Consider the following 57,671-nt stretch of genomic DNA (forward strand, 5'->3'; position numbering starts at 1 on the left):
CGGACGCCGGTGTTAGCGCTAACACCATCGGTCTGTCGATGGACTGTGTGCATCGCGGTGCACCCCTGCCGGGTGGGCCGTTCGGGTCCTGGTCATCTTGAAGGAGGAACATGTCTACCTTGGGTAGATCGTCATTGCTTGCGCCACCCCCGGGTCGGAGTCGACGGCGGCTGCTGCGCATGGCCGCGGCCGGCGTGGCGGCGCTGATGGGCGGTGTCGCCGCCGTGGCGGTGGTGTCGACCCCGGCCGCTGCGGCGACGGTCGACACGAACGCGTGGTACGTGCTGCTCAACCGCAACAGTGGCAAGGCCCTGGACGTCTACAACCTGGCCACCAGCGACGGCGCGCGGATCACCCAGTGGACGCGCAACAACGGCAACCAGCAGCAGTGGCAGTTCGTCGACTCGGGTGGTGGCTACTACCGGCTGAAGTCGCGGCTGTCCGGCAAGGTGCTCGACATCTACAACTGGTCGACCGCCAACGGTGGCAGCATCGTGCAGTGGACCGACCACAACGGGACGAACCAGCAGTTCCGGTTGGCCGACTCCGACGGTGGCCACGTGCGGCTGATCAGCCGACACAGCAACAAGGCCGTGGAGGTGCAGGGCGCCTCGACCGCCGACGGCGGCAACATCGTGCAGTACGACGACTGGAACGGCGCCAACCAGCAGTGGCAGCTCGTCCGCGTCGACGGGGGCAACAACCCCGACCCGACCCCCACCACCCCGCCGCCGACCGGCACCTGCAACCTGCCGTCGTCGTACCGGTGGTCCTCGACGGGTGCCTTGGCGCAGCCTCGGGCGGGTTGGGTGTCGTTGAAGGACTTCACCCACGCCCCGTACAACGGTCAGCACCTGGTCTACGCCACCACCCATGACACGGGTACGACGTGGGGTTCGATGAACTTCGGTCTGTTCTCGAACTGGAACCAGATGGGTTCGGCCAGCCAGAACCAGATGCCGTTCGCGGCGGTCGCTCCCTCGTTGTTCTACTTCGCCCCGCGCAACATCTGGGTCCTGGCCTACCAGTGGGGTGGGCCGGCGTTCTCGTACCGGACCTCGACGAACCCGACGAATGTGAACAGTTGGTCGTCGGCGCAGACGTTGTTCACCGGGTCGATCTCGAACTCGGGTACCGGGCCGATCGATCAGGCGTTGATCGGTGACGACCAGAACATGTATCTGTTCTTCGCCGGGGACAACGGTCGGATCTACCGGGCGAGCATGCCGATCGGGAACTTCCCGGGCAGCTTCGGGTCGAACTACACCACGATCATGACCGACACCACGAACAACCTGTTCGAGGGTGTGCAGGTGTACAAGCTTCAGGGCCAGAACCGGTACCTGATGATCGTCGAGGCCATCGGTTCGCAGGGCCGCTACTTCCGGTCCTTCACCGCCACCAGCCTCGGCGGCACCTGGACCCCCCAGGCCACCAGCGAGAGCAACCCCTTCGCCGGTAAGGCCAACAGCAACGCCACCTGGACCAACGACATCAGCCACGGCGAGCTCATCCGCAGCAACGCCGACCAGACCATGACCATCGACCCCTGCAACCTGCAACTGCTCTACCAGGGCCGAGCCCCCAACTCCGGCGGCGACTACGGCCTGCTGCCCTACCGTCCGGGCGTACTGACCCTGCAACGCTGACCGGATGACAGCGGATGGCCTCGCCGGTGGAACGGCGAGGCCACCCCTGGCGCCCCCCAGGCCCGGTCAGCACCGCTGCGACCCCAGCGGACCGCCCGCCGCACCCATTCCACTGGATAGACCTCTGTCGTTTGACGTATGACGTATTGATAGTTAACTTTCGATGGCTGGATTGCCCGGCCGGCGCCACCACCGGATGCCGGCCCGGCCGGGCACCCTCGGGCGCACGCCCCGAGTGAAACCCCGATCGAAGGAGTCGGCCATGAAGGTCATCGGTGAGGCCCGTCCCGCCTCTCCACCGCGCCGGAGATGGCGGTCAGGACTGGCGGCGTTGTCCGCCGCCGTCCTGGCCGCCGGCACCCTCGTCGCGGTGCACGCCACCCCGGCCGCCGCGGCCACGGTGGACACCAACGCCTGGTACGTCCTGGTGAACCGCAACAGCGGCAAAGCCCTGGACCTGTACGCCTCGTCGACCGCCGACGGCGCCCGGATCAGCCAGTGGACCCGCAACAACGGCGCCAACCAGCAGTGGCAGTTCGTGGACTCCGGGGGCGGGTTCTACCGGCTCAAGTCCCGGCACTCCGGCAAGGTCCTGGACGTCTACAACTGGTCGACCGCCGACGGGGCCGCGATCGTGCAGTGGACCGATCACAACGGGACCAACCAGCAGTTCCGGCTGGCCGACTCCGACGGCGGTCACGTCCGGCTGGTCAGCCGGCACAGCAACAAGGCCGTGGAGGTGCAGGGGGCCTCGACCGCCGACGGCGGCAACATCGTGCAGTACGCCGACTGGAACGGCACCAACCAGCAGTGGCAGCTCGTCCGGGTCGACGGCGGGGGAACCACCCCACCACCGCCCACCGGCGGCACGGGCTGCGGCAAGGCGCCCACCCTGTCCAGCGGCACCCACACGATCTCCAGCGGCGGCAAGAGTCGGTCGTTCATCCTGCGGGTACCGGCCAACTACAACCAGAACAACCCCTACCGGTTGATCTTCGGGTTCCACTGGCGTGGTGGCACCATGCAGGACGTCTCCTCGGGTGGGACCAGCGGCGCCGCCTGGTCGTACTACGGTCAGCAGGAGCAGTCGAACAACACCGCGATCCTGGTGGCACCGCAGGGGCTCGGCAACGGGTGGGGCAACGCCGGCGGCGAGGACGTCGTCTTCGTCGACGACATGATCCGGCGGATCGAGAGCAGCCTCTGCGTCAACCCGAGGCAGCGCTTCGCCCTCGGCTTCAGTTGGGGCGGCGGCATGAGCTACGCCCTGGCCTGTGCCCGGGCCGACGTCTTCCGGGCGGTCGCGGTGATCGCCGGTGGGCAGATCAGCGGCTGTGCCGGTGGTAACCAGCCGATCGCCTACTTCGGGTTGCACGGCATCTCCGACAACGTGCTGAGCATCGGCCAGGGACGGTCGCTACGCGACACCTTCGTCCGCAACAACGGTTGCAACGCCCAGAACCCGCCGGAGCCGGGAGCGGGCAGCCGTACCCACATCACCACCGCCTACTCGGGTTGCCGGGCGGGCTACCCGGTGCAGTGGGCCGCCTTCGACAACGGGCACATGCCCGGCCCGGTGGACGGCACGTACGCCGAAAGCGGGGTCACCACCTGGACCAAGGGTGAGATCTGGCGGTTCTTCGCCCAGTTCTCCTGACCCGCGCCGGTCAGCCGTCGCCACCCGTACGACACCGGGTGGCGGCGGCCCGGCGGGTGGTCATCGCTGAAGGCGGGTCGCCTTGCCGGAGCCCTTGCGGCGGACCAGCCACGCCTCGGTGATGTGGGTGAACATCGCCTCGGCGGCCCCCTCGGGATCGCGGGCGGCGATCCGTTCGTAGATGCGGCGGTGCCCCCGATTGGAGGCCACACACAGTGAACGCTGGGTCCGACCCAGGTAGCGCGCGGTGTTGACCACCTGGCTCTCCAACGACCGTACGACCCCACGGGCGATGCGGTTGCCGGAGGCCTGCATCACCACGTCGTGGAAGGCCCGGTCGTGGTCGTGATAGGCGACCTGGTCGTCGACCAGCTCATCCATCCGGTCCACCAGGGCGCGGAGCCGGTCGAGGGTCTCCGGGTCGGCCAGTCGGGCGGCGACATGAGCCATGTCCGATTCCAGCAGCCGCCGGGTGACCACGAGGTCGTCCAGGATGGCCAGGCTGTCGTCCTCGGCGATGGTGGCCGCCAGCACGAGTTCGTCCAGCATGTCCCACATCGACTGGGGGGTGACCATGGTGCCGGCACCCTGACGGACCTGCACCAGGCCCTTCTCCTGGAGGATCTTGACCGCCTCCCGGACGACCGTCCGGCTCACCGAGAAGGTCTCGCAGAGCACCGGTTCGGGCGGCAGGGCCGTGCCGGAGGGGTGTACCCCACGGACGATGCGTTGCACCAACTCGGCAGTGACCGCCCTGGCGAGGTTCGTGGGTCGCCGGACCCAGGCCGGGCTGGCCAGGCCGTCAAGGGTCGTCTCCTGCGGTGGCGTCATGTCCCCTCCGATTTGCTCTGCCGTGGCACGACGTCCGAGGAGATCAGTGTACGTCTCGCCAGTTGACCGTCAGACGTCATACGAGTTACGTTCCATCGATCGATTGTCGGCATGGCGGCCGGTCCGCCGGCCCTCCCCGTGCAGAGGTGAACAACGATGAAACAGCGCGCGTTATGGTCGGCCGCCCTCGTTGTCGGACTGGTGACGATGGCGGGCTGCGGAAGCGCCGGCGGGCCGGGCAACTCCTCCGGCGGCTCGGCGGACAGGCTGGTGGTGTGGGACTGGAAGTCCGGCGAGGCATCCGCCGCCCAGTACCTCGACAAGGCCAAGGCCGACTTCGCCCGCAAGCACCCCGGGGTGAGCGTGGAGTTCGTCGCGCAGCCCTTCGACCAGTACTACACCCTGCTCGGTGCGGCGATCCAGGCCGGCAGGGGCCCGGACGTCATGCTGTTCAACGGCGGCGGTCAGATCCGGGACCGGGTCGACGCCCTGGTGCCACTGGACGAGCAGGTGGCCGAGGACAAGCAGCGACTGGCCGGCTGGGAGGCCTTCACCGCCGACGGCAGGACCTACGCCGCCCCGGTCACCCTCCAGGGCCACCCCATCTACTACAACAAGGCCCTCTACACCAAGGCCGGGCTGGACCCGGCGACCCCGGCCACCACCTGGAGCAGGTTCCTCGCCGACTGCGCGGCCATCACCCGGGCCGGGGCCAAGTGCTTCGCCCTGGGCAACAAGGAGGGTGCCGGCATCCAGTTCTGGCTCTCGGCCCTGGGCTCCGGCATCCTGACCGCCCAGGAGTACGACGACTGGATCGCCGGCAAGCGGGACTGGAACTCGCCGAACGTCAAGCGGGTCTTCGCCCTCTGGCAGGAGGCAGGCAAGGCGGGCCTGAACAACGACGGGGCCAACTCCACCGCCATGTTCAACGACTCCTTCGCGATCTTCCAGTCCGGTAAGGCGGCCCACATCATCGGGCTGATGTCCGACGTGGGGCACTGGAAGGACTTCAACGAGTTCCTCACCCCCGACGACCTCGGGGTGATGAGCGCCCCGGTGGTCACCGAGGGCACCACCCCCAGCCTGGCCTACGACGGCGGCATCGGGTACGCGGTCGCCAAGTGGACGAAGGACCCCGAGGTGGCCGCCGACCTGGTGCGCTCCCTGACCTCGACCGAGGCGCTCAAGGCCTTCTACGCCGACGCCGGGGCGATCGCCGCCGACACCACCATCGACGTCTCCCAGGGCGGCCCGGCCGTCGCCGGCATCGTCTCGGCCCTGCGCGGTGGCAAGCCGGCCCTGCACGTGGCGCTCTCCTCCAAGACCATCGACCTGATGGGACGGCTCTCCCAGCAACTGCTCAGCGGCTCGATCACCGTGGACGAGGTGGTGAAGCAGCTGGCCGCCTCCGACCAGGCGGGCTGAGCGGGTGCCGATCGGAAGGACGCAGCCGTCGGTCCGTCCGGTGAGATCCGGACGGGCCGACCCGGCGGCGACCGACACCTCACGTCGTCGGGTCCGGCGCGGCGCCTCGGGCCGACCGCGCGGCGAGCGCCTGGCCCCCTACCTCCTGGTCGCCCCGGCCGTGCTGATCATCGTGGTGCTGCGGCTGTATCCGCTGGTGCTGGGGGTCAACTTCTCCTTCACCGGCGACGGGGTGCGCAACGGCACAGCGGTGGGCCTGGACAACTATCGGGAGTTGCTGGCGGATCCGCTGTTCCGTACCGCCCTGGGCAATGTCGGGTGGCTGGTGCTGCTGCTGCCGGTGGCGGTGGCCATCCCCGGGCTGCTGGCCACCTTCATCTACCTGCGCGTACCGGGTCACCGGGTGTACCGCAGCGTCTACTTCTTCCCCGCGGTGCTCTCCCCGGTCATCGTCGGGGCGATCTTCAACCTGCTGCTCGCCTTCGACGGCCCCCTCAACACAGTCCTCGGCTCGGTAGGTGTCCCGCCGACCGACTGGCTGGGTGACCCGGACATCGCCAAGTTCGTGGTGGTCGGCGTGCATGTCTGGGCCACGTTCGGCATGTCCCTGGTGGTCTTCCTGGCCGGTTTCGCGACGCTGGACAGTGCCCTGCTGGACGCGGCCCGGGTGGACGGGGCCTCCCTGCCCCAGGTCATCCGGCACGTCATCGTCCCGGGGCTGTCCCGGACCATCCAGTTCGTCTTCGTGACCACGATGATCGGGATGCTGACCTCGATGTTCGGTCTGCTGTACGTGATGACCAGTGGCGGCCCGGAGGGCTCCACCTACCTGCCGGAGTACTACATCTGGATCCAGCAGGGCCAGATGAACCGCCCCGCCCTGGCCTCGGCCGCCTCGACCGCGCTCTTCGTGATCATGCTCGTGGTGGGGCTGTTGCAGATCCACCTGCTCAGGCGGGCCGGGAAGGAGAGCTGATGTCCCACCTGCGTGGGCGGTGGCTGATCGCCCTGCCGATGTCCCTGCTGGCCCTGGCGACGATCTACCCCCTGCTGTTCACCGTCAACGTCGCGATGAAGACCCGCCGGGACTACATCCTGGACCGGTTCGCCCTGGCCGACGCCCTGCGCTGGGACAACATCGTCACGGCCTGGACCAGCGTGGGGATGGGGCGGTACTTCGTCAACTCGCTGGTCGTGGTGACCTTCTCGGTGCTCCTGCTGCTGCTGTTCGGCTCGATGGCCGGCTTCGCCCTGAGCCAGCTGCGGTTCCGGGGATCCTCGGCGCTGTTCCTGGGCTGCCTGGCGGGCCTGTTCGTACCCTTCCAAGTGATCATGGTGCCGCTGGCCCGGATCATGGCGGACACCGCCCTGATCGACACCTACCCCGGGCTGATCCTGGTCTACGTCGCCCAGTTCCTGCCCTTCACGGTCTTCCTGATGACCAGCTACTACCGGACCATCCCGTCGGAGATCATCGACGCGGCCCGGATCGACGGCAACAGCAGCTACGGGGTGTACCGCCGGATCATGATTCCCCTGGGCACCCCGGCCCTGCTGTCGGTCGGCATCCTCAACGCCCTGTTCTGCTGGAACGACGTCCTCATGTCGCTGGTGATGATGCCCTCGGCCGAGCACCGCACCCTCATGGTCGGAGTGACCTCGCTGCGGGGGCAGTACTCCGACGACATCCCCACCTTCGCCTCCGGCGTACTGATCGCCGCCATCCCCGTCCTGGTGGTCTACCTCTTCCTCCAGCGTCAGATCGCCGACGGTGTCGCCGCCGGCTCCACGAAGGGTTGACATGCGGATCACCGGATATCGGACCCTGACCACCGTCCAGGAATGGGGGCGTCCGGTGGGCGACGCCAACGGCGTCTTCGCCGACGGGGTGGTCCCGGTGCCGATCGTCGTCGTCGACACCGACGAGGGCATCCGCGGAGTGGGCATCGGCCCGTCCGTGGAGATCGAACGGATCTTCGCGGCGATCGACGGCGAGGACCCCCGCGCCGTCACCGCGCTCTACGACCGGATGCTGCGGCACACCTTCAAGGCCGGGCACGCGGGCCCGGTCTTCGGCACCATCGGCGCGCTCGACACCGCCCTGTGGGACATCAAGGCGCAGGCCGCCGGTGAGCCGCTGTGGCGGCTGCTCGGCGGCCGTGACCGGCGGGTCCCGGCCTACGCGTCCGGTCTCGACATCGGCCTCACCGACGACGAACTGGTCATGGCATACCAGGAGTACGCCCAGTACGGTCTACGGGCCGCCAAACTCAAGGGCGGCCTGGACATCGAGCGCGACCTGCACCGGCTGTGCCTGATCAGGGACGTGCTGACCGAAGCAGGTCAGGGCGGCAGGCCGGGTCTCATGCTCGACGTCAACGAGGCGTGGACCCGCAAACAGGCGGTCCGACACGTCAGCGAGATCGAACGTGTGCTGGACCTGATCTGGATCGAGGAACCCGTCCGACGCTGGGACGCCGAAGGTCTCGCCACGGTCGGCAGGGGCATCCGCGCCTCGGTCGCCACCGGCGAAAACCTCACCGGGCTCGAACAGTACCGCCCGTTGATCGCCACCGGCGCGATCGACATCGTCCAGACGGCCGCCGTCTGGGGTGTCACGCACTTCCTGCGGGCCTCGGCCCTGGCCCACGCGCACGACCTGCCGATCAGCCCGATCGGCAACAGCCCGGTCGGGCTGCTGCACGCGGCGACCTCGGTGCCGAACCACCTGACCAGCGAGCTGCAGGATCTGCGTCCACCGGTCGGCCTCACCGTCGACCTGCACGTCGAGGACGGTGCCTTCGTCCTCGGCGACTCGCCGGGGCTCGGCATCCACGTCGACGAACAGCGCATCTCCGCCGCCGACCGGCGTCTGCCGCCGTCGGCGTCCGAGGGCCCGCACGTACGCCCGGAGCGAGCCGGCCGCCGCCTGTTGGCGGAGGCCGACGGGGTACCTCCCAACCGGCGGTGGACCGTCGCGGCACCCACCCCAGCGTCCCGTGACAACCACGAGCCCGACGGACAGATCCACCGGACGGTGGCGTCATGAGGGTCCGGCCACTTTCCCTGAACCTGTCGTAGGAGGTTGAATCGGCGGGGTTCGTATTGTGGGAAACTCTTACCGGATAGTGGGATGGGTTGGTTAGGGTTGCGGTAGTCGATCGAGGGGATTCGCGCATGCCAGCCGCACCGAACGTCTACACCCACGGACATCACGAGTCGGTGCTGCGCTCACACCGGTGGCGTACCGCCGAGAACTCGGCGGCATACCTGCTGCCGCACCTCGCGCCGGGCTCGTCGGTGCTCGATGTCGGCTGCGGACCGGGCACCATCACCGTCGACCTGGCCGCCCGCGTGGCACCCGGACGAGTCACCGCCGTCGAGATCACCGACGACGCACTCCAACTCGCCCGCACGGAGGCCGAGGCCCGTGGTCAGGGCAACATCGACTTCGCGGTCGCCGACGTGCACGCGCTGGACCTCTCCGACGGTACGTTCGACGTCGTCCACGCCCACCAGGTGCTTCAGCATGTCGCCGATCCGATCCAGGCGCTGCGCGAGATGCGCCGGGTCTGCCGTCCCGGTGGAATCGTCGCCGCGCGGGACAGCGACTATGCGGCGTTCACCTGGTTTCCTCGCGTGCCGGCGCTCGACGATTGGCTCGCCCTGTACCAGCAGGCCGCCCGCGCCAACGGAGGCGAGCCGGACGCCGGTCGGCGTCTGCTCTCCTGGGCACACGCCGCCGGGTTCACCGACGTCAGGGCGACGGCGAGCACCTGGTGCTTCGCCACGCCGGAGGACCGGCAATGGTGGGGCGGGATGTGGGCCGAGCGGATCCTGAATTCGGACCTGGCCCGACAGGTGCTGACCGCAGGCGTCGCCACGGCGCAGGACCTACGCAACATCTCGGACGGCTGGCGGGAGTGGGCCGAAGCAGCGGATGCCTGGTTCGCCGTGCTGCACGGCGAGATCGTCTGCCGGGCCTGAGGAGCGACGCTCGCCTCGGTGGTCTCCGCAGCCCCGCCTCCCGCAACGTCCGACCTTGCCGAGACGAGGACGTGCGTCGCGACGCTCCCCACGACTCTGGAAGGGTGCCTGCATGGTGACTCTGTTGGACGGCGTACTGGCAGAGCTGGGGTTGATGGATATCGCCGGGCCCCGGCTGGCCGGAGATCCACAGCCGGCGGTGCTGGCGTCACCGCTCGCAGTCGCCGAATGCGCAACCGTGTCCGTGGCCGCCTGTCTCACTGCTGCCGCTGATCTGGCTTCTGCGCGCACCGGTCGCCGGCCTGATATCGCACTCGACAGGGCGCATGTGGCGGCGGCGATGCGCAGCGAGGTTTGGCTTCGCGACGCGGATGGGCGGGGGATCGATGGCTTCGCTCCGCTGTCTCGATTGTGGCGGGCTGCGGACGGTTGGGTGCGTACACATGCGAACTACCCGTGGCATCGGACGGCTCTGCTGGCGTCCCTCGGTGTGCACGACGATCGTGACGCCGAGGTTCAGGCGCGGTTGGCTGACGTCATTGCTGCGTGCCCGGCGTTGGAGGTTGAGCGTGCTGTGTACGCCGCGGGAGGGTTGGCCGTGGCGGCTCGTACGCAGGCCCAGTGGCAAGCAGACGATCAAAACAGCGCGATGGGGACGTCTCCGCTCGTGAGCATGGTGCCGCTCAGTCACGGGTCGCTGCCGCTGGCCGAACCGGGCCGGCTTCCGGCGTCGGGGGTGAAGGTGCTCGATCTGACACGAGTCATCGCCGGCCCCGTTGGTACCCGAATGCTGGGCGCGCTCGGTGCCGACGTGCTACGAGTCGATGATCCGCATCGCCCGGAGTTGGCGCTGCATGCCGTCGATGGAGTGATCGGTAAGGCAAGCACAAGCCTGGACGCCAGCACGGAGAACGGCCGTCAAGCGCTGCATCGCCTTCTCGACCAAGCCGACGTTCTCGTGACCGGCTACCGGCCCGGAGCGCTGCGCCGTCTCGGTCTGGAGCCTGACCAAGTTGCCGACCGGCACCCCGGCACCATCGTCGTCACGCTTTCGGCTTGGGGAACGGCGGGAACCTGGGGGACACGGCGCGGTTTCGACAGCCTGGTGCAGATCGCCACCGGCATCGGCTGGGCCACAAGCACGGATGGCATCCAACCCGGCGCTCTGCCCTGTCAGTTGCTCGACCACGCCACCGGCTACCTCATCGCTGCTGGTGCACTGGCCGCACTGGGTCGACGCGCCCGCACCGGCGACGCCACCCATGTCTCGGTATCCCTCGCCAGGACGGCACGATGGCTGCTCGATCAAGGCATCATGCCGGCCAGGCAGAGCGCGGGCGATGACCCGAAGCGCCAAGCCGACACCTACCGGACAGCTCTCGGAAACGGGTGGAGCGCGATCAGCCCACCAGGTCAACTCGACGGCCGCCCGCTGAGCTGGCCTCACCTACCACCCGCCTACGCTCAAGCGCCGCCCGATTGGAGCTGAACGCCCGTGGCCACGCTGCGAAGGGGCTCGAGCTACGCCATAGTTCCGGCGACGACCATGAACCGTGAACCTGAAGTAACGGCGTCACACCATCCGCTATTGCCGCGACCAGCGTGCCGAGAGCGGCCACCGCCCGGCCGGATGAGCTCAGGCCGGGCCCAGCGGGGTCCGCCTTTCGTAGGGGGCGCCCTCCGCGCCGGCGCGGCTACAATGAGCTAGATATTTCTAGACGTCAATGTATATGTGGGACTATCGATGACCGCTACCCGAGCGGAGGATGCGTCCGCCGCAATGCCCGACCCGGGTCGGGCCCGCACGCTGGATGAGCTGGTCGCAGGGCTGCGGTCGTTGAAGGTCTGGGCGGGAAACCCGTCCTACGAATGGATCACCGGCCAGGTCAACAACGCGTGGCGGGCCGCCGGTCGCCCGACCGGCGAGTTGACCAAGCGACCCACGGTCGTGGACTGCTTCAAACCCGGTCGGCGACGGCTGAACACCGACCTCGTGACCGCGGTCGTGCAGGCACTGCACCCGGACGAGGGGTACGTGCACCAGTGGCGCCAGGCGCTGCGGGTGGTCGGCGGGGAGGCTCTGGCCGCCGTGGTGGTACAGGTCCAGGACGGGCTTCCACCCGACCTGGCCGGGTTCACCGGTCGTACCGCCGAACTCGATCAGCTCCGCCGCGCTCCCGGCCGCAACGGCGCGGTGGCGATCTCGGCGATAGAGGGGATGGCTGGCGTCGGTAAGACCCAGCTAGCCATTCACGCTGGGCATATTCTCATCCGGGAACGTCAATTTGATCGGGCGCTTTTCGTCAACCTGCGCGGATTTCACCCCGACCCCGCTCGACCTCCAGCGGACCCGGCCGCCGTCCTGGACGGCTTCCTGCGGCTGCTCGGTGTACCGCCGCAGCGCATCCCCCACGCTCTCGAGGCCCGCACCGCGGCCTACCGTGACCGGCTCGCCGGTACCCGCACCCTGATCGTGCTGGACAACGCCGCCGACCTCGACCAACTCCGCCCGCTGCTCGCCGAGGTGCCCGGCTGTCTCACCGTGATCACCAGCCGGCGAAGCCTGTCCGACCTGCCCTCGGCCACGCAGTTGGTGATCGACGTGTTCGCGGCGGACGAGGCCGTTCGATACCTGGCCCACGCCGCTGGCCAGGTCCCGGTGGGCGACGATCGCACCGCTGCCGCCCGTATCGCACGGCGCTGCGGCTACCTGCCGCTGGCGCTGGACCTGACGGCCGGACACATGCGGGCCACACCCGACTGGACCCTCACCGATCACGCCGACCGGCTCGACGAACGCCACGACCAGCGACGCCTGGAAACCGGTGTCGAGCTCGCCCTCGACCTGTCCTACCACCGCCTGCCCGCCGACCAGCGGCAGCTGCTCCGATTGCTGGCGCTGCACCCCGGGCAGGACAGCGACGCCTACGCCGCGGCTGCCCTGACCGGCGCCGACATCGAGGTCACCCGTGCCCATCTGGACCGCCTGTGCCGCGACCACCTGCTGCACCAGTCCAACGCGGGCCGGTACACCTTCCACGACCTCGTCCGCACGTACGCCACCACCCGAGCCCACGACGAGGTCCGCCCACGCGACCGTCGCGCCGCCCTGACCCGCCTGTTCGATCACTATCTCGCGACGGCCGCCTCCGCGATGGACGCTCTGCACCCCGCCCAGGCGCATCTTCGACCCCACGTCGTCCCGTCCGGTACCCGCGTCCCCGAGCTGACCGACCCGGACACCGCCCGCATCTGGCTCGACACCGAACGGCCATCCCTGGTCACCGTCGTGGCCCACGCCGCCACCCACGGCTGGCCCACCCATGCGATCCGGCTCTCCCGCGTCCTGGTCCAGTACTTCGCCGGTGGCCACAGCAGCGACGCCATCACCGTCCACAGTCACGCCCGCCGTGCCGCCAGCCGCATCGGCGACGTCACCGAACAGGCCCACGCCCTCACCGACCTTGGCGTCGCCCACCTCTGGGGCGGCCAGCACCAGGCCGCAGCCGAACACTTCACCGAGGCCCTGCTCCTGTTTGAACAGACCGGCGACGCTCCCGGGCAGGCCCGGACCCGGACCAACCTCGGCATCGCCGAACAGCGGCTCGGCCGCTACCGCGAGGCCGCCGCCCACTTCGCGCAGGGCGAGATCCTGCACCGGCGAGCCGGCAACAAGGTCGGTCAGGCCCGCACGCTGACCAACCTCGGCGACATCGAACAGAAGGCGGGTCAGTACGGCGAGGCCGCCACACACCTGCGGCAGGCGCTCGCCCTGTTCCGAGAGACCGGAGACCGGTCCGGCGAGGCGGTGTCGCTGGTCAACCTCGCGGAGGTCGACACGCGGTTGGGCCGGCATGCGGCGGCCGCCGAAAGCCTGGCCCAGGCGCTTGTCCTGTTTCGTCATGCCGGGCACCGCAACGGCGAAGCCTGGACGCTGGACGGGCTGGGCACCCTACACGCTGCTCGCGGCGAGCCCGCCAAGGCCGCCGAGTACCACCAACAGGCCCTGACGATCCTGCGGGCGACCGGCGACCGGCACGGCGAGGCATACGCGCTGAACGGCATCGGCGAGGCCGCGCTCGCCGCAGGCCGCCCCGCCGACGCTCATCGCCATCACACCGCCGCGCAGCGGATCGCCGCCGAGATCGGTGCCCGCGACCAGCAAGCCCGCGCCCACACTGGGCTGGCCAATGCCCACCGCGCCCTCGGCCATCCCGACGAAGTCCGTGCTCACTACCACCATGCCCTCGCCATCTTCACCGACCTCGGTACGCCCGAGGTCGACCAGATCCGCGCCTGCCTCACCGCCCTCGACGACGCCGGCATCCACACCTGAGCGAGATCCCCGGGAAGCCCGCCCGGTGGCTCCCAACCCGGGGATCTCGTGTTACGGGAGTGGTCGAGAATGACCAACCCCGTGGGTCAGGTGGTGCAGGGGGAGCCGTTCAGCGTCCACCCCACCGGTGGCGGGTTGGAGATTCCGCTGTTGCCCAGGAAGCCGAACGACGTGGAGGCGCCGGGCGCGAGCGTGCCGTTGTGGCTGAGGTTCCGTGCCGTCACCAACGCGTTGGACTGCGTCACGCCGGCGTTCCAACTGCTGGTGATCCGCTGCCCGTTCGTGAACGAGAAAGTCAGCGTCCACCCGTTCACGGGAGTGTTGCTGGTGTTCGTGATGGTCACGTTGCCGGTGAAGCTGGCGGACGCGGCGTTGGAGTTGGCTGTGTAGGCGATCCGGCAGGCACTGTTGCCTCCGGTGGGCGATGGGGACGGGGATGGTGGCCTGGGGTTGCCGTCCACCGGGGCCTTTTGAAGTCCGACGAAGACATCAGCACCCTTGCGGCCAAGTACGGCGACATCCAGCTCGCACGAGACATTCCACATCGGCTCGAGGCGTAGCGTGGCGCAGTACTCCTTCGCCCGCTGAAGAACATCCGCGGGGAGGTTGTGGGAGTAGAACGGCGCTGCCGGGTTGCCCACGTCGACGGCTTCACAGAAGCGCAACAGTGAGGTGGTGTGGCTGACCCGCCAGCTGTTGCCGAAGACCCCGTACAGGTCGGCGAAGGAGAGTGGCACGCGCAGGGGGTCGCCGTTGCTGGCTTCGAGGAAGTTGGGGTCACCGTTGTGGTTGCCCAGCAGGCCCCGCACCACCGCGGTCTCGGACCCCAGGTTGATGCCCAGGTTGACGTACGGGACGGTGCCGGCGATGGCGGTGCTGCGGACGAGGTTGCCGGACGGGTCCCTGAACGTGTAGACGTCGCCCACCCGGTCGATCGCCACTCCGCTGGAAAGCAGCAGTGACTCGCCGGAGGGCAGGTTGGTGTCGACTCCGTTCACGACCAGACGGGTCCCGGCGCACACCGCCAGCCTGGTGTTGCCCATCCGCACGCCGACTGACTGGTTCATCGATGCGTTGGGCCAGGTCGGGGCGCCAGACTTCTTGCGTGTCTGCACCTCGAACGTGGTACCGGTCTGTGCCTCGACGAAGTCACCCGTAGCCTGGAAGTCGTAGTAGGTGCCGGCGAAGGTGTACTGGTGAGTGTCGCCGACGGCGACGGCGGCCCTGCAGCCCGCCAGCTCCCGATTCTTGGCTGCCTGGTTGATGATGAGGGCTGGCGCCGGCGATGTGGGGGTCGCACTCGGTATGGCGAAGTTGAGGTTGTTCCTCTCCTTGCTGAAGCCGACTTGTTTGCATACGGGCGCCTTCGGACTGCCGTCGACTATCGTCGTGCGAAGGTTGAAGTCGGCCTCCTTGTTGAAGACGGCTGTGGATCCGTTGCCAAAGCCGAACACGTTGAACTCGACCTGCGTCCATCCCGGTCCCGCCTGGTCCGGCCCCGGCTCCCCTGGCAGGACGTGGAGGACGTCCGAACTGGACGTCGAGGCGGCGTTCTGGTTTCCATCGTTGAACGTGACCACGTCGACGACGGTGTCCGCGCCGATTGTCTGCGTCTGCGCTTCCAGCTTGAAGCCCGGAAGTGCGATGTTCCTGATCGGTACGTAAGGAAGCGGGCCCGCCGCCCTCTCGCGCCTCAGCCAGCAGTGGACCTCGCCGTCGTCTGGGACCTCAGTCCAGTCCCTCGGGCAGGGCTTGCCCTGGCTCGCATCCGGGTTGTAAGCCAGCAACCAGTAGTCGATGTAGAGACGGCTGGGTGGCTCATTCGGAACGGTTTGCGGGGTGTTGGCGAAGATGAATTGCTTCCAGCCCTCACACAACGCGGGGGTCGGTGAACTGGCGCACTCCCTGACCTTGAGGCGGTTGGTGTTGAGCTGGAGCGTGTAGCTGTTCGCCATCGCCGGCCCGCTGGTCGGGGAGGAGTTCACCGTCAGCAGGTCTTTGTCCTTGACATCCTCGAACGTGCCGGTCGCCCTGGTGATGTCACCGGCATCCGCGGGTCGCTCCGTCACGACGCTTATCCCGTTGCCACCACCGATGTCCCGCCGCGCAGCCGGTACGCGGTTCGGGGACATCGGGATCGCCGGCTGGTCCACGCACGCGGTCTCCCGCCATACCACCTTGGGATAGGTCGCGTCGAAGCACCCGTCCAGCGATGGCCGCGGGGCCTCGACGATCTGCGCATGCCAGGCCAGGAGATTCTCCTGTGTGGCGGGTTGCTCCGCTGTACTGCCGGCGAGGACTCCCATCGTCAGTAGGACAGCCGCGATCGTGGCACCGATCAGCCCGAGTCGTGCTCGGCGTTTTCGCGGTAGCAATCTCAGCATCGTTTTCTCCCCAGCGCTTGTGAAACCGCCTAGCGCTCGTCTGCGGGCGGGTCTTGTTGCCGAGGGTCGCGCGGTGGGGGGCAGGGTGGGGAAATCCCATACAAACCCATAAATGCCTTCGTGATGTTGGCACTCCCAGCCGCGATGTTCGCCGAGTGGGACGACGAATCGGCGTTGGAGCGGTTCCTCGCAGACGACGCGCTGGGGCGGCGGCTCGCCGACGGATGGCATGTGCGATTGCAGTACCTGCGGCGTTACGGCGAGGTGGCTGCGCTCGCCGGCCTGCCGGTGCAGGCGGGCCGGTGGGATCCGGAGGAGCCGATGGTGGCGGTCACTCTCGCCCGGCTCAAGCTTCCGGAACTGCCCCGGTTCCTGAAGTGGGGGCGGCCGGTCGAGCGTCTGGTCGCCAGCCACCCCGGCACCACCTTCGCCACTGCGGCGATGCGCCCGCCCCACACCTTCTCCACCTTCACGATCTGGCGCAGCGTCCGCGAGATGACCGACATGGTCCACGGCCGTAGCGCCGTCCCGCAGGCTGACACCCACGCCGTCGCCATGGTGGAACAGCGTCGCCGGGACTTCCACCACGAATCCGCGTTCATGCGGTTCCGCCCGTTGGCCGAGTACGGAACCTGGGAGGGGCGCCGCCTGCTCCCCTGAGCGACTCGGGAACCAGCGGTGTCGGGACCGGCGCCGTGGTGCGACGCCGGTCCCGATCGGTGCTGTCACCGGTCAGCTATGGCCGGTCAGGCCGGGCTGAACCGCCACTGCTGGTTGGTGCCGCCGTGGCAGTTCCACTGCAACAGCCGGGCCCCGTCGGTGGTGGCGGCGGAGTTGACATCCAGGCAGAGACCGCTCGGCACACTCCGCACCGTGTAAACCCCGGAGGTGTTGGTCTGAGTGGCGGTGAACTTCTGCTGGTTGCTGTTGTTGCAGGTGGCCTGTTGGAGGAAGGCACCCGCCGTGGTGGAGCCACCGATCACCTCGGCGCACTTGCCACTGTGCACCGCCTTCAGGTAGACCGCGCCATTACCGGCGTCGACCGCCTGCCACTTCTGGTTGTTGCCGCCGGTGGCCGCCCACTGGTGGATCTGGGCGCCGTCGGCGGTGGAGACCCCGCTGACATCCATCAGCTTGCCGCTGTGCAAGGCGGTGAGGGTCCAGGTTCTGCCCGCCACCCCGTCACCGGGAGGAGGGGTTACCGGGCCGCCGGTGCCGACCCCGGCCCCACCGAAGGTGTGCGAGTCCAGGTCGAACCAGTTGTTGCCGCTGCCCTTGAAGACCAGGTACAGGGTGTGGGTACCGGCCAGGGGGGTGACGTTCACCGGCGGGGTGGACTGGTAGTTGTCCCACCCTCCGGTGCTCGGCACCGGTGTGGTGGCCAGCAACGTACCGGTGGGTGAACCGGCCCGCAGCTCGATCGTGCCGCCGCCCGAGGGCGAGGAGAGCCGGTAGCTGACCGTGGTGATCCCGGACAGGCTCATCGGGGTGAAGGCCACCCAGTCGTTGTTGGAGATGTCGCCGATCCGCTTGCCGCTCTGCGCGCCCGCCTGATCGATGATCCGGGTGCCCGACTGGCTGCTGTAGTACTCCGCCTGCTTGTGCTTGGGCTGGAGGATCACCTGCGCGTGACCGGTGAGCGGCGCCGCCCCACCCGCACCGCCGTTGTCGGTGTACCGGGCGTTGAGCACGTAGAACAGGTTGGCCCCGTCCGGGTGCCCGCCGAGCAGGTCGGTCGGGATGGTGCCCGAGCAGCCGGGATAGTCGGTGGTCTCGTGGGCGTGGTCGTCGTGGCCCAGGGCGGGGTTGAGGAAGACCTTTGTGCAGTCGACCGGTGCCCCGCCGGGGTCGGAGACACTGATCTGGTACGAGACCCGATCGCCGAAGGTGAGCATCCCCCCGTTGGCCGGGGTGGTGATGGTGACCACCGGAGCGGTGTTGCCGACGGTGATCTGGACGTTGGCGAAGCCGCTCTTGCCGGTGTTGTCGGTGACCTTCAACTGGGCGGTGTAGTTGCCGTTGCTGGTGTAGACCTTCGACGGGTTGGCCGCCGTCGAGGTGGTGCCGTCGCCGAAGGTCCACTGGTAGCTGATCGTGTTGCCGGGGTCGGGGTCCATCGACCCGGCACTGGAGAACTGCACAGTCAACGGGGCGTTGCCGCTGGTCGGGGTGCCGGTGGCCTTGGCGATCGGGGAGCGCCCACCCTGGACGTAGTCGATCCGGTACAGGCCGGAGTCACTGTTGCCGCCGCCGAAGTTGGTGCCCCACTCCAGCAGGTACAGCGAACCGTCCGGGCCGAACTCCAGGTCCATCGGCTTGTTGAACCGGCTGGTCGACAGGAAGGGGTTGGTCCGGGTGACCGCGGTGGCCGAGTCGAAGTGCACCTCCTTGATGTAGCTGCGGGACCACTCGTAGAGGAAGTGCACCCCGTCGTAGTACGGCGGGAACTTCGTCGCCGAGGGGTTGGCCGGGTCGTACCGGTAGACCGGTCCACCCATCGGCCCCGAGCCCCCGGAGCCCAGCTCCGGGAAGGTCTGCGAGGTGCCGTAGCCGTACCAGATGTTGGGAGCGACCACCGGCCGTAGGTTGGTCAGACCGGTGTTGTTGGGGGAGTTGTTCACCGGGGCGGAGCAGTTGAACTTGGCGCCGACCGCGCCGGTGTCCGGGTTGTACGGCGCGTACGGCTGGTTGTCGCCGTGGCAGAAGGGCCAGCCGTAGTTGCCCGGTGCCTTGATCACGTTGAGTTCGACGAGACCCTCCGGGCCCCGGTTGGTGGTCGGGGGATTGCGGTCGGGCCCGTAGTCGGCCAGGTAGACCCAGCCGTTGGCCGGGTCGATGGAGAACCGGAAGGGGTTGCGGAAGCCCATCGCGTAGATCTCCGCGCGGGTCTGCGCGGTGCCCTGCGGATAGAGGTTGCCGGACGGGATGGTGTACCCGCCGCCGGCCGAGGGCCGGATCCGCAGCAGCTTGCCCCGCAGGTCGTTGGTGTTGCCGGCGGTACGGGCGGCGTCGAGCATGTGTCGACCGGGTCGCCAGTCCAGCGGGGCGTAGCCCTGCCAGTTCGGGTCGAGGTTCGGCGCCACGTCGTCGCCGGTGCCGATGTAGAGGTTGCCGTCCGGACCGAAGTCGAGGTACCCGCCGGTGTGTCCGGGCTCCGGATAGGTCCGGTCCCGGTAGGCGGGGATGTCGATGACGGTGACCCCGCTGGACATGTTCAAGGTGTCACCGGTCAGGGTGTAGCGGGACACCCGGTTGATGTCCGTACTGCTGTTGGCCGGTGAGTGGTACAGGTAGACGTACCCGTTGGTGGCGAAGTTCGGGTCCAGGGCCAGCCCGGTCAGCCCGTCCTCGCCCCCGGTGTAGACGCTGAGGCTGCCCGCGGTGACCGTGCTGTTCGTGCTCGGCTTGAAGATCTTGATCTGGCCGCCCCGTTGGACGTAGAGCACCCGGCCGTCCGGTGCCACCGCCAACGCCATCGGGTCGACGGTGTTGTCGTCCAGGGTGCGCTTCTCGAAGTTGCCCCAGACGGTGCCGCCGCAGTCGCCGGGCTGGTTGCCGGCGGCCCACTTGACCCCGCCGAGCACGTGGTTGCGGAAGTGGGTCTCGCTGTAGGAGGCGATGGCGTGACCCATGGCCGTGGCCCAGACCCGCCCGCCGCCGACGCTGCGACACCAGGAGATCGGATGGTCCGGGCCCATCGCCCGGGAACCCGGGTTGTAGGTCCGTTCGTCGGCGGTGACCAGCACGTGCACGTCGCCCCGGGGATTCTTGTCGAAGTTGTACCACTCCTCGCTGCGGTTCCAGCGGTCCGGCAGGCTGGCCGTGGAGGGGTGCTTCTTGTCGGCCACGATCGCGGTTCCGGGCAGTACCCCGGGGGAGTGCTCGGGCATGTGGGCACCGGCGTTGATGGTCTGGTCCCACCAGGGGTACTCGCCCTCGATGCCCATGTCGGTGGCGTTGTGGACGGCGACGATCCCCTTGCCGGAGGCGAGGTACCCCTCCACGGCCTGGCGTTGGGCGGCCGAGGTCCAGACCATGCCGGAGGTCTGGAACATGATGAGGACGTCGAAGGTGGCCAGGTTGGCCGGGGTGAAGACGGACGAGTCCTCGCTGTGCACCAGTTCGAAGTTGTCGGCCGCGGCCTGCTGCTGGAACATCGAGACCCCGGCGGGAATCGAGTCGTGCCGGTAGCCGGTGGTCTTGGTGAACAACAGCGCCCGGAAGGCGGGCGCCGCCGATGCGGGATTCACCAGCGCGAGGGCCAGTAACAGACCCACGATCACACCGATGATTGGTGTTCTACGACGCATAGCGTCTCCTTCGGGGCGGGCGGAGCTACCTGTGGTGGTGTGGTGCGGGTCGGCCACCGTCGCGTCGTCCTGCCGGCAGGTGGCCTCGCCGGTGGTCACGCAGCGTCATGTCCGGGCGGCGACTGTCCCGTGGTGGTCAGGGGCCGGACTGGAGCTCTATTTATAGAAGATCGCGGATGTTAGCGACAACATCGCGATGCCGCGCACCGCGGTGACCTGCCCTCCGGATGCACCGCGATGCGCCCTCACCTGGCCTGTCGCTAGATCCAAACTCGCTGCCAGGTAGGGGATTGCGAACTCATACCCGAACATCTATCTTCATACGTGTGATGTTTTGGTCATGTCAAGCGAAAGTTTGAGCACGACCACACAAAGTGCCGCTTGTCAGGCGGGAACCGGGCGGGTCGGCGGCCGGATGATAGCCGGATGCCGTGACGAGCCCCAGCCCATGACTACTATGCGTGAGGATTGGCGATGCCAGATCGAGGCCCGGACGCCCTGCTCGCCCTCCGCGGCATCGGCAAGTCCTTCCTCGGCGTCGGTGTCCTGCACGGGATCGACCTGGAGGTCGCGGCGGGCGAGGTGCACGCCGTCGTCGGCGAGAACGGCGCCGGCAAGTCCACCCTGATGAAGATCGTCTCGGGGGTGTACTCCCCGGACGTTGGCACCATCCACCTGGCCGGAGCGCCACAGGTGTTCCACAGCCCTCGCGCGGCCCAGCGGGCCGGCATCGGCATCATCCACCAGGAGTTCAACCTGTTGCCGGAGCGCACCGTCGCGGAGAACGTGTACCTGGGCCACGAGCCGGTACGCCGTGGCCTGGTCGATCGGCGGCGGATGATCGCCTCGACCCGGCGCCTGCTGGCCTCGGTCGGAGAGACGAACCTGCCGGCCGAGGCTCCGGTCAGCCGGCTCAGCGTCGCCCAGCAGCAGGTCGTCGAGATCGCCAAGGCCCTGGCCCTGGACGCCCGACTGATCATCATGGACGAACCCACCGCCGCCCTGGCCGACCACGAGGTGGCCCTGCTCTACGGCCTGGTACGCCGCCTTCAGGAGCAGGGCATCGGCATCCTCTACGTCTCGCACCGGCTCACCGAGGTCTTCGACCTGTCCAGCCGGATCACCGTGCTCAAGGACGGTCGACGGGTCACCACCCTGGGTACCCCCGACACCACCCCCGCCGACCTGGTGCGGCACATGGTCGGGCGGGACCTGTCGCACTACTACCCGGACCGGGCCACCCGGCAGGAGATCGGCCCGCCCCGGCTGGTCGTACGCCGGGGCGGTAACCGGAAGTTGGGCGACATCGACCTGGTGCTGCGCGCCGGGGAGGTGCTCGGCGTCGGTGGCCTGCAGGGCTCCGGGCGCTCCGCACTGGCCCGCGCCCTGTTCGGGGCGGTGCCCTTCACCACGGGCGAGATCACCCTGGACGGTACCCCGATCCGGATCCGTTCCCCGCGTACGGCGATGCGGGCCCGGATCGCCTACGTCAGCGAGGACCGCAAGGGTGAGGGGATCGTCGCCCGCCAGTCGGTGCTCGACAACGCCCTGCTGGCCGGCCGCGCGGTATTCGCCCGCCGCTCCGGTCGCGCCGCCCGCACCGTACGGGTGCGGGACCTGCTGGCCGCCGTCGAGGTCCGCGCGGCCGGCGACCACCAGGAGATCCGCTACCTGTCCGGCGGCAACCAGCAGAAGGTCGTCCTGGCCCGCTGGCTCGCCGTCGACCCGCGGATCCTGATCTTCGACGAACCCACCCGGGGCATCGACGTGGGTGCGAAGTCGGCCATCCACGACCTCGTCCGCCGACTCGCCCGCGAAGGCGCGGCCGTGCTGATGATCTCCTCGGAGCTGCCCGAGCTGCTCGGCATGAGCGACCGGATGATCGTCATGCGCGACGGTCGGATCGCCGGTGAACTGCCCGCCGGGGCCACCGAGCAGGACGTGCTGGCCCTGGCGGTCGGGACGGTACGGGAGACGGCGGCGTGAGCGCCCTGCCCCTGTCGCCCGCTCGCCGACCGGTGCCGGGGGTGTTCGTGGCCCTGGGCCTGACCCTGGCGATCGGCTGGCTGGTCGTCGCGATCGACGGCGGGCAGCTGTTCAACCAGTCGACCACGGTGAGCCTGTTGCATGTCGCCACCGGGCTGGGGTTCGTCGCGGTCGGGCAGACCCTGGTCATCCTCGGCGGCTCGCTGGACCTGTCGGTGGCGTACGTGGTCAGCCTGAGCACCCTGGTGGCGGCCGAGACGATGAACGGCCGCGACGGAGCCCTGCTGCCCGCCGTCGGCCTCACCCTGCTCGTCAGTGCCGGCGTCGGGCTGTTCAACGGGCTGCTGGTCACCACCCTCCGGATCAACTCCTTCATCGCCACCCTGGGCGTCGGGTTGCTGCTCAAGGGCTACCTGGACAGCAGGTACGACGGTCCGGCCGGCAGCACCGCCCCGGCCCTGGTACAGACCCTCGGCTACCAGCGAGTCGGACCCGTACCGCTGGCCTTCCTGCTGCTGCTCCTGGTCGCCGGGGCCTGCTGGCTCCTGCTGTCGCGGACCCGGTTCGGTCACCACCTGGTCGCCGTCGGCGGTGACCCGGAGGTCGCCCGGCTCTCCGGGGTCCGCAACGACCGGGTCCGGGTGACCGCCCACGTGCTCTGCTCCCTGTGCGCCGGGCTCGCCGGGATCTACCTGGCCAGCCGACTCGGCTCCGGATCACCCCGGGTCGGCACCGAGGGCCTCTACGACCTGGAGTCGATCGCTGCGGTGGTGATCGGCGGCACCGCCCTGGCGGGCGGACGGGGCGGGGTCGTCGGCACCCTCGGCGGGGTGCTGCTGCTGGCCGGCATCGACGCCATCTTCAACCAACTCGCGGTGGACTCCTTCGCCAAGCAGGTCGTCCGAGGCGTGATCATCATCGCTGCGGTGGCCGTCTACGCCCGGCGGACCCTGCGGAAGGCGGCCCCGTGAGCACCCAGACCGTCGCCCGCCGCGCCCTGTGGCGGTGGCCCGGTGGACTCCTGCCGATCCTGGCGCTGCTGGTGGTGCTGCTGGTCCTCATCGGGATCCGGCAGCCCGACTTCCTCACCCCGCCCTCGCTGATGTCCTTCCTCGGCCGGTCGGCGCCGATCATCCTGCTCGCCGCCGGCCAGTACTTCGTCATCGTCTCCGGCGAGTTCGACCTCTCGGTCGGTTCCCTGGTCACCGCGCAGGTCGTGGTCGCCGCCCGGCTGATCGACAGCGACGGGTCGCGGACCTGGCCGGTGGTGCTGGTGCTGCTCGCCGGGGGCGCCCTCGTCGGCCTGGTCAACGGTCTGATCACCACCCGGCTGCGGGTGCCCTCCTTCGTCACCACCCTCGGCATGTTCCTGATCCTCGTCGGCGCGGTCTACCTGTGGTCCGACGGTGCCCCCAAGGGGGGTCTCAGCGAGCAGTTCCGCCAACTGGGCCGACGCGCCGTCGAGGAGGTACCGGTGCTCGGCCGGGTTCCGTACGCCCTGCTGGTCCTGCTGGTCGTGGCGGCGGCAGCCGTGCTGCTGATGCGCTCGGACTTCGGTCGGACCCTGGTCGCCGTCGGCGACAACCCCCGCACCGCCGAGCTGAGCGGGGTACGGGTGTGGCGTACCCGCACCATCGCCTTCGTCCTCAGCGGCCTGGTCGCGGCGGTCGCGGCGATCCTGATCGGCGGCTACGGAGGGGTGTCCTTCCAGGCCGGTGCGGGCCTGGAGTTCGGTGCCATCACCGCGGTCGTCCTCGGTGGGGTCGCCCTGGGGGGCGGCCGGGGTTCCGTGCTCGGCGCGATGCTCGGCGCACTGGCCCTGGAACTGCTCTTCGCGTTGATGAACTTCTCCGGCGTCTCCGGCGCGCTCCGACCGAGCGTGCAGGGCGCCATCATCCTGATCGCCGTGGCGGTCACGGCCCGGCGTCTCTCATCCAGATAAGGGGACCTCCGTTGAAACGTTGCCTGGCCGCGCTAGCCGCGGTGACCCTGCTGACCCTCGCCGGCTGCGCCACCGACACCCCGGTGGCCACCGGATCGGGCACCGCGTCCGCACCGGCGGGCGCCGGCACCGGCGAGCAGTCGAAGTTCTTCGACCAGGCCGACTACGACGCCGAGTTGGCCCTGCTGGACGCCACGGCGACCGGGCCGGCGGACAAGCCGTGGGAGCAGGCCCTCAACCCGACGATGACGGAGACCGCGAACTTCAAGAAGCCCGGCCCGTACAAGATCTGTTTCTCTAACGCGGCCCTGAACAACCCCTGGCGGCAGGTCGGCTTCAAGACCATGCAGGCCGAGGTGGCCGCGCAGGGTGACCGGATCAGGGAGTTCGTGCACGTGGAGGCCGAAGGCAAGGACCAGAAGCAGATCGCCGACCTCAACGACCTGCTCGGCCGGGACTGCGACGCCCTGATCGTCTCGCCGAACACGACCGCCACCCTGACCCCGGCGGTCGAGGCGGCCTGCCGCACCGGCCTGCCGGTCATCGTCTTCGACCGGGGCGTCGACACCGACTGCCCGGTGACCGTCATCAACCCCATCGGGGGGTACGGCTTCGGCCACGTCGGGGCCGAGTTCGTCAGCCAGCGGATGAAGCCCGGCGGCAAGCTGCTGGCCCTGCGCATCCTGCCCGGGGTGGACGTGCTGGAGACCCGCTGGTCCGCCGCCAAGGTCGCCTTCGACAAGGCCGGGGTGGAGGTCGTCGGGGTCGAGTTCACCGACGGCGACCCGGCCAAGACCAAGAAGATCGTCGACGACTACCTCCAGCGGTACGGCACGATCGACGGGGTCTGGATGGACGCCGGAGCGGTGGCGGTGGCGGCCGTCGAGGCCTTCCAGGACGCCGGCAAGCCGGTGCCTCCGATCAACGGCGAGGACCAGCTCGACTTCCTGAAGGTGTGGAAGGAGGCCGGCCTGACCGCGATCGCACCGACCTACCCGACCTACCAGTGGCGCACCCCGATCATCGCGGCCCTGCGGGTCCTCGACGGCCAGCCGGTGTCCAGCCCGTGGAAGCTGCCCCAGCCGACGATCACTCAGGAGAACCTGGACAGCTACCTCGACGCCGACATGCCGCCGCTGCACTACGCGATGTGCGGCTGCACCGACCTGCCCGGGTACCCCCAGCGCTGGAAGTAGGTCCGATGTTCGAGATCGGCGTCAACCCCTGGGTATGGGCCTCCCCGGTCGACGACGCGGCCCTGGCCGAGCTGGTGCCCCGGATCGCCCGGTTCGGCTTCGACGCGGTCGAGCTGCCGATCGAGCAGCCGGGGGACTGGGACCCCGCCCGGACTCGGGACCTGCTGGCGACCCACGGCCTGAGCGCGGCCGGGGTCTGCGCGGTCACCCCGCCCGGCCGGGACCTGGTCAACGCGTCGCCGCAAGTGGTCGAGGCGACGGCGGGGTACCTGCGGGGTTGTGTGGAGGCCGCGGCGGCCCTGGGTGCCCCGACGGTCGGTGGGCCGGTCTACGCCTCGGTGGGCCGGACCTGGCGGATGACCGTGGCCGAACGGGCAGCCTGCTACGCCGACTTCCGCAAGGCCCTGGCACCGGTCGCCGACCACGCCGGGGAACGCGGGGTGTCCATCGGGGTGGAGGCCCTCAACCGCTACGAGACCAGCGTGGTCAACACCATCGAGCAGACCCTGGATCTGATCGACGGTCTGCCCCCGAACGTCGGCCTGATGATCGACACCTATCACATGAACATCGAGGAGGCCGACCCGTACTCCGCCCTCGCCATCGCCGGCCCGCACCTCAAACACGTACAGGTCAGCGGCACCAACCGGGGGGCTCCCGGCGCCGACCACCTGGACTGGCCCCGGCTGCTGGCCGTGCTGGCCACGACCGGGTACCGGGGGGCGGTCTGCATCGAGTCGTTCACCCCGGACAACGACACCATCGCCACCGCCGCCTCCATCTGGCGACCCCTGGCCCCCTCGCCGGACCGTCTCGCCCTCGACGGCCTGGCCAACCTGCGCGGAATCCTCGGCTGAGCTGCGGGGCGACCACGCCGGCATGAGACCTGCCCACACCCACCACCAGATCCGTCCCGGGTAAGGAGACCCCCGTGTCCGTACCTTCCGTGTCGACCGCGTCGAGACCGGTGCTGGCCGCGATCGCGGCGGTGGCGCTCACCGGCGCGCTCACCGCCACCGCCGTGGCCACCTCGGCCGCACCCGCCCTGGCGGCCACCACCACCCTGTACGCCTCCCCGTCCGGCAGCGGCAGCAGTTGCAGCGCGACCCAGCCGTGTTCGTTGACCGCCGCCCAGACCGCGGTACGGGCGATCAACAGCGCGATGTCCGGTGACATCGTCGTGCAACTGGCCGACGGGGTGTACCGGCTGTCGTCGCCCCTGCGGTTCACCGCCGCCGACTCCGGCACCAACGGCCACCGGGTGCTGTGGCAGGCGGCGCCGTCCGCCCGACCGGTGATCAGCGGCGCGCGGGCGGTCACCGGCTGGTCGCTCGTCGACGCCGGACGCAACATCTGGCGGGCCAATGTCGGCGCCGGGCTGGACAGCCGGCAACTCTATGTCGACGGTGCCCTCGCCACCCGGGCCCGTACCCAGGTCAACCGGGCCGACTTCACCGCCGACAGCACCGGTATGCGGTTCACCAGCGGCGCCCTGAGCTACCTGAACACCCTGGCCAACCAGAGTCGGATCCAGATGGAGAGCGTCAACTCCTTCACCGACCGGTACGTGTCGGTGCAGAGCATCAGCGGCAACCAGATCCGGATGCAGCAGCCCGGCTGGAGCAACAACAACTTCGGGTACGACACCTTCACCAGCCCGCACCGACCCGGTCCGCTCTATCTGAGCAACGCCTACGAGTTCCTCGACTCTGCGGGGGAGTGGTATCTCGACCCCGGCACCGGGGCACTGTCCTACATCCCACTGGCCGGGCAGAACATGTCCACCGCCCGGGTGGAGTTGCCGACGTTGCAGTCCCTGCTCCAGATCGGGGGCACCTACGCCGCACCGGCGCACCATCTGACATTCAGCGGGATCACCTTCACCGGCACGAGTTGGCTGGGCGCCAGCAGCAACCAGGGCTACGTGGACCAGCAGACCGGGGCGTACATCTTCGGCAACTGGAACTGGCCGAGCTTCACCTCCTGCCACAACGGCTGCCCCCAGTTCGAGGCCACCCGACCCAACTGGCAGCAGATGCCGGCCGCGGTGCAGATCTCGGCCGCCGACACCATCACCTTCAGCGACTCCGCGTTCGTCAACCTGGGTCAGACCGCCATCGGCATCGGCAACGACGCCAACGCCCACGCCAGCGGGGTCGGCCTCGGGGCCAGCAACATCACCATCACCAGATCCGAGATCGCCCGCAACGCGGCCGGGGGCATCGTCGTCGGCGGGGTACGTGCCGACGCCCATCACCCGAGTGACCAGCGGATGGTCAACCGGGACATCACCATCAGCAACAACCGCCTGCACGACCTGGGCATCGAGTACCGGGGCATCGTCTCCGTGCTGACCACCTACGTCAGCAACGCCACCATCTCGTACAACGAGGTCTACAACATGCCGTACACCGGCATGTCCGTCGGCTACGGCTGGGGTTCCAACGACGCCGGTGGCAGCAACCACTACGCCGACCGGGGCCTGTACAACTACCAGCCGCGTTACAGCACCGCCACCACGGCGACCAACAACCGGGTGATCGGCAACTACGTGCACGACGTCATGCAGCAGATGAACGACGGCGGGTGCATCTACACCCTGTCGGCGAACCCGGGCGCTCTGATCAGCGACAACTACTGCCTGCGGACCAACGGCCACTTCGGGCTCTACTTCGACGAGGGCTCCCGCTTCTTCACCGCCCGCAACAACGTCTTCTTCTCGACCGGCACCTGGGCCACGGCCAACTACTGGTTCGCCGAGAACATGGGCAACTTCACCGTCACCAACAACTGGTCCACAAACGGCAGCACCAACGTCACCAACGGCGACCGGGGCAACGTCGTCTCCGGCAACGTGACGGTGACGGGCGGCAACTGGCCCGCAGGCGCCCAGGCCGTGATGGCCGCCGCCGGGCCGCAGGGCGGCAACCCGCCACCGCAGGCCGTACAACTCGTCGGCGGTCAGTCCGGCCGCTGCCTGGAGATCGGCGGGTCGAACACCACCAACGGCACCCAGGCGCAGCTGTGGGACTGCCACGGCGGCACCAACCAGAGATGGACCTACACCGCCGGCAGGCAACTGATGGTGTACGGCAACAAGTGCCTGGACGCCTCCGGCCAGGGCACCGCGAACGGCACCCTGGCGATCATCTGGGACTGCAACGGCCAGCCCAACCAGCAGTGGAACGTCAACAGCAACGGCACCATCACCGGGGTCGGGTCCGGGTTGTGCCTCGACGCCAGCGGCTACGGCACCGCCAACGGCACCAAGGTCCACCTCTGGGCCTGCCACGGCGGCACCAACCAGCAGTGGGCCCTGCGGAACTGATCCCCGGGTGGTGGGGTGGGGGTCGGGCCCGCCCCACCACCCGGTCACCGCAGGCCCGGCGGCTAGCCGGTGGTGGCCGGGTCGGCGCTCCGGTGGTCGGTCAGGCGCGTGCCTCCTCCACCGGCTGCGGGTCGATGTTGAAGTTGTCCCGGAAGAGGTTGTCCGGGTCGTAGCGGCGTTTCAGGGCCCGCAGGCGCGCCAGCACCGGTGCCGGGAAGGCGTCGAGCAGCCGCTGCGGGCTGCGGTCGGTCTCGAAGCTGAGGTAGAGCCCGTCGAAGTGTGGCCGCAGTGGCTCCCATGCCGCGTTGAGGCGCTGATCGTTCTGGCCGATCGCGGCGAGCTGGAAGGCCGGTGTCCGATGGGTGAAGGAGGCATCGTCCGGTGCGACGTCGGCGATCGCGCCGCCCATGGCCCGTAGCTCGAAGAAGTAGACGCCCCCGTTGCGCAGCATCGCCGCGGCATCGCGGGCGAACTCGGGGGTCAGGGCGGGCAGGAACGCCGACCGGGAGTTCGGCTCACCGAACCCGTGATGGCCGCCCGGCCCGACCTCGGCGGCCTGTCCCATCACGCCCGCGTACGGCGTCATCACCACCTGTTGACGGGCGAGCATCCCGAGCTCCAGGAACGGTGTCAGGCGTGCCACGACGATGTCCGGATCCGGGTTGTCGACCACCGCGACGAGTTGGATGCTCGACATGCCGTCGCGGGGCTGCCCGGTGACGAGGAAGACCGTGGTGTCCCTCGGGGCTGCACCGGCCAGTTCGCCGTACCGATGCAGCGACTGCGCGATGTCGGTGGTGACCAGGATGAGTTGTGCCCAGCCGACCTCGCCCACCTCGTCGACCTCGAACTCGAACGAGGTGGCGATGCCGAAGTTGGCTCCCGCTCCCCGTACGGCCCAGAACAGCTCCGGATTCTGCTCCCTGCTCGCCCGCACCTGCCGTCCGTCGGCGAGTACCAGGTCGACCGAGCGGAGACGATCGATCGTCAGCCCGTGGTTGCGGGAGAGCAGGCCGATCCCCGCCGCAGTGGCGAGCCCGCCGACCCCGACGCCGCCGTAGTCTCCTGAGCCGAGCGCCCAACCGTGTGGGGTCAGGGCGGCCGCGACCTGCTTCCAGGTCGCGCCGGGCCCGATGCGGACCAGCCGGCGGGTGGGATCCACCACCTCGATCGTGTTCATGGCGCCCACGTCGATCACCAGGCCACCCCGGTTGGTCGAGCGTCCGCTGATGCCGTGTCCGGCGCTGCGGATGCCCAGTGGCAGGTGCCGGTGCCGCCGGGCGAACCCGATCGCCTCCGACACCTCCGCCGGTGTCCGAGGTCGCAGCACGAGCCCGGGAGCGCCACCGCGCAGGTAGGTCGAGGACACAGAGCGGTAGGACGGATCGCCGGGTTCGACCGCGGTCCCGGCCAGTGACGCCGGTAGGCCGTCGTAGTCGATGGCCGGCCTCCGGTGGGAGCGCACCGCCGCCGAGCGTCGGCGTACCCCGCCACGGCCGCGACCGGTGACGAGTGCGGCCAGGCGTTCGACCTCTTCGCGGGAATCCACCGGGACCACGACGGGCAGGTCGGTCTCGGCCGCCCTGGCCAGATCCTCGGGCTTGGCGTCCCTCGGCGCGACGACCCAGCCTGCGGGGTCGAAGATGATCCGCCCGGGTGCCAGGATGCCGAGGCTTTCCTGCGCCTTGGCGACCACCCCGGGGTAGGGCGCCTCGGGGTCGGTCGGATCGGGAGTGGAAGTGGCACCGGCGGGGGCGCCGATGGCGATTCGGCTCGTCGATCCGGCGAGCCAGACCACCATGGTCCAAGGGTCCAGGCCGGCGGACCGCCGGGCCGCCGGGTCGGAGACGACCACGAGATCCAGGCCGCGTTCTTCTGCCAGGCGGGCCAGCGCGAGGGTCTCCTTCGGCGCGCGGGCCAGCCGGGACGCCTCGAGAGCGATGCCGATCTCCATGACCATCTGAACCTTTCCCGTCCCGACTCTTACCTGCGAATGGTCGACCCACGCGAGCGCGTGACGTTGCGCCGCCGGAGTTGTCACCGGGGTCGCGGACCGGTCTCCGAGGTCGGGGAGATCTGGCGGGTCACGTGGCAGGCCACTTCGCGCAGGGCCTCGATCTGGCTCGGGGTGAGGCCGTCGATGACGTAGTGACGGACGGCCGCCACATGACCGGGAGCAGCGGTGACCACCAGATCCCACCCCGCGTCGGTCAGGGCGGCGATGGTGTAGCGGGGACTGTCCGGGTCGGGCGCGCGACGGAGCAGTCCGCGTTGTTCGAGACGCTTGACGACGTTCGACAGGCGGGACAGCGAGCAGCTGAGGTGGTTGGCCAGGTCGCTGAGCCGCTTGGTGCGTCCGGGGGCCATGGACAGGCCGCTGAGCACGAAGTAGTCGAACAGGGTCAGGTGGTTGTCCCGCAGGAGTTGGGCGTCGAGGGCGCCCGGCAGGTTGAACATCAGTTTGGCCAGCGCAAGCCAGGCGTCGCGCTCGTGGTCGGTCAACCACCGAGGTTCCTCGGGCATGCCCCAAGGGTACGGCCGTCCGCCGGCGGCCGAAGTGAGGGACGTCTCTTTCTGTTCAAGCTTGAACAGACTGGTCTAGAGTGAGTTCAACCTTGAACCTGCGCACCCGGGAGTACCAGTGACCTTGTTCCGTCTTGATGCCAGCATCCGTTCCCACGGTTCGGCCAGTCGCGAGATCGCCGACATCGTCGAGCAGGAGTGGCTGGCCACTCATCCCGGCGACACCGTCACCCGCCGTCATGTCGGGGTGGACACCCTGCCGTCGACGCTCTGGGCCGCGGCGATCTCCGCCGGCATGACCCCCGCCGAGGAGCACACCGCCGAGCAGAAGGAGGCGGTCGCCCTGGCCGCTGCCCTGGTGGACGAGTTGCTCGCCGCCGACGCGCTGTTGTTCGCCGTACCGCTCTACAACTACGGCGTCTCCCAGCACTTCAAGACGTACGTGGACGTGGTCTTCGCCGACCCTCGGGTGACCGGCCAGTCGTTCCTGGCCGGCAAGCCGGCCGTGCTCGCCACCGTGCGGGGCGGGGCGTACGGTGCCGGAACCCCGCGCGAGGGGTGGGACCACTCGACCCCGTACCTGCGTCGGATCATCGCCGACTGCTGGGGCGCCGACCTCACCGTGATCGAACGGGAGTTCACCCTCGTCGGGGTCAACCCCGCGCTCGACTCCTTCACCGACACGGCCGCGCAGATGCACGCCGGAGCGTTGCAGTCCGCCCGGGAGGCAGGTAAGGCCCTCGGCGCCGGCCTCGCCTAGTCGAGCTGGGCCGATCGGCTTGCCCGGCTGGTCGATCGGCCATTCGCATCGAGCGGCCTCGACGGACCCGATCGCCGCCGATCTCATGACCGCGCTACCGTGAATCACGGCGAGTCGGGCGGGCTGCGAAAGCCCTTCGGAACTTCCGACCCCGAGAGCCTGAAACCCCCTGCTCATCAGCGGATTACCTGGTGGAGCCCCGGAGGTCCTAGGACCCTGTCGGGTCGCTGAGCAGCGGCGATGACACCGACCACCGCAGGACTGTGGGGCCCAAGTTTCGGAAGTATTTCCGGAAGTTGTTGACGGGTCGACGAACGCGTGCCAATACTGTGCCCATCGACACCGTTCGATCACTGGCTATGGCGGAGGCTGTGCCGGCCAGTGCGAAAACACCCGGCACCCACCACCACGGTACGACGCCGGCAGTCGACAGCGGTCCGCAGACCGCCGGGATCTCGCGGCTCGTAGCGTTGCTGGCCCTCGGCCAGCCGTCATGAGGAGGAAGTATGCACGAGGGGCTCGTCCAGAAGAGACGCCGCGTGCGCGTGCGCCTCAGGTCTCTCATCGGTGCTGCCTGTGCGGTGGCGCTGATCACGACCGGCACCACCGCGATCGTGGCCAGCCCGGCCCACGCCCAGACCGTGACCAGCAACCAGGAGGGGAACCACAGCGGCTTCTTCTTCTCCTTCTGGAAGGACAGCGGCAACGTCTCCATGACCATGGGGAACGGCGGCCAGTACAGCACCCAGTGGAGCAACGTCAACAACTTCGTCGCCGGTAAGGGCTGGAACCCGGGCACGCGTCGCAGCGTGACCTACTCGGGCTCGTTCAACCCGAACGGCAACTCGTACCTGACCCTCTACGGCTGGACCCGCAACCCGCTGGTCGAGTACTACATCGTCGACAGCTGGGGCAGCTGGCGGCCCCCGGGTGCGAACTCGATGGGCCAGGTGCACACCGACGGTGGCACCTACGACATCTACCGCACGGAGCGCGTCAACCAGCCCTCCATCGACGGCACCCGGACCTTCTCGCAGTACTGGAGCGTTCGGACCTCGAAGCGGGTGGGCGGCACCATCACCACGGCCAACCACTTCGACGCCTGGGCCAGCCGCGGCATGAACCTTGGCAACCACTACTACCAGATCATGGCGACCGAGGGTTACCAGAGCAGCGGCAGCTCCAACATCACCGTGCAGGAGGGTGGCGGCAGCAACAACCCGCCGCCGACCACCCCGCCGCCCGGCAACAACGGCTGCACGGTGAGCGTCAACCGGGCCGAGGAGTGGGGCGACCGCTTCAACACGACCTTCTCGGTCAGCGGCTCCAACAACTGGACCGTCACCATCCGCACCAACGGTGGCCAGAGCCTCCAGAGCAGCTGGAACGCCTCGGTCAGCGGCAACAGCGGCACCCTGACGGCCCGCCCGAACGGCAACGGCAACAACTTCGGCGTCACCCTCTACAAGAACGGCAACAACACGACGCCCACCGCGACGTGCTCGACGAGCTGACCTGAGCAGCTATCGATGGGGTGCCGGCGACAGCCGGCACCCCATCGCCGTGTCTGCCGCCGAGTCCGGCACCGCCGCGACGATGCCCTGGACCTGTGGCACGGCGTACGCCGATTTCGCCGACGCCGCCACCGTGCCACGTCGTCACCGCACGCTGGAACTGTCGACCTGGCCCTGCGCAGCATCGAGACCGCGAACCGGATCGCCAAGGGGTCGCACGCGTGGCGGTGGTAGGGGGTTCACCCGGCAGTTGACCGGCCCCGGTAACGCAGGAGGGCACATCCGACCGGATGTGCCCTCCTGTCGTGCCGCGCGTTACAGGTTGGCGCAGTAGCCCACGCTGAAGGTGCTGGCCCCCGGCTTCAGGGTGCGGTTCCAGTCCACCCCGCTGATCCGGTAGCTACCGTCGGCGAGACGTTCCCGCTTGAAGTTCCAGGCGTCGTAGATGTCGCCTTCGAGCTGCACGCTGGCCGACCAGTCGACCGGCTTGTCGCCGGTGTTCGTCGCGGTGATGGTCGCGCAGTAACCCCCACCGCTGTCCGAGTTCCACCGGGCGAAGGTCTTCAAAGCCACCTCGACATTGGACCCGGCCACCAGGCGGCCGACTCCCCAACGCGCGGTGCTCTGGTAGCCCGCACCCTCCTGCTCGGCCCAGTTGCGGATGCTCGTCCGGGCGCCCTCGGAGGCGTCGTTGACCTGGAAGTCCAGACCGTGGAAGGTGTCCAGACCACCGTATTCGAGCAGGCTGATCGCCGCCTCCACGGTGTACCCCGTGGGGGTGCGAACGGTCGCGCTCTCCAGCCGGTTCGCCTGGAACCCCTCGTCACCGGTGCCGAACGACACCACGTTGTCGGCGTTGATCCGGATCTGGGTGTCGTCGTACCGGAAACTGCCGTTTTTGAAGTTGCCGGCGTCGACGTAGATCTCCACGGAGTCCTGGGTCCAGGGGTCCGAACCGGAGACGTCCACCACCGGGTCGGTGACCTCGGCCAGCACGTACAGGGTCTGACCCCGCCAGAGGGTACGGACCTGCGCACTCGCCCCCTCAGTGCCGGAGACCTGCTTGTCCGTGGTCACCGTGGTCGCGTTCGCCCAGGCGGCGTCGACCGAGCCGTCGATCACCGGTGCCTCGGCGGCCTGCCGCACCTCCAGATACGACAGCTCCTCGACCAGGGTCAGGGTGCCCACCGCGCCCGGGGTGTTCCACCCGGAGGTGGTGTCGTTGTCCCGGACCTGCACGTCCAGGGTGCGGGTGTCACCCTCAACGGCCCCGGACAGCGGAAGGTGGGCGACCAGGTGGTAGCCGCCCTCGCGGTCGGCCGCCACGGCCGGCACGTCACCGCTGCCGTCGCGGGACACGTGGTAGGTCTCGCCGCCCAGCACGAAGCTGACCCGGTCGGTGTCGGAGACCGTGGTGTCGTCGACCGTGACGTACGCGGTCAGGTGGTCCGGTGCCCACCGCAGCTGGAACTCGGCGACGTCCTCCACCTGGTGCAGCGGCAGCTTGCGCCAGGTCAGGTCCGTCGGCGCGGCGGCCGTCAGCGGCACCTCACCGGCGAAGACGTTCGCGGTGCGCAGCCGGGCGGGCAGCTCACCGTCGATCGCCCCGTAATAGGCCGGCTTGGCGCGCAGGTTGTCGTCGAACAGCAGCGGCCCGCCGTTGCCGGAGCGCCAGGAACGCCCGTCGGTGAGCCCCCAGACCGTGACGGCCAGCAGATCATCGGCGTACGCCCGGAAGATCCGGAAGGCGTCCCGGTAGTAGTAGCCCTGGTCGATGAACTTCGCCTGGGTGGCCGGGGTACCGGTGGTGACGTCGAGTTCGGTGACGGCCTGGGTGACCGGCAGATCCGAGAACGTCTCCAACGCGGTCTCCAGGGCGCTGATCGGCATGGCCAGCGAGACGTGGAACTGGTGACCCACCCCGTGCACCGGCACCCCACGGGCCAGCAGGCGCTGCACCAGGGCCAGGTAACGGGCCTGCTTGCCGCTCTGCTCGGTGTTGTAGTCGTTGATGAACAGGGTGACCGGACGCTCCGCGCCCTCGGCCGCGTAGACCTCGTTGAACGCCTCGTCGGCGTAGGTGAAGGTCAGGTCGATGAAGTTCTCACCGAGGATCCGGTACCACTCGCTGCGACGCAGACCGTCGCTGTACTCACCACTGTCGCTGACCACCTCGTTGACCGCGTCGAAGGCGTACAACGGGTTGGTGGGGGAGCCGAACTTGCCGTACCGCTCGCTCATGGACTCCGCGACGTTGAAGATGTGGGTACGCAGCCGCTCCCGCAGCACCTGCTGGTCGGCGGCCGAGGTGGTCAGCGGCTGACCGGCGGAGTCCTGGAAGAACCAGGCCGGGGTCTGACTGTGCCAGACCAGCACGTGACCGTAGACCCGCAGGTCGTTGTCGCGGGCGAAGTCCATCATGGTCAGCGCCTGCTCGTGCGGGCGGAAGTTGCCCGCCTCGTCGTACCAGGCCTCCGGCTTCATGTGGTTCTCGGCCGTGATCTGGTTGAAGTGCCGGGTCAGCAGCTGGGCGGGGGCACCGATGGTCTCCCGGCTGTCGATGGCCACCCCGACCGGGAATTCCGTGGTCTCGTGCAGCGGGGTGAGGTCCTCGATGACCGGCGGCTCGGGCACCCGTACGACGATGTCGTCGGCGAGGAAGTCGCTGGTGTTGCCGGGCACGTCCTCGCCCTGCCAGCGGGTCTCGAAGTAGAGGAAGGCGCTGTCCGCGGCCGGCATGGTGAACCGTGCGGTCACCTCCGTCCAGCCCGAGTTGGTGATCGTCTCGAACTGGGCCAGGGTGCTGAAGGACTGACTGCTCCCGGTGGTGCTGGCCAGGCTCAACCAGATCTGGTCGGCCGGCTGGCCCTCGGCGAACCGCAGCCAGGCGCTCAGCTCGTAGGTCACCCCGGCGGTGAACAGGCCGGTCACGTCCCGACCCAGCCCGGCACCCTGGTTGACCCGGTCGCTGACCAGCGCGGCCGAGGTGCCGCCGTGCGCGACATCGGTGATGGTGACGCTCGGGGCCCCCGGGCCACCGTCGCGTGGCCCCCAGTCGTCCAGACCGTCCTCGAAGTCGGTGTCGATGACGATCGTGCCCGGCGCAGGTCCGCCACCGCCGCCGTCCTCCGGCGCGGTGATCAGCACGTCGTCGAGCAGGAACGGGGTGGTGCCCTCGGCCTCCACGTACAGGGTGGCGGCGTCCAGACCGGTGGGCAGGGTGTACTCGCCGCCGATGCGTACCCACTCGTCGGCGGTGGTGCTGACGTTGTCGCCGATCCAGGTGTAGGTGTTGTCACCACCACCGGCCGGGGTCGACTCGACGGTGAAGTGCACTCCGGCGCTGCCCTCGGTGCCGGCCGGAAGTTTCGCCCATGCGCTGACGGTGTATCGGATGCCCGGCCGCAGCAGCGTGGTCGCGTTGGTGGCCGGGCCCTGCCAGTTGGCGGTGCGGCCGGTGACGGACAGACTGCTGTCGCTGTCGCGTCCCTCCTCGGCGAGGGCGAGGGTCACCTCACCCCGTGGTCCCCAGGGGGCGTACGAGCCGGACTCGAAGTCGTTGCTGAGCACGACCTCGGCGGCGGCGGCCGGGGTGGGGGCGACGGTGACGGCCGCGACGAGCGCGGCCGAGCAGAGTACGGCGAAAGTACGTGATCGGCGTCGTGATCGATGGGACGGATTCCACAGGCGCATCGACTGGTCCCTTACGCAAATTGGACAGTGGTGGGGGTGCCTGACATCGGGTTTCCGGACAGATCCAAGCGCGTGCATGTTATGTCGAGCCGATTGGCATGGCCAGAACTTCCGGAAGTTTTCGGAAAGATTCGTGGGGTCGGTGGCGATGGCGGCTGTCGTCGCGCTGCGTCAGGTGATTCGATCGGCGCACGTGGCGACACAGCATGTGGTGTTGAGGTTCCGAGCCCGTTCCCATATATAGTGGTGCTCGCAGCTGGTTCGGCAGTCACTCCACGACGGCCGAGGCAAGAGGGAACCCGGTGGAATTCCGGGACTGCCCCGCAGCGGTGAGTGGGAACGACCGCCGTCAACGAAGCACTGGGCCCGCCAGGTCTGGGAAGCGACGGCCAGTAGGCACGAACACGCCCACGAGTCCGAAGACCTGCCAGCGCGCCGCACGCGTACGTGTGCGGCGGTCGAAGGCCGCGCGGGACGGCCGACGCCATCAGCTGGTCCTCGACGGCGCTCCGTCCGTCCGGTGACCAGCGGCGTCCTCCCGCGTGCCCGTCGACCTTCACCGACCGGTACGAGGAGGGACCATGACGGTGACCCGGGAACAGGCGGGGCCGGAGCAACGCCGGCACGTGATGCAGGTGCGTAAACGCAACGGCGACACCGAGCCGGTGGACGTCAACAAGATCGTCAAGGCGGTGGAGCGCTGGGTCACCGACCTGGACGAAATCGACCCGCTGCGGGTGGCGACGAAGACGATCAGCGGCCTGTACGACGGTGCGACCACCGCCGAGCTGGACAAGTTGTCGATCCAGACGGCCGCCGAGCTGATCGGTGAGGAGCCGCAGTACTCCAGGCTCGCGGCGCGGCTGCTGGCCGCGTTCGTCGACAAGGAGGTCCGCGGCCAGCAGGTGGCGAGCTTCAGCCAGTCCATCCGGTACGCCCACGGCCTGGGCCTGATCGGCGACGTCACCGCCGCGTTCGTGGCCCGCAACGCCCGCAAGCTGGACGACGCCGTCGACCCGGCCGGGGACCTGCGGTTCGAGTACTTCGGGCTGCGGACCGTCGCCGATCGGTACCTGCTGCGGCATCCGCAGACCCGGCTGGTGGTGGAGACCCCGCAGTACTGGCTGCTGCGGGTCGCCTGCGGGCTGTCCCAGACCCCCGGCGAGGCAATCGGCTTCTACCGGCTGATGTCCAGCCTGGCGTACCTGCCGAGTTCGCCGACGCTGTTCAACTCCGGCACCCGACACACCCAGATGTCGTCGTGTTTCCTTGTCGACTCGCCCCGCGACGAACTCGACTCGATCTACGAGCGCTACCACCAGGTGGCGAAGCTGTCGAAGTTCTCCGGCGGCATCGGCATCTCCTGGACGCGGGTGCGGGGCCGGGGCGCGCTGATCCGGGGCACCAACGGTAGGTCGAACGGCATCGTGCCGTTCCTCAAGACCCTCGACGCCGGGGTGGCGGCGGTCAACCAGGGCGGCCGGCGCAAGGGCGCGGCCTGCGTCTACCTGGAGCCCTGGCATCCGGACATCGAGGAGTTCCTGGAGTTGCGCGACAACACCGGCGAGGAGTCCCGGCGTACGCACAACCTGAACCTGGCCAACTGGATCCCGGACGAGTTCATGCGCCGGGTGGAGGCCGACGGCGACTGGTCGCTTATCGATCCCTCCGACGCGCCGGAGTTGCCCGACCTGTACGGCGAGGCGTTCGACGAGGCGTACCGGGCGGCGGAGAAGAAGGCCGTCCGCACGGTCAAGGCCCGCGACCTGTACGGGCGGATGATGCGTACCCTCGCGCAGACCGGCAACGGGTGGATGACGTTCAAGGACGCGGCCAACCGGCTGTCCAACCAGACCGGCGCGCCGGGCAACACGATCCACCTGTCGAACCTGTGCACCGAGATCCTGGAGGTCAACAGCGACACCGAGACGGCGGTGTGCAACCTCGGGTCGATCAACCTGGCCGCGCACGTCAGCGCGGACGGCATCGAATGGGGCAAGCTGCGCGCGACCGTCCGCACGGCGGTGCTCTTTCTCGACCGGGTCATCGACATCAACTACTACCCGGCCGAGCAGGCGGCGGCGTCGAACCCGCGCTGGCGGCCGGTCGGTCTCGGCCTGATGGGCTTGCAGGACGCCTTCTTCACCCTGCGGCTGCCGTTCGACTCCACGCCGGCCCGAGAGCTGTCCAACCGGGTGCAGGAGGAGATCCTGCTGACCGCCCTGGAGACCTCGGCCGGGCTCGCCCAGCAGTTCGGCCCGCACCCGGCGTACGCCGACACCCGGGCCGCGCGCGGTGAGCTGCACCCGGACCTGTGGGGCGCCGAGGTCATTCAGGTCGAGCGGTGGGCGGCGCTGCGCGAGATGATCGCCGCGCACGGCCTGCGGAACTCGCTGCTGGTGGCCATCGCGCCGACGGCCACCATCGCCTCGATCGCCGGCTGTTACGAGTGCATCGAGCCGCAGGTGTCCAACCTGTTCAAACGCGAGACGATGTCCGGCGAGTTCCTTCAGATCAACACCTACCTGGTACGCGAACTCAAGGCGCGCGGGCTGTGGACGGCGTCGATCCGCGAGCAGATCAAACGCGCCGAGGGGTCGGTGCAGGGCATCGCCGAGCTGCCCGAAGAGGTACGGCAGCTGTTCCGCACCGCGTGGGAACTGCCGCAGCGGACGTTGATCGACCTGGCTGCGGCCCGCGCCCCGTTCATCGACCAGTCGCAGTCGCTGAACCTCTTCATCAGCGCGCCGACCATCGGCAAGCTCTCCTCGATGTACCTCTACGCCTGGAAGTCCGGGCTGAAGACCACCTACTACCTGCGGTCGCGTCCGGCGACCCGGATCCAGCAGGCCACCGTCGCCGTCACGCCGACCGTCGCGGTCAGTGATGACGAAGCACTGGCCTGCTCCCTGGAGAATCCCGAGAGCTGCGAGGCCTGCCAGTGACCACCGTTTCCGAATCCAGCACCGGCGCCAGCCCAGGGGAGCGGCAGATGCTGCTCGACCCCGGCATGGACCTGACCTTGCGGCCGATGCGCTACCCGCAGTTCTTCGACCGGTTCAAGGACGCCATCCGCAACACCTGGACCGTCGAGGAGGTCGACCTGCACTCCGACCTCTCCGACCTGGCCAAGCTCTCCTCGGCCGAACAGCACCTGGTGTCCCGACTGGTCGCCTTCTTCGCCACCGGCGACACCATCGTCGCCAACAACCTGGTGCTCAACCTCTACCAGCACATCAACTCCCCGGAGGGACGGCTCTACCTGTCCCGGCAGCTGTTCGAGGAGGCGGTGCACGTCCAGTTCTACCTGAATCTGCTCGACACCTACGTGCCCGACGAGAAGCAACGGTACGAGGCGTTCGCGGCGGTGGAGAACATCCCGTCGATCGCCCGCAAGGCCGAGTTCTGTTTCAAATGGATCGACTCGATCTTCGAGCTGCGGGAGTTGAAGACCCGCGCCGACCGGCGGGCGTTCCTGCTCAACCTGATCTGCTTCGCCGCCTGCATCGAAGGACTGTTCTTCTACGGCGCATTCGCCTACGTGTACCTCCTGCGTTCCCGAGGGCTGCTGCACGGGCTGGCCTCCGGCACCAACTGGGTGTTCCGCGACGAGTCGATGCACATGGCCTTCGCCTTCGACGTGGTCGACACCGTACGCGCCGAGGAACCCGACCTCTTCGACGCCGAGATGGAGCAGCAGGTACGCGACATGCTCGCCGAGGCGGTCGACTGCGAGGTCCAGTTCGCCGCCGACCTGCTGGAGCAGGGCGTCTCCGGGATGCCGCTGGCCGACATGCGGCAGTACCTGCAACACGTGGCCGACCGGCGACTGGCGATGCTCGGCATCGAACCGATGTACGGCTCGACGAACCCGTTCGCCTTCATGGAACTGCAGGACGTGCAGGAGCTGTCGAACTTCTTCGAACGCCGCGTCTCGGCCTACCAGGTCGGCGTGACCGGCACGGTCAACTTCGACGACGACTTCTGATCCCGGTCTCAACCGATCCGCCGTTTCGGCGGTATGGCAGTCACCCACCCACCCGGATACCGCCATACCGCCGAAACGGCTCTCCAAATCCCCGCCAAACCGAGCTACCCGCCGCCAGCCGCCCGCATGCGGGCTTGCCCGCAGGCCCGCAGGCCCGCTCATGGGGTGTGGCCCTTTGCTCTGCTTCAACCCACGCAACGGGTTCGGCAGCAAACCGGTGCGTGGGTTGAAGCAGAGCAAAGGAGGCCGGTGGAGGTTGAACCCATGCACTCCGTCGGGGCTGTAGGGCGACTACGCGTCAGGCATCAGGACGCAGAATTCGTTGCCGTCGGGGTCGGCCATCGCCACCCGGCCGGTCTCGCTCCGACCGGCGTCGCCCCGGCCGGTCTCGCTCCGACCGGTCTCGTCCAGGTCGGTCTCGCCCCGGCTCGCACCCAGGTCGGCGTCGATTCGGGTTGCGCCGAGGGCGAGGAGGCGGTCGACCTCTGCCTGCTGGTCACCGTCGGGCGGGGGAACGAGGTCGAAGTGCAGGCGATTACGGCCCAACCTCGGCATCAGTGGTGGGCCACCCCAGGTGATCTTCGGGCCGCCGTGCGGCGATCGGATCGCGGTCTCCTGGTCCTGGTCCCACACCAGCGGCCAGCCGAGCGCGGCACTCCAGAAGTAGCCGACCTGCTGCGAACCGTCGCAGGCCAGCGCGCCGACGAACCCGCATTCGGCGAGGAAGTTGTTGCCGGGCTCGATGACGCAGAACTCGTTGCCCTCGGGATCGGCGAGGACCACGTGCTGATCCTCGGGGCCCTGCCCGACATCGACGTGCCGCGCGCCGAGCGCCAACGCCCTGGCCACCGTCTGCCGCTGGTCCTCCAAGGAGGTGCTGGTCAGGTCGAGATGCATCAGGTTCTGGCCGATTTTGGGCTCCTGGCTCGCGAGGAAGCAAAGCCGGAAGCCGGTGTCGTCGGTGGGCAGAAGGGCGACTCCGTCGAGTGGATCGTCCGTCACGTTCCATTGCAGCAGTTCCGACCAGAAGCGCGCGAGCCGCGACGGTTGATGGGCATCGACGCAGAGCGCGAACAGGTGACATGCCATCTCGTTGCTCATCTCCGCTCCGCAGACCGACCATCTCGACCACACCGCCGGCCCGGTCACCGTCGACCGACCACCGCTGGACGGGAGCGTAAGGCCGAGCCACGATCGGCGCAGCTGAGTAACTAGCGTGCGAACCTCCCGAGCAGCTCCGGCCCGATCGGGTGGTGCAGCAGGTGCAGGGGCGCGGCGTCGATGCCGGCCTCGGTGAGCGCCCGCGCGTACGCCGCCGCGGTCGCGTCGTCCACCAGGCCGTGCACCAGCGGCAGGTCCGCAACGGTCGACCACAGTAGCGACTCCAGCCGGCAGGAGGCGATCGTCCCGGGCAACCCGAGCACGTTGCCGTCGACCGGCACCGGCGGCAGGTCCCCGGGTATGTCGCGTTCGGTCTCGCCGACGCCCAGGAGCCCACCGCCGACCACCAGGATGTCGTGGTCGCGGCGCATCCGGGTCAGGGCCTTTCCGGTGTCCAATGCGGGCGGGAACGAGTCGTCCACCACGATGGTGCCGGGTGCCAGCCGGTCGACCTCGATCGGTGCGGTGGCCGCGCTCGTCGCCGCGATGATCACGTCCGCCGTGTAGCCCGCTCGGGCGATTCCCGGTGCCGACGGGCACACCTCGATGGTGCCGGCGAAGCCGTCCGCCCGCAGCCGCGCGGCGTGCTCGCCCAGTCGGGGCGCGGCGGCAGGAACGTCGCAGAGCACGAGTCGCGCGGGCGGCTGGTCGGCCCGGGTGAGCAACAGCCGCAGCGCGGAGAACCCGATCGAACCGAGACCGACCACGGCGAGGTCGCGGCCGGCGAGGCTGCGCCCGGTGGCGGCCAGCGCGGCCTGCACCGTGCGGACGACGGAGACGACGGTGACGGCATGGCCGGTGGTCACCGCCACCCCGCTGCGGGTACGGCGCAGCACCCCGAGGCCGTAGCCGGTGCGGGCGGGAATCATCCCGGCCAGCGACACGCAGCGGGCGCCGAGGCGGGCGGCCAGGTCCACCGCCTCGGCGGCCTCGTCGGCGAGGGCGTCCCCGGCGGCGGTCAGCTCGTCGGCGAACCGGGGCAGGCAGACGAAGCCGGAGACGCCCAGCGGCGTGGTCAGCTGCTCCAGCAGACGCGGACGGCCACCAGGAAAGAGCAGTTCGCGTAGCTGGGCCCGGGGCAGGCTGCCGGCGGGCAGCCCGGCGATCGCGGCGAGCTGGGCCGGCGGCGGCAGGTAGCCGACGATGGCCGCGGCCAGCCTGGTCGGTCGGCCGGGAACGGCCGTCGTCGCCGGCACGGCGTCACCGGCGACCACGGCAGGCGTGGGCGTCTGGTCCCCACGGGCCGGGTCGGTGTGCTCGGCGGCGGCGGCGGTCAGGTCGGCGCGGAGCCAGTCGGCGAGCCGGCGCAGCTCGGCCGGGGTGACTGTGGCGGGACCGCCGCGCAGGGTGACCCGGAGCCCGTCCTGCTCGGGGCGCGCGGTCAGGAACAGGTCAGTCCCGAGGGGCGGTGGCGCCAGTTCACTTTCGGCGTCCCAGTCGAGGCTGAGCCGGTCGGCATCGCTCGGCACGGGGGGCGGCGTGTCGCCTACCGCTGGCGACGGCGCATCGACGACCTCCCGCGATGCCGTGAACGCTGCGGCGGCCGGCGGCGCGGTGCGGGCGGAGAAGTCCAGGAAGCTGAAGAAGAACTGCGCTCCGATCGGCGTGCCGCCCGGGCCGGTGGGCACGGCCGCCGCGATCGACGGCGGGTCGTCGTACCGGCGGGCAGTAGCGACCTCGGCCCCGACGTGGGCGAGCTGTTCGGCGAAGCCGGCCGAGCCCTCCAGCCGTAGCGGCAGCATCGCCGCGCACGGGCCGAAGATCCGGTGCAGGTCCGGCAGCGGATGATCCCGACCGGTCAGCGCCAGGCCGAAGACCAGGTCGTCCTGTCCGGTGAACCGAGCTACCGCCCGGTGGTACGCGGTCAGCACCGGGGCGTACAGGGTGGTCGCCGCCGAGGCGGCCAGCCGGCGCAGCCCGGCGACCACGGTCCCGTCCAATGTGAAGCCGCAGACCGGCTCGGACGTACCGCCCGGGTCGGGCGCGCTGCCGAGGGCGGGTAGCACCGGCGGCCGGTACGGGGTGCCGAAGCGTCCGCGCCACCAGCCGTGGGCGTCCGGGTCGGGTGGGCCGGCGACCCGGACGGCCAGCAGATCGACGTAGTCGCGGAAGTGGGTGCGCAGCGGAGGTAGTCCGTCGGGCTGGTCGGCCACCAGCCGGTGGTAGACCGTCAGCAGTTCCTGGCCGAGCAGGGCGACGCTGTAGCCGTCACCGATCAGGTGGTGGGCGTGCACCAGCAGGATGTGGTCGTCGGGGGCGAGCCCCAGCAGTTGCAGTCGCAGCAGCGGCCAGGCCCACGGCTCGAAGCGACGGCGGCGTTCCTCGGTGACCAGGGTGCCCACCTCGGCGGGGCCGGCGACCGCCCGGTAGCCGACCGGCAGCCGTAGCGAGGCGGGAAGTTCCTGCTGGACCGGGGGACGGGCCTCGGCGGGAAAGACGGTACGCAGCATCGGGTGCCGGGCCACCAGCAGGTCGACGGCGCGCTGGAAGACGTCGCGACGTAGCCGGCCGCGCAGTCGTAGCCGGGCCAGCCAGGCGGTGCCGTCGCCCGGTGCGATGGCGTCGGCGAGCAGGAAACCGCGCTGGGTGGCCGTCACCGGGTAGGGCCCGCCCGGACCGGCGTCCACCGGGCCGGTGACCCGGTCCATGGCTGCGGTGGTGCGGCCCGTGCCGTCGGTGGTACGGCGGATGGCGGTGGTGGCGTCGATCTCGGCGGCGAGGCCCCGCAGGGTTCGGTGCTGGTAGATGACGGTCGGGCTCGGTGTGGCCGGGAACTGTTGTTGGACGCGGGCGAAGACCTCCAGCACCAGGATGGAGTCGCCGCCGAGGGCGAAGAAGTCGTCGTCGGGCGCGATCGTCGGCAGGTCGAGCAGCTCACCCCAGATTCGGGCCAGCCTCGCCTCGGTTGCGGTGTATCCGCCGGCAGCGGCGTCCGGACCGGCGGGCGCCGGGAGTCGCTCCGGGCCGGCGGCGGGTGCGAAGCCGCCCAGTGCACGCAGCCGGTCCCGGTCGACCTTTCCGGAGGAGGTCAACGGAAGCGTGTCGAGCAGATGGATGCGCGCCGGGACCAGTGGCTCCGGCAGCCGGGCGGCGAGATACTCGCGCAACTGGGCCGCCGTGGGCCCGGTTCCCGGTCCGGGGGCGACAAAGGCGTGCAGCCGTGGATGGGGCTCGGCCTGGTGCAGCACCGTCGCGGCGGTCACCGCCGGATGGGTACGCAGCACCGCCTCGATCTCACCGGGCTCCAGCCGGTACCCGTGGATCTTCACCTGGTCGTCGAGCCGACCGAGGAACTCCAGGGTGCCGTCGGCGGTGGCGCGAACCCGGTCGCCGCTGCGGTAGTACCGTTCGCCGTCGAGCCGGGTGAAGACGGCGACGGTCAGCGCGGGCTCGTCGAGGTAGCCGGCGGTGACGCCGACGCCGCCGATCAGCAGCTCACCTGCCGTCCCGGGCGGGCAGGGGTTGCCGTCCGGGTCGACCACGCGGATCCGGGCCCCGCCGACGGGTCGACCGATCGGCAGTCGGCGTACCGCCTCGTCGGGGCGGTTGTCGATCACATGCCAGGTGGTGTTGATCGTCGCCTCGGTGGGGCCGTACAGGTTGGTGATCCGGCAGCCGTCGCCGAACAGGTTGAACCACCGGCGTACCGGCACCGGCGACAACTCCTCCCCGCCGACGTGGACCCACCGCAGAGCACTGAGATCCGGCCGTACGCCCTCGCGGGTGGTGCGGTCCTCGGCGGCCCGCAGCAGCCGCTCCCAGAGGGTGGGCACCGAACTCCACACGGTGAGCCGGTCCCGTTCCAACCGGGACAGCAGCACCTGCGGGTCGCGCAGTTCCGACCGGGCGAAGGTGACCACCGTGGCCCCGACCAGCAGCGGCGCCAGGATCTGCCGGACCGAGGCGTCGAAGCAGATCGACGAGGTCTGGGCCAGCCGGTCACCGGCGTGGTAGCCGAAGGTGTCGATGGCCCAGTCGAGGTAGTTCGACATCGACCGGTGGGTGATCGGCACCCCCTTCGGCCGTCCCGTCGAGCCCGACGTGAAGATCACGTACGCGGTGTCGTCCGGCCCGACCGTCGGAGCCCCGGGTCCGTCCGCCCCGAGCCGGACCGCCGGGCGGTCGAGCGGAACCGCCGTGCCGTCCAGCCGGGTCATCGCGCCGTCGAGTCGGACCGCCGTGCCGTCGAGTCGGGCGGCCGTGGTCGCGCAGTCGTCGTCGTGCAGCACCACCCGGACGCGGGCGCGGCGCAGTTGTCCGTCGAGGCGAGCCGGGGGATGGGCGGCGTCCAGCGGCACCCAGGCGGCTGCCGCGCGCAGGATCCCGACCACCCCGATGATCGAACTCGCGCCGGGGGCGGTGAGCAGCCCGACGTGCTCGCCGGGGCGTACCCCGTGGGCGAGCAGCAGCGCCGCCACCCGGTCGGCGGCCTGGTCCAGTTCCCGGTAGGTCACCGTACGCCGACCATCGGTGACCGCCGTCGCGTCCGGGGTACGCCGACACACCGCCCGAATCCGGGCGCTGACGTCCCCGGCGGCGGGCTCCGGTCGTACGCTGCGATCCTGATCGCCGGGCCGCTGCCGCCCGGCGGCGAGGTCGACAAGCTCCTGGTGGTGCTCGGCGGCTAGCCGGGCCACCGTCTGTCGCCGGAACAACCGCAGCGGGAAGTTCCAGGACAGCCGCAGTGTCGTCCCCGACTCCCACCACAGCAGGCTGAGCCCGGTGGCGGCGGAACCGGAGCCGGCCGCCGTCGGGGTGACCGTCACCGGGCAGTCGGGATCGGTCTCGACCGGGAAGCGGGCGAAGCTGAACCCGGCCGGGCCGGCGGTACGCGGGCCGCTGTCGGTCGCGGGTAGCAGCCGAGCCAGGTCCAGGCTGGACACCGAGCCGTGTCGCTGTGCCTCGGTCCAGGACTGTCGGAGGCGGTCGGCCAGCCGGTCGGCCGGCTCGGTCGGGTCCACCTCGACCAGCAGCGGAAGGGTGTCGGCGAACGGCCCGACGAGCCGCTCGATGCCGGGCATCCGGGCGTCTCGGCCGGCCCGTGCCACGTTGACCGGCACCCGGTGCTGCCCACTCCACCTCGCCAGGCACCGCAGATACCCGGCGAGCAGCAGGTGGAACAGGGAGACACCGGCTTCGGCGGCCTGCTCGCGCAGCCGCGTCACGAGCGCGGGGTCCAGTTCGTCGGTGTGGGTGACGCAGGGCGGGGCGGGCAGGCCCCCCGGGTCGCCGTCGTACGGCAGCCGCAGCGTCCACCCCGGATCGTCGAACCTCCGACGCCAGTACGCCAGATCCGTCTCGCGTGGCGGGGCGAGGCCAGCGGCGAAGGCGGCGAAACTGCCGGTGGCGGGCAGCACCGTGGGGGTGCCTCCCGTCACCAGTCGGCTGTAGTCCGCCCAGAGTTGTTCGCTGAGCAGGTTGAGACTGAACCCGTCGGCGGCGGCGTGGTGCAGCACCAGGATCAGGTGCGAGCGGTCGGGTCGTTCCTGGGCGAGCACCGCCCGCAGCGGCGGTTGCCGGGTCAGATCCACCGGCGTGTTGCAGAGCTGCTCCTCCAGTGCGGTCAGCTCGCCGGTCAGTGGCCGTACGTCCAGGCTGATCGCGGCAGCGGCCGGGGGCACGATCACCTGCTGGGGGGCGGTGACGTCGGCGAGGAAGCGCACCCGCAGCATCGGATGCCGGGCGACGAGGCCGGTCAGTGCCCGGTCGAGCAGCCTCGCGTCCAGTGGCCCCGTGACGGTCTGCCGGACGAAGGCGTAACCGGCCACGCTCGGGTGCAGTCGTTCGTTGACGAACCAGGCCCGCTGCACCGCCGTGAGGGCGAACGGCTCCCCGTCGGCGAGCGAACCGGCCGGTGGTCCCTCGCCCGCCGCCGGTCGTGCCACCTCCGGTGGTGCGGCCTGGTGGGCCGAGGGCTGCCCCGGGACGGTTTCCGCCAGCGCGGCGGCCAACGTGGCGACCGTGGTGTACTCGAAGAACAGGGTGACCGGCAGGTGCCGCCCGAGTTCGTCCTCCAGCCGTTTGACCAGGTCGACTGCGGCCAGCGAGTCCAGTCCGAGGGCGAGGAACGAGTCGTCGTCGGCGATCTGGTCGCTCGCACGGTGCAGGGGCTCCGCGAGCAGTCGGCGCAGCAGCCGCGCCAGTTCCTCGACGTTCTGCTGACGTGCCGGCATCCTGGCCGGGACCTCGGTGGTCCCGAGGTCGACCGGCTGGGCGTCCGGACCGGCGGTCCGGCCGGCGCCCGCGACACCCGCCGGGTGTGCGGTCGACGGTTGCCGGTCCGCGACGATCAGGTGGGCGGCATCGACCTCCCGGGCAGCCAGCAAGGCATCCAGCGCGGCCCGCGCGGTCAGTGAGCCGGGGAGGTCGTGGCGGGCGCCGCCCCGGGCCGCCATCCCCGTGTCGCTGACGGCGGCCAGGCCGACCGCCTGGAATGGGCGGCCGGTCGCCCGCCGGGCGGCGGCGAAGGCGTCGAGGAAGGCGTTGGCCGCCGCATAGTCGCCGATCGCGGCGGCCAGACCGGGCAGCACCGCGCTGACCGAGGAGAAACCGACAAGCGCCGCCTGGTGGTGACCGTGCCGCAGCAGTGACTCCGCCACCAGGTAGCTGCCGCGTACCTTGGGCGCCAGTACCGCCAGGATGTCCGGGATCGACTTCGCCGCCAGGGTACCGACCCGGACCGTGCCGGCGGCGTGCCAGACGGTCCCCACCCGGGGCAGCCCGGCGAGCAGCGCGTCGACATCGGCCGGCACGGTCACGTCGCACCGCTGGTACGTGGCGGTGGCGCCGGCCGCGACCAACTCGTCGAGCAGGCCCGCCGGGGCCTGGGCCGACCGCCCGGCCAGCAGCAGGGTGGGTCGTCCCCCGCGGGCGAGGGTACGGGCCAACTCGGCGCCGAGCCCGCCACCACCACCCAGGATCACGTGCAGGCCATCGGGCTGTGTCGTACCCGCAGGCGAGACCGGGGCCGACACCGGCACCAGGTGCCGTTCGAGTCGGCGTCCGGCCCGCCAGGCCAGCCCGGTCAACTGGTCGGCGGGGTGCGCCGTGGCCTCGGCCAGGTGCAGGTCGGACAACTCCCGGCACACCGCCTCCACCCGGACAGCCAGGTCGTCCACGCTGGTCAGGTCGACCACCCGGGCCAGCAGGCCCGGTCGCTCGTCGGCCAGCGCCGCGCACAGCCCGCCCAGCACCGCCTGCACCGGACGGGGACGCTCGTGGTGCCCGGTGACCTGGACGTCCTCGGTGACCACGAGCAGCCGACCCCACCGGTTGTCCGGCTCGTCGAGCAGGGCACGCACCGCGCCCACCTGCTCGGCCACGGCGCGATCGAGGTCGGCCACCTCCGACAGGTCGACCGCGGCGCCGGCGAGCAGCACGGTCAGCTCCGGCGGCGTACCGTCGTCGGACTGCGCTGCGACCTGGACCGTGACGCCGCGTTCGCGCAGTGCCGTGGCGAGTCGGGCGGCCAGGTCAGCGTCGGCACCCGGGCCGCGCAACCGCACCCGGCCCGGCAGGTCGCGGCCGACCCCGACCCCCGGCCCGCCGGTGGTCGACGGCGTCTCCCGCCAGGTGACCCGGTGCAGGGGCAGCAGCGGCGACGGCGGAAGAGACCGTCGTTGGAACGGGTACGTCGGCACCGGCACCCGCCGCCGGTCGGTGTGCAGAGCGGCCCGGTCCAGCGGGCCACCGAGGGCCCAGAGCTGTCCCACCGCCGCCAGCAGAGCCCCGGTGGCCTGCGGCCCGTCCAGTACGGTCAACACCCGCGCCGGGTCGACTCCGACGTGCGGCGCCACGGCGCGCAGCCGGCCCGAGGCGCCCAGGTCGACGAAGGTGTCGTACCCGTCGGCGCACAGTTGCTTCAGCGCGATGCGCAGCTCAGGCTCGGTCGGTGGGGTCGCCGTGGCGGCGCGGCGGATCGCCTCGGCCGGGTCCAGTTCGCCTCGGCCTGCCGCCGCCGCCAGGTCGCCACCGCCGACGCCGAACAGCCGGTCCGGCCGTACGCCCCAGGCGGTGAGCTGACCGACCAGGGCGAGCCCGACCGCCACCGCCACCTGCCGGGCGACCTGCGGATCGCCGGGGCCGGTCAGGCACCAGGTCAGCAGTGATCGGCCCGGTACGGTCGGGGTGGCGACCTCGGTCAGCCGGTCGTGGAAGGCCGGCAGCCGGTCGTAGAGCTCACGTACCGCCGCCGGCGGCACCGTAGCGCCGTCGTCGGTGAGGACGAACACCGTGCGGGGTCGCCGGCTGACCGGCGCGACGTGCTCGCCCAGCGTGTCGGCGGCCCGGTCCAGCCGGACGGCCAGCGCACCGTCGGCAACCATCGCCAACCGGTAGGCGGCGTCGTCGCGGGCGGTACCGGCGCTGGCGCAGACCTCCGCCTCGGCCAGGTGCGGGTGCGCCCGCAGGTGGGCGGCGAGGTCCCGAGCCGCCTGCCGAAGCGCCGGCACCGAGTGCGCGCTCAGGGTGGCCAGGCCAATCTCCGACCCGCCGGGTGCGGTGGGCGTGGTGGCCGGGGATTCCCGCAGGATCGCGTGGGCGTTCGTCCCGCCGAAACCGAAGCTGTTCACCCCGGCGACCAGGGGGCCCGGTGCGGTCCACGAACGCCCCTGGGTGACCACTGCGAAACCGGCGGCGGCCAGGTCGCAGCGAGGGCTGGGCCGGGTGTGGTGCAGGGTGGGCGGCAGGTACCTGTGCCGCAGCGCCAGCACCACCTTCACCAGCGCCGGGAAGCCGGCCGAGTTGAGCAGATGCCCCAGGTTCGTCTTCACCGAACCCAACGCGCGCGGCACCCCGTCGACGGGCGGTGGGTAGGCCGCCGCCAGGGAACGGACCTCGACGGGGTCACCGAGTTCGGTGCCGGTGCCGTGGGCCTCCACGTACGACACCTGCCCCGGGTCCACACCGGCCTCCCGGTACGCCCGCGCGATCACCTCCCACTGCCGGTGCGGGTTCGGCGCGAGCATGCTCAACGCCCGCCCGTCGTTGCCGATCGCGGTCCCGGCGACCACGGCCAGCACCTCGTCCCCGGCTACCTGCGCGTCGTCGAGGCGGCGCAGCACCAGGGCGGCCCCGCCCTCGCCGGGAACGAAACCGTCGGCCTCGGCGGCGAAGGCGCGGCACCGTCCGGTGGGGGAGAGGGCCTCGGCGGCGGCCAACGACCGGTACCCGGTCTCGGTGAGGTTCAGGTTCACCCCGCCGACCACCGCGATGTCGCATTCGCCGGCGGCCAGGCTGCGGGCCGCCAGGTGCAGCGCCACCAACGCCGAGGAACATGCCGTGTCGACCGCGATCGCCGGCCCGGTCAGATCCAGGGTCTGCGCCAACCGAGCCGGTATCAGGTTGCGCAGGTTCCCGACCAGGGCGCCCGCCCCACCGGCCTGCCCGTCGGCGGCCAGCATCTGCGGGTAGGCGCTCTCCCCGACGGCTGCGAAGACCCCGATGCGGTGCCGGTGCCGGCGGGGCCCGGCGTACCCGGCGCGCTCCAGCGCCTCGTGCCCGATCTCCAGGAACAGCCGGGCGTGTGGATCGGTGAGCCGGGCCTCCTGATCGGTGAGGCCGAAGAACCCGGCGTCGAAGAGCATCGGGTCGTCCAGGAAGGAACCCCAGCGGGTGGTCTGCTCCGACGGGACCCACCGGTGTGCCGGTACCACCTCGACGGTGTCCACGCCGTCGACGAGCTGCTGCCAGAACCGCTCGGGGGTGTCCGCGCCGGCGAACCGGCAGGCCATGCCGATCACCGCCACCTGCGCCGGGCCCTGCGCCGGGGCCTCGGCGCTCGCACCGGTCGGGCGAGGCTGCGGTGCCTCGGCCAGCCGATCGGCGAGGGTGGCCACGGTGGGACAGTCCCGCAGGTCCGCCGGGTTCAGACGGGTACCCAGGGCGTCCTCCAGCCCGGCGAGCACCTCCATTGCCTTGAGGGAGGACCCACCGATGGCCAGGAACCGGTCGTGCGGGCCGATTGTGGCGGGGGGACGGCCCAGCACCCGGGCCCAGACCTCGCGGACGAGGGCCTCCAACTGCGGAGCGGACCGCCCGGCGGGGAGGACGGACCCGGCCACACCCCCCGAATCCTCGGCCGCCGGGGTGCACCAACGCCGCTCGCGGTCGGCGAAGTCGCCGGCCAGGTACCGTTCGCGCATCCGGCGTCGGCGCAGCTTTCCGCTGGTGGTCCGGGCGAAGGCGCCGGGCGGCAGCGGCAGCACCCGGACCTCGTCGTGACCGCAGGCCTCCGCCACCCGGGCCCGTACCGCGGCCAGCACCGCAGCCGCCTCGGCCGGTGGGCGGGCCCAGGGCACGAACACCACGATCCGTTCCCCACCGGAGTCCGGGTCGGTCGTCCCGACCACCACGGCCACCTCGCCGGGCAGGTCGGGGGTGGCCACCGCCACGGTCTCCAGGTCCGCGGCGTGGAAGGTGCGGCCGTTGACGAACACCACGTCCTTGGCCCGGCCGGTGACGCAGAGCCGCCCCTCGCGCAGGAAACCCAGATCGCCGGTACGCAGCCAGCCGTCGACGAAGGTGTCCCGGGTGGCCTGCGGATCGCGGTGGTAGCCCCGGGCCACGTTCGGGCCGCGTACCTCGATCTGGCCGACCCGCTGTTCCGGCAGGGGTCGACCGCCTTCGTCGACGACGCGTACCGCGCATCCGGCCACCGGGTGGCCCAGGTCCATCAGTTCCACCGCGTGCGGGCCGGGCCGGGTGGGCATCGCCACCCCCCGGCTCAACTCGGCCCGGTCGAGCACCTGCGGTCGGGCCACCTCGCCGGGCGGGGGGAAGGTCACCGCCAGGGTCGCCTCGGCCAGCCCGTACACCGGTCGCAGGGCGGCGGGGTCCAGTCCGGTCGCCCGGGTGTGGGCCAGGAAGGACCGCCAAACCGCAGGTGAGATCGGTTCCGCCCCCACCACCATGCAGCGCACCGCACTCAGATCGAGGCCGGCCAGGGTCTGGGCCGGCACCCGGCGGACCGCCAGGGCCAACGCGAAGTTCGCCGCGGACAGCAGGGTGGCCCGGTGCCGGTGGGCGGTGGTGAACCAGAGCACCGGGCGTTTGGCGAAGGCCAGCGGAGGGATGCGTACCTGCTTGAGGCCGACGGCCAGCGGGGTGAGGTGGGTGCCGATCAACCCCATGTCATGGAAGTACGGCATCCAGCTGACCAGGACGTCGTCCGGGCCTGCCTGGCTGGCCAGCCTGGCCTGTTCCAGGTTGGCCAGGACGTTGTCGTGGGTCAGCTCCACCCCCCGGGGTGCACCGGTGCTGCCGGAGGAGAACTGGAGGAAGGCCAGCTCATCCCCGGCGCAGGTGGGCAGTTCCTCGACCGGGGTACCGGTGCGCAGGTCGGCCAGGCGCAGCACCGGCCCGTCCAGGCCCTCGGCCACCGCTGCGCTGGCGGGGTCGGTCACCACCACGGCGTCGGCGAGCAGTTGCCGTACGGCGCGTACCCGGTGGGGTTCGGGGGGCAGGGGCACCGGCACCAGCCCGGCGGCCAGGGCACCCCAGAACATCGGCTGGAAGTCGTCGCCGGCGTCGGCGAGCAGGAGGGCGGGAGTGCCGGGGGCGACCCCGGCGGCCCGGAAGCCGCCGGCCACCCGCAGCGCCTCGTCGCGCAACTGGCGGAAGCTGACCGTACGCTCCGTGCCGTCCTCCCGGACATGCACGATTACCTGCTCAGGGGCCCGGTCGGCGGCATCGAGGAGGACACCCAGCAGGCCCCGGTGGGCACCCGGCCCGATGGCAGTCGACACAGCAGGATGGTAGGCGGTAGAGATCTTGGGCTCGGAGCCGGAGGTGTGGGTGGCCCTCGGGGTCAGTGAGTATCGGGACCGGTGACCGTCAGAGCCTTCAGCGGTCGATTGTCGGCCTGCGGGTCGCCGGTGGCCGTGGCGGCCGGCTCGCCAGGGTGGGACACCAACTCGCTGGTCGGGACCGACTCGTCGCAGGACTGGCAGAGCAGGACCAGTTCCACCGGTTGGTCGCAGCGGGTGTGCACCAGGGTCCGGTCGGGCGAGGCCTGAGCGCCGGGGCAGTTCCGCTCACCCCACTGCAGCAACGCGGCCAGCACGGGGGCCAGCTCACGCCCCCGTCCGGTGAGGCGGTACTCGTGCCGTACCGGCCGGTCCCGGTAGGGGATCCGTTCCAGGATGCCGGCCTCGACCAGGGTGCTGAGTCGTTGGGCGAGGACGTTGCGGGCTATGCCGAGGCTGTCGAGCAGGGACTCGAAGCGGCAGTCACCCACCATCGCGTTGCGCACGATGAGCAGGGTCCAGCGCTCGCCGACCACCTCCAGAGCCCGTGCGATCGAGCAGTCCTGTCCGTACCCGCGAGGAGCCATTGGGTCATCGTAGAGGCGCGTGATCCACCGCTACCCTCCCTGGCCGGCCACGGGCGCACTACGCTGCCCCAGCAGCAGCGCGGCCACCAGGCCGGCCACGGTGAGTCCGGCGGTCACCGCGAAGGCCGTGGGCAGGCCGGCGTCCACCGGTCCCGGCAGCTGCGAGACGGACTGTTGGGCGACGAGTACGGCCGACACGGCGGCCAGGCCGAGCGCCCCGCCCATGCTGAACGAGGCGTCGGACAGGCCCGAGGTCGCGGCGGAGTCGGCCTCGGTGGCATCCAGAGTCACCCCGATCTGTGCGGCGACGAAGGCCGCGCCGGCACCGAAGCCGACCAGAGGCAGCACGCTGAGCAGGTCGACCGTGGACAGCGGGCTGTCGACCATGGCCAGGGCCAGCAGGCCGGTTCCGGCCAGGGACAGGCCCGCCAGGGCTACCAGCCGCAAACCGTGCCGCAACACCACCGCCTGGCCGAGGTACGAGCCGATGACCGAGGACAGGGTCAGGGCGGTCATCAGGGCACCGAACATGGTGGCCGAGAGTCCCAACGCCTCCTGCCCGTACAAGGTGATCAGCAGCAGGACCCCTTCGATCACCGTGCCGGCGATGAACAGCACCCCCAGGCTGCCCACCCGGTTGCCGGACAGCAGCAGTCCGGGTCGGATCAGGCGGCGCCCGGTGCGTGCCTCGAGGGCCAGGCCGAGCAGCAGCAGCACCGACGCCCCGGTCAGTCGCAGGAGAACGCCGCCGGTGGGGCCGGCAGGTCCGAGCGCGGCGATGATCGTCCAGCCGATCAGGGTCAGGGCGCTGATCAGGCAGGTGGCGCCGGCCACCTCCAGTGGATGTCCGGAGCGGCCGCACCGGTCCTCCGGCAGGATCGGGACCAGCAGCACGGCGAGGATCCCGATGGGCACGTTGAGCAGGAACACCCATCGCCACCCGAGGTTGTCGGTGAGCAGTCCGCCGAGCAGCAGCCCTGCGGTGCCGCCGAAGGCACCGATGAGGGTCCAGAAGCCGAGCGCGCGGGACCGGGCCGGACCGGAGCCGAGGGCGATGGCGAGCAGCGGCAGGGCGGTCGTGGCGACCAGGGCGGCACCGACTCCCTGCACGATGCGTGCGCTGACGAGCACTTCCCCGGTCCAGGCCGTCGCCGACAGCAGGGAGGCGACGGTCACCATCGCCAGCCCGATGGTGAACAGCCGACGCCGACCGAAGAGTTCGGCCAGTCGGCTGCTGAGCAGCAGTACCCCGCCGAAGGTGATCAGGAAGGCGGACATCAGCCAGTGCGTGTTCGCTGTGGACAGTTGCAGTGCCCGCGCGATGCTCGGGATGGCGGGATAGATGACGGTGCTGTCCAACGCCGCCATCAGGAAGGACGCGCCGAGGGTGCCGAGGGCCAGCCATTGCCGTCCGTCGAGAGGGGTTGCCGACGCCGACGCTGCGCTGAAGTTGTCCACCATCCAGCCCCTTGGTTCCCCGTGTCGCGGACCCGGGTAACCCGGTCGTGTCTGGGTGGCCCGGACGCCGCGCGTGCGGACTGCCCACAGCCATGTCGGTCCGGTTTTGAAACTTACGTGGGCAAATGAAGATAGCAGCAGTGGCGCCATATAGCACGACCCTGTGCTCTCCGGCTCTCCCGGGTGGCGCCACACCTGCCGGGCGGCTTTCCCGCCGACGGGCAGGAGCGGGGCGCGCGCCGAATGCAGTTCAAGGGGGCGATCGGGTGCCGAGCCCTCGGTGGTGCGGATACCTGCGACAGGCGCGGCTTCTCCGATCGTGGCATGTGGGGTGGGGTGCCGATCGGGATCTGCGGAGGGCAGCACTGACCGGCCCACCGGGCGGATCCGGCGGGCCGGGTGGGGGTGGGGTCGTGGACGGCCGCCGCCAGTCAGGCGGACCGCGGGTGTCTACCCGCGGTCGGTCCTACGGCGGAGGCTCAGGACAGGGGGAAGGCCAGCAGGATCGGTGGGTCGAGGGAGGTCATCCGGCGCAGCTGCAGGTCGGCCTCGATGGCGCTGTCCTGGCGGCTGATGGTCAGTGGCCCGTGTACGCCGATCAGGGCGTCCCCGTCCGTCCAGTCGGCCTCCCAGTAGTCCCGGCGGCCACGTACCCGCGAACAGGCCAGCACATACCACTGCCCGGGAGGTGGGCTGTCCAGTCGGTAGGGGCCGGGCCGTTCGAGCACGGTGCACCGCACGGGACGCCCGAGCGGCACGGGATCGCGGAAGAGCCCGACGAAGGTCAGCCGGTCCTTGGTCTGCTCCGAGGAGGGTGGGTGGACCACGCCCTGGATCGCCGGGACCGGTGGCTGGGCTACGGACCGGTGGTCGACGGGCACCTGCGGTGTCACCCCGCGCAGCCTGCGGTAGGTGCTGGGGGAGACCCCGACACTGCTGCTGAACCGGGAGCTGAAGGTGCCCACACTGGCGTAGCCGACCTCGTGGGTTATCTCGGTGACGCTCATGGATGTCGACAGCAGTAACTGTTTAGCCCGGTGCAGCCGCATGACCATGAGGAAGCGGCCTGGCGAGATGCCGGTGACGCGCTGGAAGATCCGGGTGAAGTGGAACTTGCTGAACATGGCTGTGCGAGCCATGCCGTCCACGGTGTGTTGTTCTGCTAGGTCCTCCCGGATGGCTTCGATTACCCGGCCGACGGCACGCTGGATA

Annotated in this window: 31 protein-coding genes and 1 riboswitch (1 of these 32 cut by a window edge); of the genes, 20 read left to right on the forward strand and 11 right to left on the reverse strand. The window is 70.1% G+C overall.

All coding sequences use genetic code 11. The features are described from left to right. Positions 1-110: 110 nt before the first annotated feature. Both ACLQ2T_RS14890 and ACLQ2T_RS14895 read left to right on the forward strand, forming a co-directional pair. Positions 111-1,649 (forward strand): non-reducing end alpha-L-arabinofuranosidase family hydrolase, encoded by a 1,539-nt coding sequence (locus ACLQ2T_RS14890; RefSeq protein ID WP_425766708.1) that lies wholly within the window; start codon positions 111-113, stop codon positions 1,647-1,649. Positions 1,650-1,911: 262 nt separating this feature from the next. Continuing rightward, the gene (locus tag ACLQ2T_RS14895; RefSeq protein ID WP_425766709.1) at positions 1,912-3,306 is read left to right on the forward strand and encodes an RICIN domain-containing protein; all 1,395 of its coding nucleotides are present in this window, start codon (positions 1,912-1,914) and stop codon (positions 3,304-3,306) included. 60 nt (positions 3,307-3,366) lie between these two features. On the opposite strand, the gene ACLQ2T_RS14900 is transcribed toward ACLQ2T_RS14895, so the two are convergent. Next, positions 3,367-4,137, reverse strand: coding sequence for a FadR/GntR family transcriptional regulator (locus ACLQ2T_RS14900; protein ID WP_425766710.1), 771 nt, complete (start codon positions 4,135-4,137; stop codon positions 3,367-3,369). 156 nt (positions 4,138-4,293) lie between these two features. On the opposite strand from ACLQ2T_RS14900, the gene ACLQ2T_RS14905 reads away from it, so the two are divergent. The 7 genes from ACLQ2T_RS14905 to ACLQ2T_RS14935 all read left to right on the forward strand — a co-directional run bounded on the left by ACLQ2T_RS14905 (position 4,294) and on the right by ACLQ2T_RS14935 (position 13,885). After that, positions 4,294-5,562, forward strand: a complete 1,269-nt coding sequence (locus ACLQ2T_RS14905) for an ABC transporter substrate-binding protein (protein WP_425766711.1) — start codon at positions 4,294-4,296, stop codon at positions 5,560-5,562. A gap of 40 nt (positions 5,563-5,602) precedes the next feature. After that, a complete protein-coding gene (locus ACLQ2T_RS14910; protein WP_425766712.1) occupies positions 5,603-6,538 on the forward strand; it encodes a carbohydrate ABC transporter permease in 936 nt (311 codons plus the stop codon). Beyond that, entirely contained in the window at positions 6,538-7,362 is an 825-nt protein-coding gene (locus tag ACLQ2T_RS14915; protein WP_425766713.1) for a carbohydrate ABC transporter permease, read from the forward strand. The genes ACLQ2T_RS14910 and ACLQ2T_RS14915 overlap by 1 nt, the downstream gene beginning before the upstream one ends. 1 nt (position 7,363) lies before the next feature. After that, a complete protein-coding gene (locus ACLQ2T_RS14920) occupies positions 7,364-8,611 on the forward strand; it encodes a mandelate racemase/muconate lactonizing enzyme family protein (RefSeq protein WP_425766715.1) in 1,248 nt (415 codons plus the stop codon). A 128-nt stretch (positions 8,612-8,739) separates the two neighbouring features. Further along, on the forward strand, positions 8,740-9,549 hold the full coding sequence (locus tag ACLQ2T_RS14925) for a class I SAM-dependent methyltransferase (RefSeq protein WP_425766717.1): 810 nt from the start codon (positions 8,740-8,742) through the stop codon (positions 9,547-9,549). Positions 9,550-9,661: 112 nt separating this feature from the next. After that, on the forward strand, positions 9,662-11,038 hold the full coding sequence (locus ACLQ2T_RS14930) for a CoA transferase (RefSeq protein WP_425766718.1): 1,377 nt from the start codon (positions 9,662-9,664) through the stop codon (positions 11,036-11,038). Between the two features lie 255 nt (positions 11,039-11,293). Then, positions 11,294-13,885 carry a tetratricopeptide repeat protein gene (locus ACLQ2T_RS14935; protein WP_425766719.1) on the forward strand — a complete coding sequence of 864 codons (2,592 nt, stop codon included), beginning with the start codon at positions 11,294-11,296 and terminating at the stop codon, positions 13,883-13,885. 86 nt (positions 13,886-13,971) lie between these two features. On the opposite strand, the gene ACLQ2T_RS14940 is transcribed toward ACLQ2T_RS14935, so the two are convergent. Then, on the reverse strand, positions 13,972-16,191 hold the full coding sequence (locus ACLQ2T_RS14940; RefSeq protein WP_425766720.1) for a cellulose binding domain-containing protein: 2,220 nt from the start codon (positions 16,189-16,191) through the stop codon (positions 13,972-13,974). A 201-nt stretch (positions 16,192-16,392) separates the two neighbouring features. Here ACLQ2T_RS14940 and ACLQ2T_RS14945 point away from each other — a divergent pair, with 201 nt between their 5' ends. Then, the gene (locus tag ACLQ2T_RS14945; RefSeq protein ID WP_425766974.1) at positions 16,393-16,929 is read left to right on the forward strand and encodes a hypothetical protein; all 537 of its coding nucleotides are present in this window, start codon (positions 16,393-16,395) and stop codon (positions 16,927-16,929) included. Positions 16,930-17,015: 86 nt separating this feature from the next. On the opposite strand, the gene ACLQ2T_RS14950 is transcribed toward ACLQ2T_RS14945, so the two are convergent. Next, the gene (locus ACLQ2T_RS14950) at positions 17,016-20,546 is read right to left on the reverse strand and encodes a ThuA domain-containing protein (protein ID WP_425766721.1); all 3,531 of its coding nucleotides are present in this window, start codon (positions 20,544-20,546) and stop codon (positions 17,016-17,018) included. A gap of 507 nt (positions 20,547-21,053) precedes the next feature. On the opposite strand from ACLQ2T_RS14950, the gene ACLQ2T_RS14955 reads away from it, so the two are divergent. The 6 genes from ACLQ2T_RS14955 (at position 21,054) to ACLQ2T_RS14980 (ending at position 29,031) form a co-directional block, all read left to right on the forward strand. Continuing rightward, on the forward strand, positions 21,054-22,565 hold the full coding sequence (locus ACLQ2T_RS14955) for a sugar ABC transporter ATP-binding protein (protein WP_425766722.1): 1,512 nt from the start codon (positions 21,054-21,056) through the stop codon (positions 22,563-22,565). Continuing rightward, positions 22,562-23,536: an ABC transporter permease gene (locus ACLQ2T_RS14960; RefSeq protein WP_425766723.1), complete on the forward strand. Its 975-nt coding sequence runs from the start codon at positions 22,562-22,564 to the stop codon at positions 23,534-23,536. The genes ACLQ2T_RS14955 and ACLQ2T_RS14960 overlap by 4 nt, the downstream gene beginning before the upstream one ends. After that, complete coding sequence (locus tag ACLQ2T_RS14965) at positions 23,533-24,507, forward strand: ABC transporter permease (protein ID WP_425766724.1); 975 nt, start codon at positions 23,533-23,535, stop codon at positions 24,505-24,507. Before ACLQ2T_RS14960 ends, ACLQ2T_RS14965 begins: the two co-directional genes overlap by 4 nt. An 11-nt stretch (positions 24,508-24,518) precedes the next feature. Next, on the forward strand, positions 24,519-25,703 hold the full coding sequence (locus tag ACLQ2T_RS14970; protein ID WP_425766725.1) for a substrate-binding domain-containing protein: 1,185 nt from the start codon (positions 24,519-24,521) through the stop codon (positions 25,701-25,703). Positions 25,704-25,708: 5 nt separating this feature from the next. After that, the gene (locus ACLQ2T_RS14975; protein WP_425766726.1) at positions 25,709-26,560 is read left to right on the forward strand and encodes a sugar phosphate isomerase/epimerase family protein; all 852 of its coding nucleotides are present in this window, start codon (positions 25,709-25,711) and stop codon (positions 26,558-26,560) included. Positions 26,561-26,634: 74 nt separating this feature from the next. After that, positions 26,635-29,031, forward strand: coding sequence for an RICIN domain-containing protein (locus tag ACLQ2T_RS14980; RefSeq protein WP_425766727.1), 2,397 nt, complete (start codon positions 26,635-26,637; stop codon positions 29,029-29,031). Positions 29,032-29,131: 100 nt separating this feature from the next. Here ACLQ2T_RS14980 and ACLQ2T_RS14985 read toward each other — a convergent pair whose 3' ends face one another. Next, positions 29,132-30,985: an LLM class flavin-dependent oxidoreductase gene (locus ACLQ2T_RS14985; RefSeq protein ID WP_425766729.1), complete on the reverse strand. Its 1,854-nt coding sequence runs from the start codon at positions 30,983-30,985 to the stop codon at positions 29,132-29,134. An 83-nt stretch (positions 30,986-31,068) separates the two neighbouring features. After that, positions 31,069-31,554, reverse strand: coding sequence for a MarR family winged helix-turn-helix transcriptional regulator (locus ACLQ2T_RS14990; RefSeq protein WP_425766730.1), 486 nt, complete (start codon positions 31,552-31,554; stop codon positions 31,069-31,071). A 118-nt stretch (positions 31,555-31,672) separates the two neighbouring features. On the opposite strand from ACLQ2T_RS14990, the gene ACLQ2T_RS14995 reads away from it, so the two are divergent. Beyond that, complete coding sequence (locus tag ACLQ2T_RS14995; protein WP_425766731.1) at positions 31,673-32,314, forward strand: FMN-dependent NADH-azoreductase; 642 nt, start codon at positions 31,673-31,675, stop codon at positions 32,312-32,314. Positions 32,315-32,820: 506 nt separating this feature from the next. After that, positions 32,821-33,828 carry a glycoside hydrolase family 11 protein gene (locus tag ACLQ2T_RS15000; protein ID WP_425766732.1) on the forward strand — a complete coding sequence of 336 codons (1,008 nt, stop codon included), beginning with the start codon at positions 32,821-32,823 and terminating at the stop codon, positions 33,826-33,828. A gap of 315 nt (positions 33,829-34,143) precedes the next feature. Here the strand turns inward: ACLQ2T_RS15000 and ACLQ2T_RS15005 are convergent, their stop codons facing one another. Beyond that, a complete protein-coding gene (locus ACLQ2T_RS15005; RefSeq protein WP_425766733.1) occupies positions 34,144-37,521 on the reverse strand; it encodes an endo-1,4-beta-xylanase in 3,378 nt (1,125 codons plus the stop codon). 240 nt (positions 37,522-37,761) lie between these two features. Then, positions 37,762-37,967: riboswitch (cobalamin riboswitch) on the forward strand. Positions 37,968-38,102: 135 nt separating this feature from the next. Here ACLQ2T_RS15005 and ACLQ2T_RS15010 point away from each other — a divergent pair. Further along, positions 38,103-40,466, forward strand: a complete 2,364-nt coding sequence (locus ACLQ2T_RS15010; protein ID WP_425766734.1) for a ribonucleoside-diphosphate reductase subunit alpha — start codon at positions 38,103-38,105, stop codon at positions 40,464-40,466. Between the two features lie 47 nt (positions 40,467-40,513). Further along, entirely contained in the window at positions 40,514-41,509 is a 996-nt protein-coding gene (locus ACLQ2T_RS15015; RefSeq protein WP_425766735.1) for a ribonucleotide-diphosphate reductase subunit beta, read from the forward strand. A gap of 291 nt (positions 41,510-41,800) precedes the next feature. Here the strand turns inward: ACLQ2T_RS15015 and ACLQ2T_RS15020 are convergent, their stop codons facing one another. The 5 genes from ACLQ2T_RS15020 to ACLQ2T_RS15040 all read right to left on the reverse strand — a co-directional run. Next, complete coding sequence (locus tag ACLQ2T_RS15020; RefSeq protein ID WP_425766737.1) at positions 41,801-42,610, reverse strand: VOC family protein; 810 nt, start codon at positions 42,608-42,610, stop codon at positions 41,801-41,803. A 110-nt stretch (positions 42,611-42,720) separates the two neighbouring features. Beyond that, positions 42,721-54,414: an amino acid adenylation domain-containing protein gene (locus tag ACLQ2T_RS15025; RefSeq protein WP_425766738.1), complete on the reverse strand. Its 11,694-nt coding sequence runs from the start codon at positions 54,412-54,414 to the stop codon at positions 42,721-42,723. A 62-nt stretch (positions 54,415-54,476) separates the two neighbouring features. Continuing rightward, the gene (locus ACLQ2T_RS15030; RefSeq protein ID WP_425766739.1) at positions 54,477-55,001 is read right to left on the reverse strand and encodes a winged helix-turn-helix transcriptional regulator; all 525 of its coding nucleotides are present in this window, start codon (positions 54,999-55,001) and stop codon (positions 54,477-54,479) included. Positions 55,002-55,031: 30 nt separating this feature from the next. Beyond that, positions 55,032-56,462: an MFS transporter gene (locus ACLQ2T_RS15035; RefSeq protein WP_425766740.1), complete on the reverse strand. Its 1,431-nt coding sequence runs from the start codon at positions 56,460-56,462 to the stop codon at positions 55,032-55,034. Between the two features lie 476 nt (positions 56,463-56,938). Then, positions 56,939-57,671: the 3' portion of a helix-turn-helix domain-containing protein gene (locus ACLQ2T_RS15040; protein ID WP_425766741.1), read on the reverse strand. 11 nt of this gene lie beyond the right edge of the window; 733 of the gene's 744 nt are visible here — the last part of the coding sequence; its start codon lies off the right edge, out of view; its stop codon occupies positions 56,939-56,941.

The organism is Micromonospora sp. DT229, assembly GCF_049844505.1.
In the GTDB taxonomy this organism is placed as follows: domain Bacteria; phylum Actinomycetota; class Actinomycetes; order Mycobacteriales; family Micromonosporaceae; genus Micromonospora.

Excerpts from the sequence above, each read along its gene's own strand:
- ACLQ2T_RS14890 (WP_425766708.1), top strand. The coding sequence starts at position 111 with ATGTCTACCTTGGGTAGATCGTCATTGCTTGCGCCACCCCCGGGTCGG.
- ACLQ2T_RS14895 (WP_425766709.1), top strand. The coding sequence starts at position 1,912 with ATGAAGGTCATCGGTGAGGCCCGTCCCGCCTCTCCACCGCGCCGGAGA.
- ACLQ2T_RS14900 (WP_425766710.1), bottom strand. The coding sequence starts at position 4,137 with ATGACGCCACCGCAGGAGACGACCCTTGACGGCCTGGCCAGCCCGGCC.
- ACLQ2T_RS14905 (WP_425766711.1), top strand. The coding sequence starts at position 4,294 with ATGAAACAGCGCGCGTTATGGTCGGCCGCCCTCGTTGTCGGACTGGTG.
- ACLQ2T_RS14915 (WP_425766713.1), top strand. The coding sequence starts at position 6,538 with ATGTCCCACCTGCGTGGGCGGTGGCTGATCGCCCTGCCGATGTCCCTG.
- ACLQ2T_RS14920 (WP_425766715.1), top strand. The coding sequence starts at position 7,364 with ATGCGGATCACCGGATATCGGACCCTGACCACCGTCCAGGAATGGGGG.
- ACLQ2T_RS14925 (WP_425766717.1), top strand. The coding sequence starts at position 8,740 with ATGCCAGCCGCACCGAACGTCTACACCCACGGACATCACGAGTCGGTG.
- ACLQ2T_RS14930 (WP_425766718.1), top strand. The coding sequence starts at position 9,662 with ATGGTGACTCTGTTGGACGGCGTACTGGCAGAGCTGGGGTTGATGGAT.
- ACLQ2T_RS14935 (WP_425766719.1), top strand. The coding sequence starts at position 11,294 with ATGACCGCTACCCGAGCGGAGGATGCGTCCGCCGCAATGCCCGACCCG.
- ACLQ2T_RS14940 (WP_425766720.1), bottom strand. The coding sequence starts at position 16,191 with ATGGGAGTCCTCGCCGGCAGTACAGCGGAGCAACCCGCCACACAGGAG.
- ACLQ2T_RS14945 (WP_425766974.1), top strand. The coding sequence starts at position 16,393 with ATGTTGGCACTCCCAGCCGCGATGTTCGCCGAGTGGGACGACGAATCG.
- ACLQ2T_RS14955 (WP_425766722.1), top strand. The coding sequence starts at position 21,054 with ATGCCAGATCGAGGCCCGGACGCCCTGCTCGCCCTCCGCGGCATCGGC.
- ACLQ2T_RS14975 (WP_425766726.1), top strand. The coding sequence starts at position 25,709 with ATGTTCGAGATCGGCGTCAACCCCTGGGTATGGGCCTCCCCGGTCGAC.
- ACLQ2T_RS14985 (WP_425766729.1), bottom strand. The coding sequence starts at position 30,985 with ATGGAGATCGGCATCGCTCTCGAGGCGTCCCGGCTGGCCCGCGCGCCG.
- ACLQ2T_RS14990 (WP_425766730.1), bottom strand. The coding sequence starts at position 31,554 with ATGCCCGAGGAACCTCGGTGGTTGACCGACCACGAGCGCGACGCCTGG.
- ACLQ2T_RS15000 (WP_425766732.1), top strand. The coding sequence starts at position 32,821 with ATGCACGAGGGGCTCGTCCAGAAGAGACGCCGCGTGCGCGTGCGCCTC.
- ACLQ2T_RS15005 (WP_425766733.1), bottom strand. The coding sequence starts at position 37,521 with ATGCGCCTGTGGAATCCGTCCCATCGATCACGACGCCGATCACGTACT.
- ACLQ2T_RS15010 (WP_425766734.1), top strand. The coding sequence starts at position 38,103 with ATGACGGTGACCCGGGAACAGGCGGGGCCGGAGCAACGCCGGCACGTG.
- ACLQ2T_RS15015 (WP_425766735.1), top strand. The coding sequence starts at position 40,514 with ATGCTGCTCGACCCCGGCATGGACCTGACCTTGCGGCCGATGCGCTAC.
- ACLQ2T_RS15020 (WP_425766737.1), bottom strand. The coding sequence starts at position 42,610 with ATGAGCAACGAGATGGCATGTCACCTGTTCGCGCTCTGCGTCGATGCC.
- ACLQ2T_RS15030 (WP_425766739.1), bottom strand. The coding sequence starts at position 55,001 with ATGGCTCCTCGCGGGTACGGACAGGACTGCTCGATCGCACGGGCTCTG.
- ACLQ2T_RS15035 (WP_425766740.1), bottom strand. The coding sequence starts at position 56,462 with ATGGTGGACAACTTCAGCGCAGCGTCGGCGTCGGCAACCCCTCTCGAC.